Source organism: Acinetobacter sp. YH12106, from assembly GCF_013418995.1.
GTDB classification, from domain to species: Bacteria; Pseudomonadota; Gammaproteobacteria; order Pseudomonadales; family Moraxellaceae; genus Acinetobacter; species Acinetobacter pseudolwoffii.
In genome coordinates, this window is record NZ_VPAV01000001.1 from 1 (window position 1) to 54074 (window position 54074).

General features: G+C 41.7%; 75 protein-coding genes and 1 pseudogene (1 of these 76 running past the window's edge). 44 read left to right on the forward strand and 32 right to left on the reverse strand.

The annotated features are described in order from the left end of the window. From FTU45_RS00005 to FTU45_RS00015, 3 genes and pseudogenes are all read left to right on the forward strand, one after another. Positions 1-179, forward strand: a pseudogene (locus FTU45_RS00005) (IS5/IS1182 family transposase); the annotation flags it as partial. Positions 180-961: 782 nt separating this feature from the next. Continuing rightward, positions 962-1471 (forward strand): plasmid mobilization relaxosome protein MobC, encoded by a 510-nt coding sequence (gene mobC, locus FTU45_RS00010; protein WP_180075671.1) that lies wholly within the window; start codon positions 962-964, stop codon positions 1469-1471. Next, positions 1468-3876, forward strand: coding sequence for a hypothetical protein (locus FTU45_RS00015; RefSeq protein ID WP_180075672.1), 2409 nt, complete (start codon positions 1468-1470; stop codon positions 3874-3876). Before mobC ends, FTU45_RS00015 begins: the two co-directional genes overlap by 4 nt. Positions 3877-3946: 70 nt before the next feature. On the opposite strand, the gene arsH is transcribed toward FTU45_RS00015, so the two are convergent. The 3 genes from arsH to FTU45_RS00030 are packed head-to-tail and all read right to left on the reverse strand — an operon-like array spanning position 3947 to position 6016. Continuing rightward, on the reverse strand, positions 3947-4651 hold the full coding sequence (gene arsH, locus FTU45_RS00020; protein ID WP_180075673.1) for an arsenical resistance protein ArsH: 705 nt from the start codon (positions 4649-4651) through the stop codon (positions 3947-3949). Between the two features lie 5 nt (positions 4652-4656). Continuing rightward, the gene (arsB, locus tag FTU45_RS00025; RefSeq protein WP_180075674.1) at positions 4657-5697 is read right to left on the reverse strand and encodes an ACR3 family arsenite efflux transporter; all 1041 of its coding nucleotides are present in this window, start codon (positions 5695-5697) and stop codon (positions 4657-4659) included. A 4-nt stretch (positions 5698-5701) separates the two neighbouring features. Further along, positions 5702-6016, reverse strand: coding sequence for a metalloregulator ArsR/SmtB family transcription factor (locus FTU45_RS00030; protein ID WP_180075675.1), 315 nt, complete (start codon positions 6014-6016; stop codon positions 5702-5704). Positions 6017-6098: 82 nt separating this feature from the next. Between FTU45_RS00030 and arsC the strand changes: the two genes are divergently transcribed. Then, the gene (arsC, locus tag FTU45_RS00035) at positions 6099-6527 is read left to right on the forward strand and encodes an arsenate reductase (glutaredoxin) (RefSeq protein ID WP_180075676.1); all 429 of its coding nucleotides are present in this window, start codon (positions 6099-6101) and stop codon (positions 6525-6527) included. Positions 6528-6612: 85 nt separating this feature from the next. Here the strand turns inward: arsC and FTU45_RS00040 are convergent, their stop codons facing one another. From FTU45_RS00040 to FTU45_RS00055, 4 genes are all read right to left on the reverse strand, one after another. After that, positions 6613-6879, reverse strand: a complete 267-nt coding sequence (locus FTU45_RS00040) for a hypothetical protein (protein WP_180075677.1) — start codon at positions 6877-6879, stop codon at positions 6613-6615. Between the two features lie 680 nt (positions 6880-7559). Next, positions 7560-8531 carry a class I SAM-dependent methyltransferase gene (locus FTU45_RS00045; RefSeq protein ID WP_180075678.1) on the reverse strand — a complete coding sequence of 324 codons (972 nt, stop codon included), beginning with the start codon at positions 8529-8531 and terminating at the stop codon, positions 7560-7562. 301 nt (positions 8532-8832) lie between these two features. Further along, entirely contained in the window at positions 8833-9531 is a 699-nt protein-coding gene (locus FTU45_RS00050; RefSeq protein ID WP_005096396.1) for a pirin-like bicupin family protein, read from the reverse strand. Between the two features lie 177 nt (positions 9532-9708). Beyond that, positions 9709-10929: a L,D-transpeptidase family protein gene (locus FTU45_RS00055; protein ID WP_180075679.1), complete on the reverse strand. Its 1221-nt coding sequence runs from the start codon at positions 10927-10929 to the stop codon at positions 9709-9711. Between the two features lie 206 nt (positions 10930-11135). Between FTU45_RS00055 and hemE the strand changes: the two genes are divergently transcribed. The 5 genes from hemE to FTU45_RS00080 all read left to right on the forward strand — a co-directional run bounded on the left by hemE (position 11136) and on the right by FTU45_RS00080 (position 17151). Then, positions 11136-12206: a uroporphyrinogen decarboxylase gene (gene hemE, locus FTU45_RS00060; protein ID WP_005096398.1), complete on the forward strand. Its 1071-nt coding sequence runs from the start codon at positions 11136-11138 to the stop codon at positions 12204-12206. Positions 12207-12216: 10 nt separating this feature from the next. Beyond that, positions 12217-13017 carry a DUF817 family protein gene (locus tag FTU45_RS00065; RefSeq protein WP_005096399.1) on the forward strand — a complete coding sequence of 267 codons (801 nt, stop codon included), beginning with the start codon at positions 12217-12219 and terminating at the stop codon, positions 13015-13017. 146 nt (positions 13018-13163) lie between these two features. Continuing rightward, positions 13164-13634 (forward strand): DUF3015 family protein, encoded by a 471-nt coding sequence (locus FTU45_RS00070; RefSeq protein WP_005096400.1) that lies wholly within the window; start codon positions 13164-13166, stop codon positions 13632-13634. Positions 13635-13712: 78 nt separating this feature from the next. Next, positions 13713-15599, forward strand: coding sequence for a DUF4105 domain-containing protein (locus FTU45_RS00075; protein ID WP_180075680.1), 1887 nt, complete (start codon positions 13713-13715; stop codon positions 15597-15599). A gap of 163 nt (positions 15600-15762) precedes the next feature. Next, positions 15763-17151: a diguanylate cyclase gene (locus FTU45_RS00080; RefSeq protein ID WP_034609070.1), complete on the forward strand. Its 1389-nt coding sequence runs from the start codon at positions 15763-15765 to the stop codon at positions 17149-17151. A gap of 19 nt (positions 17152-17170) precedes the next feature. Here the strand turns inward: FTU45_RS00080 and FTU45_RS00085 are convergent, their stop codons facing one another. The 15 genes from FTU45_RS00085 to FTU45_RS00155 form a co-directional block, all read right to left on the reverse strand. Further along, positions 17171-17731, reverse strand: coding sequence for a DUF4385 domain-containing protein (locus tag FTU45_RS00085; RefSeq protein WP_180075681.1), 561 nt, complete (start codon positions 17729-17731; stop codon positions 17171-17173). A gap of 129 nt (positions 17732-17860) precedes the next feature. Beyond that, positions 17861-18298: a hypothetical protein gene (locus tag FTU45_RS00090; RefSeq protein ID WP_074383031.1), complete on the reverse strand. Its 438-nt coding sequence runs from the start codon at positions 18296-18298 to the stop codon at positions 17861-17863. 283 nt (positions 18299-18581) lie between these two features. Continuing rightward, positions 18582-19130, reverse strand: coding sequence for a GTP cyclohydrolase I FolE (gene folE, locus FTU45_RS00095; protein ID WP_005096407.1), 549 nt, complete (start codon positions 19128-19130; stop codon positions 18582-18584). Between the two features lie 93 nt (positions 19131-19223). Then, entirely contained in the window at positions 19224-19907 is a 684-nt protein-coding gene (locus FTU45_RS00100; RefSeq protein ID WP_005096408.1) for a Smr/MutS family protein, read from the reverse strand. Between the two features lie 195 nt (positions 19908-20102). Beyond that, a complete protein-coding gene (gene trpC, locus FTU45_RS00105; protein WP_005096409.1) occupies positions 20103-20909 on the reverse strand; it encodes an indole-3-glycerol phosphate synthase TrpC in 807 nt (268 codons plus the stop codon). 20 nt (positions 20910-20929) lie between these two features. Then, positions 20930-21976, reverse strand: coding sequence for an anthranilate phosphoribosyltransferase (gene trpD, locus FTU45_RS00110; protein ID WP_005096410.1), 1047 nt, complete (start codon positions 21974-21976; stop codon positions 20930-20932). A 9-nt stretch (positions 21977-21985) separates the two neighbouring features. Beyond that, on the reverse strand, positions 21986-22570 hold the full coding sequence (locus tag FTU45_RS00115) for an aminodeoxychorismate/anthranilate synthase component II (RefSeq protein WP_005096412.1): 585 nt from the start codon (positions 22568-22570) through the stop codon (positions 21986-21988). Between the two features lie 118 nt (positions 22571-22688). Further along, a complete protein-coding gene (locus FTU45_RS00120; RefSeq protein ID WP_004646401.1) occupies positions 22689-22958 on the reverse strand; it encodes an AlpA family transcriptional regulator in 270 nt (89 codons plus the stop codon). Next, positions 22959-23123, reverse strand: a complete 165-nt coding sequence (locus tag FTU45_RS00125; protein WP_167333202.1) for a hypothetical protein — start codon at positions 23121-23123, stop codon at positions 22959-22961. Further along, the gene (locus tag FTU45_RS00130; protein WP_167333203.1) at positions 23120-23281 is read right to left on the reverse strand and encodes a hypothetical protein; all 162 of its coding nucleotides are present in this window, start codon (positions 23279-23281) and stop codon (positions 23120-23122) included. Before FTU45_RS00130 ends, FTU45_RS00125 begins: the two co-directional genes overlap by 4 nt. Then, on the reverse strand, positions 23281-23664 hold the full coding sequence (locus FTU45_RS00135; RefSeq protein ID WP_180075682.1) for a hypothetical protein: 384 nt from the start codon (positions 23662-23664) through the stop codon (positions 23281-23283). The genes FTU45_RS00130 and FTU45_RS00135 overlap by 1 nt, the downstream gene beginning before the upstream one ends. Continuing rightward, on the reverse strand, positions 23664-23906 hold the full coding sequence (locus tag FTU45_RS00140; RefSeq protein ID WP_086044593.1) for a hypothetical protein: 243 nt from the start codon (positions 23904-23906) through the stop codon (positions 23664-23666). The genes FTU45_RS00135 and FTU45_RS00140 overlap by 1 nt, the downstream gene beginning before the upstream one ends. A gap of 130 nt (positions 23907-24036) precedes the next feature. Continuing rightward, positions 24037-25080, reverse strand: coding sequence for a RecT family recombinase (locus FTU45_RS15560; RefSeq protein WP_180075683.1), 1044 nt, complete (start codon positions 25078-25080; stop codon positions 24037-24039). Between the two features lie 20 nt (positions 25081-25100). After that, the gene (locus tag FTU45_RS00150) at positions 25101-26081 is read right to left on the reverse strand and encodes a lambda-exonuclease family protein (RefSeq protein WP_180075684.1); all 981 of its coding nucleotides are present in this window, start codon (positions 26079-26081) and stop codon (positions 25101-25103) included. Then, positions 26078-26317, reverse strand: a complete 240-nt coding sequence (locus FTU45_RS00155) for a hypothetical protein (protein ID WP_180075850.1) — start codon at positions 26315-26317, stop codon at positions 26078-26080. Before FTU45_RS00155 ends, FTU45_RS00150 begins: the two co-directional genes overlap by 4 nt. Before the next feature lie 135 nt (positions 26318-26452). Between FTU45_RS00155 and FTU45_RS00160 the strand changes: the two genes are divergently transcribed. Then, complete coding sequence (locus FTU45_RS00160) at positions 26453-26767, forward strand: hypothetical protein (protein ID WP_257223890.1); 315 nt, start codon at positions 26453-26455, stop codon at positions 26765-26767. Here the strand turns inward: FTU45_RS00160 and FTU45_RS00165 are convergent, their stop codons facing one another. The 9 genes from FTU45_RS00165 to FTU45_RS00205 all read right to left on the reverse strand — a co-directional run bounded on the left by FTU45_RS00165 (position 26768) and on the right by FTU45_RS00205 (position 31655). Further along, the gene (locus FTU45_RS00165; protein WP_180075685.1) at positions 26768-27040 is read right to left on the reverse strand and encodes a hypothetical protein; all 273 of its coding nucleotides are present in this window, start codon (positions 27038-27040) and stop codon (positions 26768-26770) included. Positions 27041-27169: 129 nt separating this feature from the next. Beyond that, entirely contained in the window at positions 27170-27523 is a 354-nt protein-coding gene (locus FTU45_RS00170) for a hypothetical protein (RefSeq protein ID WP_086044600.1), read from the reverse strand. A gap of 206 nt (positions 27524-27729) precedes the next feature. Next, a complete protein-coding gene (locus FTU45_RS00175) occupies positions 27730-28065 on the reverse strand; it encodes a hypothetical protein (protein ID WP_180075686.1) in 336 nt (111 codons plus the stop codon). 98 nt (positions 28066-28163) lie between these two features. Further along, complete coding sequence (locus tag FTU45_RS00180; protein WP_180035561.1) at positions 28164-28745, reverse strand: hypothetical protein; 582 nt, start codon at positions 28743-28745, stop codon at positions 28164-28166. Positions 28746-28759: 14 nt separating this feature from the next. Beyond that, positions 28760-29737: a hypothetical protein gene (locus FTU45_RS00185; RefSeq protein WP_180075687.1), complete on the reverse strand. Its 978-nt coding sequence runs from the start codon at positions 29735-29737 to the stop codon at positions 28760-28762. Positions 29738-29922: 185 nt separating this feature from the next. Next, on the reverse strand, positions 29923-30279 hold the full coding sequence (locus FTU45_RS00190; RefSeq protein ID WP_180075688.1) for a DUF1304 domain-containing protein: 357 nt from the start codon (positions 30277-30279) through the stop codon (positions 29923-29925). A 60-nt stretch (positions 30280-30339) separates the two neighbouring features. Next, the gene (locus FTU45_RS00195) at positions 30340-30555 is read right to left on the reverse strand and encodes a KTSC domain-containing protein (protein WP_180075689.1); all 216 of its coding nucleotides are present in this window, start codon (positions 30553-30555) and stop codon (positions 30340-30342) included. 105 nt (positions 30556-30660) lie between these two features. Then, positions 30661-30963, reverse strand: coding sequence for a hypothetical protein (locus tag FTU45_RS00200; protein WP_004893817.1), 303 nt, complete (start codon positions 30961-30963; stop codon positions 30661-30663). 29 nt (positions 30964-30992) lie between these two features. Then, a complete protein-coding gene (locus tag FTU45_RS00205; protein ID WP_180075690.1) occupies positions 30993-31655 on the reverse strand; it encodes a LexA family transcriptional regulator in 663 nt (220 codons plus the stop codon). A gap of 108 nt (positions 31656-31763) precedes the next feature. Between FTU45_RS00205 and FTU45_RS00210 the strand changes: the two genes are divergently transcribed. From FTU45_RS00210 to FTU45_RS00360, 31 genes are all read left to right on the forward strand, one after another. Next, a complete protein-coding gene (locus FTU45_RS00210; protein WP_004784446.1) occupies positions 31764-31955 on the forward strand; it encodes a hypothetical protein in 192 nt (63 codons plus the stop codon). 50 nt (positions 31956-32005) lie between these two features. After that, positions 32006-32470 (forward strand): phage regulatory CII family protein, encoded by a 465-nt coding sequence (locus tag FTU45_RS00215; protein WP_180075691.1) that lies wholly within the window; start codon positions 32006-32008, stop codon positions 32468-32470. 51 nt (positions 32471-32521) lie between these two features. After that, a complete protein-coding gene (locus tag FTU45_RS00220) occupies positions 32522-33190 on the forward strand; it encodes a phage antirepressor KilAC domain-containing protein (RefSeq protein ID WP_180075692.1) in 669 nt (222 codons plus the stop codon). Next, positions 33187-33474, forward strand: coding sequence for a hypothetical protein (locus FTU45_RS00225; protein ID WP_180075693.1), 288 nt, complete (start codon positions 33187-33189; stop codon positions 33472-33474). Before FTU45_RS00220 ends, FTU45_RS00225 begins: the two co-directional genes overlap by 4 nt. Before the next feature lie 3 nt (positions 33475-33477). Beyond that, entirely contained in the window at positions 33478-34257 is a 780-nt protein-coding gene (locus FTU45_RS00230) for a YdaU family protein (RefSeq protein ID WP_180075694.1), read from the forward strand. Next, positions 34250-34963, forward strand: a complete 714-nt coding sequence (locus FTU45_RS00235; protein WP_180075695.1) for a hypothetical protein — start codon at positions 34250-34252, stop codon at positions 34961-34963. The genes FTU45_RS00230 and FTU45_RS00235 overlap by 8 nt, the downstream gene beginning before the upstream one ends. 148 nt (positions 34964-35111) lie before the next feature. Further along, entirely contained in the window at positions 35112-35561 is a 450-nt protein-coding gene (locus FTU45_RS00240; RefSeq protein WP_373685726.1) for a hypothetical protein, read from the forward strand. Then, positions 35558-35887, forward strand: coding sequence for a hypothetical protein (locus FTU45_RS00245; RefSeq protein ID WP_180075696.1), 330 nt, complete (start codon positions 35558-35560; stop codon positions 35885-35887). Before FTU45_RS00240 ends, FTU45_RS00245 begins: the two co-directional genes overlap by 4 nt. Next, positions 35880-36296 (forward strand): hypothetical protein, encoded by a 417-nt coding sequence (locus FTU45_RS00250; RefSeq protein WP_257223894.1) that lies wholly within the window; start codon positions 35880-35882, stop codon positions 36294-36296. The genes FTU45_RS00245 and FTU45_RS00250 overlap by 8 nt, the downstream gene beginning before the upstream one ends. Beyond that, positions 36293-36682: a hypothetical protein gene (locus FTU45_RS00255; protein WP_180075697.1), complete on the forward strand. Its 390-nt coding sequence runs from the start codon at positions 36293-36295 to the stop codon at positions 36680-36682. Before FTU45_RS00250 ends, FTU45_RS00255 begins: the two co-directional genes overlap by 4 nt. Then, complete coding sequence (locus tag FTU45_RS00260) at positions 36660-37064, forward strand: DUF1064 domain-containing protein (RefSeq protein ID WP_180075698.1); 405 nt, start codon at positions 36660-36662, stop codon at positions 37062-37064. The genes FTU45_RS00255 and FTU45_RS00260 overlap by 23 nt, the downstream gene beginning before the upstream one ends. Before the next feature lie 12 nt (positions 37065-37076). Further along, the gene (locus FTU45_RS00265) at positions 37077-37628 is read left to right on the forward strand and encodes a hypothetical protein (protein WP_180075699.1); all 552 of its coding nucleotides are present in this window, start codon (positions 37077-37079) and stop codon (positions 37626-37628) included. Between the two features lie 139 nt (positions 37629-37767). Next, a complete protein-coding gene (locus FTU45_RS00270; RefSeq protein ID WP_180075700.1) occupies positions 37768-38268 on the forward strand; it encodes a hypothetical protein in 501 nt (166 codons plus the stop codon). 280 nt (positions 38269-38548) lie between these two features. Further along, the gene (locus FTU45_RS00275; RefSeq protein ID WP_180075701.1) at positions 38549-38761 is read left to right on the forward strand and encodes a hypothetical protein; all 213 of its coding nucleotides are present in this window, start codon (positions 38549-38551) and stop codon (positions 38759-38761) included. Between the two features lie 268 nt (positions 38762-39029). Then, positions 39030-39467 carry a hypothetical protein gene (locus FTU45_RS00280; RefSeq protein ID WP_180075702.1) on the forward strand — a complete coding sequence of 146 codons (438 nt, stop codon included), beginning with the start codon at positions 39030-39032 and terminating at the stop codon, positions 39465-39467. Then, the gene (locus FTU45_RS00285; protein WP_180075703.1) at positions 39427-40068 is read left to right on the forward strand and encodes a putative metallopeptidase; all 642 of its coding nucleotides are present in this window, start codon (positions 39427-39429) and stop codon (positions 40066-40068) included. The genes FTU45_RS00280 and FTU45_RS00285 overlap by 41 nt, the downstream gene beginning before the upstream one ends. A gap of 46 nt (positions 40069-40114) precedes the next feature. Further along, positions 40115-40612, forward strand: coding sequence for a DUF2280 domain-containing protein (locus tag FTU45_RS00290; protein ID WP_180049187.1), 498 nt, complete (start codon positions 40115-40117; stop codon positions 40610-40612). Then, positions 40609-42285 carry a terminase gene (locus tag FTU45_RS00295; RefSeq protein WP_180075704.1) on the forward strand — a complete coding sequence of 559 codons (1677 nt, stop codon included), beginning with the start codon at positions 40609-40611 and terminating at the stop codon, positions 42283-42285. Before FTU45_RS00290 ends, FTU45_RS00295 begins: the two co-directional genes overlap by 4 nt. An 11-nt stretch (positions 42286-42296) precedes the next feature. Beyond that, positions 42297-43754: a DUF935 family protein gene (locus tag FTU45_RS00300; protein ID WP_180075705.1), complete on the forward strand. Its 1458-nt coding sequence runs from the start codon at positions 42297-42299 to the stop codon at positions 43752-43754. A 3-nt stretch (positions 43755-43757) separates the two neighbouring features. Then, on the forward strand, positions 43758-44960 hold the full coding sequence (locus FTU45_RS00305; RefSeq protein ID WP_180075706.1) for a phage minor head protein: 1203 nt from the start codon (positions 43758-43760) through the stop codon (positions 44958-44960). Between the two features lie 188 nt (positions 44961-45148). Next, positions 45149-45529 carry a hypothetical protein gene (locus FTU45_RS00310; protein WP_148826311.1) on the forward strand — a complete coding sequence of 127 codons (381 nt, stop codon included), beginning with the start codon at positions 45149-45151 and terminating at the stop codon, positions 45527-45529. A 150-nt stretch (positions 45530-45679) separates the two neighbouring features. Continuing rightward, positions 45680-46654, forward strand: a complete 975-nt coding sequence (locus FTU45_RS00315; protein WP_180075707.1) for a hypothetical protein — start codon at positions 45680-45682, stop codon at positions 46652-46654. After that, complete coding sequence (locus tag FTU45_RS00320) at positions 46651-47037, forward strand: hypothetical protein (protein WP_180075708.1); 387 nt, start codon at positions 46651-46653, stop codon at positions 47035-47037. Before FTU45_RS00315 ends, FTU45_RS00320 begins: the two co-directional genes overlap by 4 nt. A gap of 3 nt (positions 47038-47040) precedes the next feature. Continuing rightward, positions 47041-48114, forward strand: coding sequence for a major capsid protein (locus tag FTU45_RS00325; protein WP_180075709.1), 1074 nt, complete (start codon positions 47041-47043; stop codon positions 48112-48114). Positions 48115-48124: 10 nt separating this feature from the next. Then, complete coding sequence (locus FTU45_RS00330; protein ID WP_180075710.1) at positions 48125-48484, forward strand: hypothetical protein; 360 nt, start codon at positions 48125-48127, stop codon at positions 48482-48484. 7 nt (positions 48485-48491) lie between these two features. After that, a complete protein-coding gene (locus FTU45_RS00335) occupies positions 48492-48932 on the forward strand; it encodes a gp436 family protein (protein WP_180075711.1) in 441 nt (146 codons plus the stop codon). A 7-nt stretch (positions 48933-48939) separates the two neighbouring features. Continuing rightward, the gene (locus tag FTU45_RS00340; protein ID WP_180075712.1) at positions 48940-49437 is read left to right on the forward strand and encodes a phage virion morphogenesis protein; all 498 of its coding nucleotides are present in this window, start codon (positions 48940-48942) and stop codon (positions 49435-49437) included. Then, complete coding sequence (locus tag FTU45_RS00345) at positions 49412-49834, forward strand: hypothetical protein (RefSeq protein ID WP_005104404.1); 423 nt, start codon at positions 49412-49414, stop codon at positions 49832-49834. Before FTU45_RS00340 ends, FTU45_RS00345 begins: the two co-directional genes overlap by 26 nt. Before the next feature lie 9 nt (positions 49835-49843). Continuing rightward, positions 49844-50017 carry a hypothetical protein gene (locus FTU45_RS00350; RefSeq protein ID WP_180075713.1) on the forward strand — a complete coding sequence of 58 codons (174 nt, stop codon included), beginning with the start codon at positions 49844-49846 and terminating at the stop codon, positions 50015-50017. Then, positions 50017-50775 carry a hypothetical protein gene (locus tag FTU45_RS00355; RefSeq protein ID WP_180075714.1) on the forward strand — a complete coding sequence of 253 codons (759 nt, stop codon included), beginning with the start codon at positions 50017-50019 and terminating at the stop codon, positions 50773-50775. Before FTU45_RS00350 ends, FTU45_RS00355 begins: the two co-directional genes overlap by 1 nt. Positions 50776-51230: 455 nt before the next feature. Then, positions 51231-51572 (forward strand): hypothetical protein, encoded by a 342-nt coding sequence (locus FTU45_RS00360; protein ID WP_004730163.1) that lies wholly within the window; start codon positions 51231-51233, stop codon positions 51570-51572. A 30-nt stretch (positions 51573-51602) separates the two neighbouring features. Here the strand turns inward: FTU45_RS00360 and FTU45_RS00365 are convergent, their stop codons facing one another. Beyond that, a complete protein-coding gene (locus FTU45_RS00365) occupies positions 51603-51770 on the reverse strand; it encodes a hypothetical protein (protein WP_180075715.1) in 168 nt (55 codons plus the stop codon). Between the two features lie 500 nt (positions 51771-52270). Here FTU45_RS00365 and FTU45_RS00370 point away from each other — a divergent pair, with 500 nt between their 5' ends. The 3 genes from FTU45_RS00370 to FTU45_RS00380 all read left to right on the forward strand — a co-directional run. After that, on the forward strand, positions 52271-52831 hold the full coding sequence (locus FTU45_RS00370) for a hypothetical protein (RefSeq protein ID WP_180075716.1): 561 nt from the start codon (positions 52271-52273) through the stop codon (positions 52829-52831). A 53-nt stretch (positions 52832-52884) separates the two neighbouring features. Beyond that, a complete protein-coding gene (locus tag FTU45_RS00375) occupies positions 52885-53265 on the forward strand; it encodes a hypothetical protein (RefSeq protein ID WP_225215731.1) in 381 nt (126 codons plus the stop codon). Positions 53266-53368: 103 nt separating this feature from the next. Beyond that, positions 53369-54074, forward strand: partial view of a tape measure protein gene (locus FTU45_RS00380; protein WP_180075717.1) — the 5' portion only. It continues 2912 nt past the right edge of the window; only the first 706 of its 3618 coding nucleotides appear in the window; its start codon is at positions 53369-53371; its stop codon lies beyond the right edge, outside the window.

Genomic DNA, 54074 nt, shown 5'->3' on the forward strand with positions numbered 1-54074 from the left:
AGTGGTCTGGTTATCACCGTCGAAGTTTGGTTGAAACCAAGATGCATTGCATCAAATTATTAGGCGATAAATTAACAGCGCGGAGTTTTCCAAGTCAGGTGAATGAGATCCATGCACGCATGGCAGTCTTGAATAAATTCACAGAATTAGGTCGCCCTCATACCCAAGTTGTCTCTTAAATTTGAGTAGCTTAAGGGAACTCAGCCTTTCAAACCTTTATGCAACAAAGCCGTTCCAGAGCTTCTCTTGGGGATTTGATAAACTTTATATTTTCTAGGGGAGCTCTGAATAAACTCTTCTAGCTTATGTTGAGGAATATTAAATTTCTCTTCTAGACTTTTCAATAGGTTTAAATTTTTCATATTAAATCTAACCAATAATAATTCAGGAAAGCTTAGCTTTCCTGAATTATACTCTTTACTAATGAGCAGAAGTTTTAATAGTTTGCGAAGATATGAGCGAAGTAGTAAAACTTCTGATTCACAATAACATCAATAAGTTTGAGTCTGGCTATACACCCGACTAGACTGTTAAGTCCTAGAACTAAAGAGCCTATAAATAGTAATTTAATATTAAGCAAATAACAACTTAGTTCAACTATTTGTATATTTTATTAGCAATATTTAACTCTATAAATGATAATTACTATCATTTTGCTCTGGTCTTTGTGGGCTAGGTAGGCCTATTTCACTTCAATTTTTCGCTAAAAAATATTTATATGTTTTTCTCCAAAATTCCACATTTACGATTGCCAAAAAAAATAATTTGCTAAAGTTTCATTCAGCACTCAGTAATGATATTTGTAGCCATGCACTGAAAAGTGACTCGTTCTATGGCTACGAACAAAGAATGATTCAATGTCTTGTAGCTACAAAGCGATCTGTAAATCGCTGCACCTTGTGGCTACAATCGCAATGAACACATTACTGACACCACAATAAAAATAACAATAGGTGGAAGAATGAAACAAGGCAATCGAAATATTGTCAAAAGACTGAGATTTTTAGATCTACAAGCTGAGCAGCTTGAACAGTTGCTTGAGTGGAAAAGGATCAGTTTTACCGACTTAATCCATATACTCATCGCACATGAATATGCAATGAGTCAACCCTATGTCCCACGTGAAATTGAGTTCCAAAACAGTGTTGTACGTGCTAAGAGCGTAGCCACAAAAGTCAGTCGTGTAGCTACATCCTATTGCAAACTTGATCCAGATTTTCTTAGAGAGCTAGGACGGATCGGCAATAACATCAATCAAATCGCCAAATCCTTGAATATACTTTGTCTGAGCCAACAAAAACAGAAGATGGATTTTTCATATATCCAATGCTTGGCTGTCTTAGAAAATATTCAACAACTGCTCCATCGGCATCTAGATCCTTTACCTATCATCATACGCTCTGAATATCAGGTTGAACGTCGGAAAGAACAGGCTTTACGTTATGTGACCACCCAAAGGGAAGAAGCATGATTATTAAGTTTCTACCGCATGGGAAAGGTGATCCATTTCGCGCTGCTGCCTATGTGATGGATGATAAAGATCATCTTAATTTGCCACGTACAGGTGTAGAAGTACTTCGTGGTGATCCGATGACCTTTGCTGCCATTTCACAAAGCTCACCGCATAAGTATCGCTATATATCCGTGGTGATTGCATGGGCTGCAGAAGATGAGGTGGGTATCGATGAAATCAACGAGGTACTTGATGCATTTGAACAGCATGCTTTTGCTGGCTTAAAGCCACATCAGTATCACATGACGGCTGTGATGCATGAAGAGGAAAACAGATCGAGACATATCCATGTCTTGATTCCTCGTCTTGAACTTAGCACTGAGAAATCTCTCAATATTGCACCGCCTGGGCATCGGCATTACTTCGATCCACTGCGAGATTACTTCAACCATAAATATGACTGGGCAAGACCTGATGATCCTATTCGAGCGAGAAGCTTACAGCTCCAACACCATGCACTTAAGCAGAATGCGGCTGCTTTACGAGCCAATTTGATTGAACAGCCTAAGGCAACACGCATTGAGTTGATTAATCAATTTATTGAGCACCGTATGTTGCAGGGCGTGGTCTATGACCGTCCTACCGTTCTACAAGCCCTCTCTGAAATCGGCACGATCACACGGGTCGGACAAAACTATATTTCACTTCGTACCGAGGCAGGTACAGACAGATTAAAGGCTGCATATTATGACGAACAGTTTTACCTCTCAGATTACCTTGAAGATCAAAGAAGAAGAGACGCTCTTGGATCTCCATCAAATGAGGATTCAACAAAGCTTGCAGAACGGACTCGAGCATTGCGAGAAGCTGAGCAACGCATTCAAGACGTACGAACAAAACGCCAGCAGTACAATGAACGAACATATCGAGATCCTGAACCACTATCAGCATCAATTGGTGATGATCAGAGAATCGTATATGCAGTTGAGCGAACATTTGAAAAAGATACAACGCTACAAGACCCATCTCGAGAAGGAGTCCGAACAGCAGAACAATCAGATGGAGGAAATTCTTCTACAGATGAAAGGTCATCAACAATCACATTTGGAGATCTTAGAGACGATAGAGAAAATCAAAAAATTGGTTTTGAATTCCTCGATGTCGAGCGACATACGATTCAAAGAGATCAGCCAACAACTCAGGATGAAACCCGATCTCAACACCATAGAGGAAATTCAGCAAAACATCACCAAAACACCTACTATTATTTTAGTGCTATTGCTGATACTGACTTTCAGCAACAGTCTCATTTTAATTTACAACAGCATAAGAGGTATCTAAATGCCCGAATTCCATACCGAGTTACAAAACCTGACTCAGCAACAACTTCAGTTGTTACAACAAGAAAATCAAGCTTTGAGCAGTTACTTGCAAGAGATGAAGGACGAGATCAAAGAAGCCAACAATACCATCGCATTGCAGCAAGCTTATCAAGACAAATTGCAACAATTGATCGAACAATTGAACAGCGAGCTACAGCACAAGGATCAGCGGATCCAGCAGTATCAGAATTATTTATCCAACAACATCGACGTACCAAATCAAACAGATTTATCCAATATCTTGGTGCCGTTGTTGAAAGAGTCTCTGAATACCTATCTCCAATCAGAACAGTTTCAAATGCAGTGTCAGAGCTATATCGAGGCAAAGCTCAGCAGTTACTCGAGTTGTTTAGAGACACTAAATTCGATCAATTGGGTAAGTTTGCAGTATCCCGAGAAAAGCATCGAAAAAGAGCTAGACAATGTGCTGAAAGAAGTCATGAATATGAGCAACGATTTAAGCAAGCTCATCAATTTATATCAACAGCGCTAGATTGGTCGATACAACGTATTTTTCCTAAATACCGCTTGAGTCATTTCATCAATAACATCGTGCAACAACATCCTGACCAAGACTTCACCATGATGAGGGTCTATGCGGAAAGGGTAGATGATCAAATCACAGATCATATCCGTTTCTTGATCGATGAAAACAAAAAAGGAAATCGCTATCCAACAGAAGAAAAACTAAAATTTGCTCGAGAGTTTAGACTGTGTACGGAAAAACTCATTCAAAATATTCATCTATTTAGAAAAGATGATCCGAATATCTTGGGTTTTTTAAACACAATGGATCATTACATGCAGATGATTGATCTCAACCATCCTCGACCACACCTGAAAGAAGAAAATTCACCTTTGATCAATGCGAATGATGCTTCAAGGCTTGATATGAAAGATTGTATGAATGAACTTCGGTGTTATCTAGAACCTTATAACCACAAGAAGTCTGATGAGCAAACTGAGCGTAAACAAGACATGCAAATCGTACCTAAAACACCAGAACCGAAGAGAAAGAACTTACGGGATTTAGAACTATAAAAAGGAGTGTTTTGATAGTATGGGGAATCATAAAAAGCCTAGCCTATGCTGACTAAGCTTTTTCGGAAATTTAAATACTCTTCTGATTCACACGTTTTGAAAGCTCTTCCGCACTCTCTACACGTTCAGAGTAACGGTCAGTTAGATATGCTGATTGTCCTCTGGTTAAAAGCGTAAATTTATAGAGCTCTTCCATCACATCCACAATCCTATTGTAATAAGAGGAAGGTTTCATACGACCATCTTCTTCAAACTCAAGAAATGCTTTAGGCACTGAAGACTGATTGGGTATCGTAATCATACGCATCCAACGCCCTAAAATACGTAATTGATTTACAGCATTAAACGACTGTGAACCGCCACAGACTTGCATCACCGCTAAAGTTTTACCTTGCGTTGCACGGATTGCACCTGCTGCTAATGGAATCCAATCAATTTGAGCTTTTAAAATTGAACTCATCGCGCCATGGCGTTCAGGAGAGCACCAAACCATTCCTTCAGACCATGCTAAAAGTTCATGCAGTTCTTTAACTTTAGGGTGTTCCATATCCCCATCCTCAGGGAGAGGTAGCCCTTTAGGATGGAAAATCTTCACTTCCGCACCAAAATATTCAAGAATTCGACCAGCTTCCTGAATAGCTAAACGGCTATATGATCGATCACGATTTGAGCCATACAGAAGCAGTATTCTTGGAGGATGTTCAAGGTTCTTTGCCTGAACTTTTTCTAAAGTCGGTTTTTCCAAAAGACTAAGATCAATATTTGGTAAGTTCATTAGCTTCATGCCTCTTTAAAAACTTTTTTTCTCAGCCATAGCGAAACTGTCACTAAGGTAATCAATACAGGCACTTCAACAAGCGGTCCAATCACTGTTGTGAAAGCCACAGGTGAAGCTAATCCAAAAGTGGCAATCGCTACAGCAAGTGCTAATTCAAAATTGTTGCCTGCCGCAGTAAAGGAAATAGCAGTTGTTTTAGGATAATCGTTACCCATCCACTTACTCATAAAGAAGCTGATGAAGAACATCGCAACAAAGTAAATTGTCAAAGGAATAGCGATCCTAAGTACATCTAGAGGAAGGCTAACCACTTCACCACCTTTAAGGCTAAACATGGCTATAATCGTGAATAAAAGCGCAATAAGGCTGATTGGGCTAATCTTTGGGATAAATCTAGATTGATACCAATCCACCCCCTTCTGTTTGACTAAAATCAACCGAGTTAAAAATCCAAGTAAGAACGGAATACCTAGATAAATAAGAACAGCATAGGTAATTGTCCAAAAGCTCACATTAATGATTTGTGCTTCTACCCCAAAGAATGGTGGTAAGAAGGTTAAGAATAACCAGGCATAAGTACTAAAGAATAAGATCTGGAAGATACTGTTAAACGCGACTAAGGCAGCGACATACTGATTGTCACCACATGCCAAGCCATTCCAAACCAAGACCATAGCAATACATCTGGCCAAACCAATCAGAATGAGACCAGTCATATATTCAGGATAGGAGTGCAAAAAAATGATTGCCAAACCAAACATTAAGCAAGGTGCTATTAGCCAGTTTTGAACGAGAGATAATGTAAGGGTTCGCTTGTCCTCAAAGACTTTAGGCAAAGTCGCATAGTCTACTTTGGCAAGTGGTGGATACATCATCAAAATAAGCCCTATTGCGATAGGGATATTCACTGAATTAATGCTTAACTGATCGAGTACCACAGATGCTTGAGGAGAAAATACACCAATACTTACTCCTAATGCCATGGCAATGAAAATCCATAGCGTTAGATTTCGATCTAAGAATGAGAGCTTTGATCCGGACATTGAATTACTCGCATTGCATAGAGATAGATAAGTTGCTTGCAGATTTATTCAGTACTTCATCATTTAAGACATTGAGCACTGCATTTACCCATTCTGGTAAATCAGGATTTAATCGGTAATACACCCATTGCCCCTTACGCTCATCTAACAAAATTGAGAGATTACGAAGTAAAGCCAGATGACGAGAAATCTTAGGTTGGCTCAGTTGTAATATCTCTGTGATTTCACAAACACATACATTTTGTCTTGCTAAAATAATTTTTAAAATATCTAGACGTGTCGAGTCAGATAGGCATTTAAAGAAATCTGCTTGATCCATAATCCACACTCCAATATATGCTATTGCGAATATATGCATATCCATATATAAATGCAATATTATTAAGTTCTGAGTTAATCCAATGTCATCGAAAGTTAAGATCTATCACAACCCAGCTTGCGGAACATCAAGAAATACATTAGCTCTCATTCGAAATACAGGAGAAGAACCTGAAATTATTGAATACCTTAATACCCCTCCGAGTAAGATCGAACTCATTAATTTAATTGAAAACGCAGGGATTTCTGTACGTGAAGCTATTCGCAAAAATGTAGAACCCTTTGAAACGCTCAAGTTGGATCAGCAGCACTGGACAAATGAACAGCTCATTAATTTTATGCTTGAGTATCCAATTTTAATTAATCGTCCATTTGTAGTGACTGAGTTAGGCGTAAAACTATGTAGACCATCTGAACTCGTTTTAGATATTTTGTCTGCGCCTCAATTAGGAGCTTTTACCAAAGAGGATGGTGAAATGATCATTGATCAAAGAGGTAAGCGGATTAAATAAATCCGCTTCCTTTCATAGAGTAGGTGTTATGAGAACTCTAAAATCTTCAAATGATATGAAATTGCTTTTCAAGTCTGTAAGAGATTTAGTCTCCATTAAAAGAAGAATGCATAGTTGTAAGCTTAGGGCGTAGCTTAGTACGTTTTGCCCACATTTCAGGATAATGCGTGGCTACATGTGTATGCCCGGTTGCGTGGGCAGACTCACCATCAATGTGTTGAGCACGGTCTTCTAAACGATCAATGAGAACATAAAGATCTGTAAGACGTTGCAGATCCTCAGTTGGGATTTTCTTGGCAACGTTTTGAATCAACTGCGTGACGATGCGCTTTGCTGAAATTTGATTTTGCATAATGATGCACTCCTAGATTGGGATATACACCACCACAACTCATTTCCACAGAGCTGAGGTGGCAACAGACAGGGGTGGAAATACTGAATCTAGGATCAGCCAACACGAGGTTGCCCTGCCATGCTGCCATAAAGGACTGCATCAAACAGTAAGCAAAAAAATAGCCGCAAGTGCGACATTAAATTGCACCTAGATCGTATCAGGTTTCCACGCCTGAACACAGATTTTGCTGTGTAATAAATACGCTATCAGTGGTTAAAAAATGAGTCAATAGGCTTTTACATCAGATTGGGTAAGGGGAGTCTGCGAAAAATCCATTGTTTGTTTTTAATTTTTAAATAATTCAATATTTTATATTCTTTATTTGTCTTATCTTTGCTATTGGACACGATTAATATGCCGATAAACGGTATAAGTCATATCCTAAAATTCAGACTAAATGTAACAAAATTTGTGTAGTAAGAATTGTAGTAAGAAAAAAATATAATTAAAGATATATAATATAAAACATATAGATAGTGGTTTAGTTTGACGGACACCGCTTCCGCCAAATTTTAAAAACCCCAGTCGAAAGATTGGGGTTTTTTATTACTTTAAGATTTTAATAGAATGCTGGAAAATAAACGGGATTCGAAGAAAACCACCATTTAAAAAATCAATAATTTATAAATAGATATTTTTCAAGCATGTACTTCAATCTTGATCAGAGCCAAAGCAATTCTTTCCACATGTTGGTAAGCCGGCTGCTCTAGCTCTTCACCAAAGATATCCGGGTCAATTTCTTCATAGGACCAGATTATATTTTGATGCTGTTTCATCGAATCTTTAAGATGCTGCAAAAATAGATTGCCATGTTCAGTCACGGTCACACCGGTATATAGGAATAAACGTCCACCAGAATTCAGCCGTTGTATACCTTCTTTTATAATCCTGAATGATAAATCACAGCCATCCAGTTTATTACCGCCATGCCGGTATTGACGTTGATCTGGATCAATTAAATACGGCGGATTAGCAAAAATTAAGTCAAAATTCCCCTCAAGATTGGAAAATAAATTGCTCTGTACAGGAGAGATTGAAGCAAAACCCGAAAAATCAATGTTGAGCTGACTATAGAGCAAGGCTTTGGGGTTTAGATCTGCTACAAAGATTTCCTCATGATCCGGAAAGTATTTGGCGATACTGATGGCAGCAGCAGAGGTGCCACAGCATATTTCAGCAGCCCGTTTGAAAGGGCGAGGTTCGGTGGCTAGATATTGCTTGAGATGATAGACAAAGCGATAAGTATCGGGACCAAAAAAAACAGCATCCTGTTGTGTGGTCGGAAAGGAAGAGTGAATAAAGAGTTCACCTTCCAGTGAAGCGACTCTGACCAGACTGGTGTATTGCTCATCCTGAACCTGTAGAAGTTGCTGTTTTGCCAGCAAGGAAAAAAGAACCGGATCAAGATCGGTTTTGCTAAATTCCAGATTCCAGCCAAATATATCCTGCAGGGTTATTTCCTGATTTTTCTCGTTTCTTTTACGATCTAAAATCCGTTGATGCGACAACGGGGTAATGGCTGTGAACTGATAGTTTTGTTGTTTTAAAAACGCTAGTAAAAAATGCAGAGCATGTTGCTGGTGATTCTGAATTTCTAAAATCTGGTTCATAAGCGTTGCTCTTTGGTTTATTTAAAATCAATACAAAGCTGGATAGACGTTGAATCCCATATAAGACCATGACCAGATCAGCCATTCGCGATGCGTTCATTCAATAGAAATGAATCAGCTTCATCTTCGCCTGAAATGCCAGAATTTTAAGTAAAAAACTGATGTGAATTGGTGTGATTTTTATAGCTGTTTTTAAAAAATTATCTTCTGATAAAGCTTCTGTCTGCTTTTATTCTCGATTCATAAAAAATGGCTATTCATCAAAGTGATTAATAGCCATGATGGGTGAGAGCCTTAAAACTTAGTGAGGCACTTCTGGTAAATCAAACCAGATCACTTGCGCATCATCGATGGCTTGAATCGCTGAGTCATCCAGAAAAGCAATTGCACCACCCGCCTCAACTCTATGTTCTGCAATCTGCACAGTGCCAGAAACTACATGAATATAATTGATCTGCTGGGTGGCCTGCACTTGCAAACTTTGACCTTGCTGAATTACCGCAGTTTTGACTTCAGCATTCTGACGAATATGCATCGGCGCATTGCCATTCGGTCCACAAATTAAATGCCAATGGTTAGGCTGCTCATGCGGATCCAGACGAATTTGCTGATAATTCGGTTTGGCATCCTGTTCATTGGGAATAATCCAGATTTGCAGTAAATGTACCCGCTCATCGCCCTGATTCATTTCACTATGGCGAATACCTGTTCCGGCACTCATGAGCTGCCATTCACCCGCAGCAATACCGCCATGATTGCCCATGCTGTCCTGATGAGTAATGGTGCCTTTCAGTACGCAGGTCAGGATTTCCATATTGTCATGGGGATGGGTTCCAAAACCCTGATGCCCATCGATTAAATCATCATTAATAACACGTAAGGCACTGATCCCCATATACTTGGGATCATACCAGTTACCAAATGAGAAGCTGTGCTTAGACTCCAGCCAGCCCATTTTTACATGACCACGATTTTCGCTAGGATGTAGAAAAGCCTTCATGATTTCATCTCGATCTTATTTTCAACTTGAGATCATCATACTGTTGTTTTAAGCTCAAAAAAATCTCAAATAGGCGACATATCATTGCATTTTTGCAACGATATATCAGCTTAAAATCAAGTCATAAAAAAGCCCACTGAAAAGCGGGCCATTTTATTCAAAGCATTTTACGGATCATTATTCTAAGAAACGAACAGTTACGCCAGATTTGACTTTACGGCCAAGATCATTGGCATCCCAGTTGGTCAGACGGATACAACCGTGTGAATAGGATTTAGAAATCATGGACGGATTCGGTGTGCCGTGAATACCAAATGATTTTTTGTTGAGACCAATCCAGACATTACCGACCGGGCCGTTTGGACCTGGTGGTAGAGACAGTGGTTTGGTGTTTTTACCTTGAACAAAGTTACTTGGCGAGTAGCTATACCAAGGATTTGGTGCAACGCCGGTGATTTTATAAGTACCCGTTGGTGAAGGCGTACTGGTATTGCCGATACTGGCAGGGAATGAGCCGATCATTTGATTTTTACTGTTAAATAAGTACAGTTGTTTGGCACCTTTATGTGCAACAATCAAGTGAATACCTTCTGGTAGCTCATTACGAACATTGGTCACCAGAATCTTTTGGCCGACTTTGTTAAAATTAGCACCTGGATTCAACTTCTTCAGGAAGTTTTCATCCATATGGAACTTTTCACTGAGCATTTCAGATGCGCTGGTGTAGTACAAACCTTTCATTTTCGCCTGTAGCGCATAATCTGAAGGAATCGATTTGGCAAATGGTCCTGCCAGATCTTTTTCAGTAATGGTGTACTCTACAAAGGTCGGCTTGGAACCCTGACGTGCCACCAGTTTGTCCCAGGTTTCCTGCGTCAGTACGCCATTTGGCTTGATGCCATTCATTTGCTGGAAAGAGGCAATTGCTTTCAGTGTGTTCTTGCCGCTGGTACCATCAATCGCACCCGGTGAAGCGTGGGCATTGTTGAGCATGACATGTGCACGTGCGTAGACCGGAAATTGACCTGCACCAATGTTTTCATACCACTGGGCATTGTTTAAGCCGTCTAAAGTCCACGAAGCTTTGGTCGCAGCAGAGTTCGTCGGGGCCTTGGTATTTGGCGCTGCACCAATATCAGCAGATTGGTCTTCGGTATCTTGTAGCTCATTCAGTGCTTCAGAGGCCTGATTTAAGTCTTGTTGTTCTTGCGCCGTAATTTTGACTTCAGCCGGTGCTTGGGCGGCTGAAGCTTCAGTCGCGAGTGGATCAATTGGATCCTGGACTGAAACATCGGTAACAACTTGCGGGTTCAATGGTTGTTCAGCAGTAGACGCAGCAAAAACAGTACCTGCGAAAATGCAACCTAAACTCACAGCGAGCATTGTGCGAACGAACATGTAAATCAACCTTAAAATTATTTCTTTAAAAATGTGAAAAAACACTATAAGTATTACAGAAAAAATGTGGAGATGCAGTAGTTGTTTTGTGTAAAACATCACATTTGGCCGCTTAAGCTGATCGGTTTTTAAAGTCAGCAGAAGTTATTAAAAATACAACCTTTTTGTTATGATATGGCGAATATCAAAGATAGATAGGAAAGTAAATGACGACCTTAAAAAATGATCGTTTTCTGCGCGCCTTGTTGCGTGAACCTGTAGATGCCACTCCGGTATGGATGATGCGTCAGGCGGGCCGTTATTTACCAGAATATCGCGCAACGCGTGCTCAGGCAGGAGATTTCCTTTCTCTTTGCAAAAATACTGAACTGGCCTGTGAAGTGACCTTACAGCCTTTACGCCGTTATGATCTGGACGCCGCGATTTTGTTCTCTGACATTTTGACAGTGCCTGATGCTTTAGGTTTAGGATTGTATTTTGAAGTGGGTGAAGGGCCTAAATTTCATAAAACAGTCCGTACCGAGCAGGATGTCGCAAATCTGCCAGCCTTTAATGCAAAATCGGATCTGGATTATGTGATGAATGCAGTGTCGACCATTCGTTCAGCCTTGGGTGGCCAGGTTCCTCTGATCGGTTTCTCTGGCAGTCCGTGGACCTTGGCGACTTATATGGTAGAAGGCGGTTCAAGCAAAGATTTCCGCTTCACCAAAAATATGATGTATGCACAGCCTGAAGTGCTGCATGCTTTGCTGGAACGTCTAGCCGATGCCGTGATTGATTATCTGAATGCGCAGATTGATGCAGGTGCACAAGCGGTACAGATTTTTGATAGTTGGGGCGGCGCACTGGCACATCGTGAATATATTGAATTCTCGCTCAACTATATGAAGAAGATTGTTACTGGCTTGCACCGTGAAAAAGATGGCCGCAAGATTCCAGTAATTCTGTTTACCAAAGGTGGCGGTCAGTGGTTGGAACCGATGATCGCTACAGGCGCAGATGCCTTTGGTCTGGACTGGACCACACCACTGGATGTAGCACGTCAAACCGTTGCGGGTCGTGCTGCGCTTCAGGGTAACCTCGACCCTGCGACCTTATATGGTTCATCGGAAACTATTATTAAGGCGACCAAAGCCATGCTGGATGATGCTTATGCCAATGGTGAAAAAACCGGTTATGTAGCAAACCTCGGCCACGGCATTACCCAGTGGGTCGATCCAGCCAATCCAAAAGCCTTTATTGATACCGTACATGAGTATAGTGCTAAATATCTTTAGGATTTAAACCTTGATCGATCTATTCAAATCAGGGTTTGAATTTACCTATAAGGCAGCTTCGGCTGCCTTATTTGGGATTCTACTCCTGCTGGCGTTTGCACTCACTGCTGCCATGGGCAGTGATCTGTTTTACGGTTTTTACCGTTATGACTATCTGTTATTTTTTGCCCTGCTCATTCAGGTGCTGCTGCTTTATACCAAACTGGAATCCTGGGCCGAAGCCAAAGTGATTGCGCTGTTTCATCTCATGGCCATGGTGATGGAAATCTTTCTGACCCATCCTGCGATTGCCTCCTGGTATTATCCACAACCGGCAATCTTTAAAATTATGACCGTGCCTTTATTTGCCGGTTTTATGTATTCTGCGGTCGGCAGTTTTTTTGCGCGTTCCTTGCGTTTATATCAGGTCTCATTTGAAAAGTTGCCAGGCTTTCGCCATATGTTGCTGCTGGCGGTGTTGTCTTATATCAACTTTATGAGCAAGTTTTTTATTCCTGACTATCGCATGCTTTTATTTGTCTGGAGCGTGCTGATGTTCTGGAAAACTAAAATTCGTTTTCAGTTGAATCAGCACGCTTTTCAGTTGCCAATGTTACCGATCTTGCTGCTGCTGGCCTTTATCATCTGGATTGCCGAGAACATCAGTACCTTTTATCAGATCTGGCTCTATCCAAGTCAGATTGAACAATGGCATATGGTGGGCTGGGGCAAACTCGGGTCCTGGTATTTGTTGTTATTGCTGAGTCTGGTCTTGGTACTGAAGATTTTAGGGCAGCGCAATTTACATGGCGACTGGACGCTGAAAGAGTAATGGAATTATTCAGGTTATGTTTATGTAAAGCATGCATTTTTTCGATTGCGCCAAACCTGACTTATCGCTACTCTGCTGAGTGTGTAAGTCAAATTACATAATGAGAGTAATAACAAAGATTGCATGAGAATAACTGGAGAATAAGTATGTTGAAAAAAATTATGCTGGCGGCAGTATTAGCGACTGGTTCAAGTATGGCAATGGCTGACCGAGATGTCGGCTGTGGTATCGGAAGTCAGGTGTGGGCCGGTCAGACTGGTATTATTCCTAAACTTTTAGCAGGTACCACCAACGTTCTTTTCACGAATCAATGGCTCGGGATCACGTTTGGTACTTTGGGTTGTAGCCAGGGTGGAACAGTCACCGCTCAAGTGGTGACTTTTACCAATGAAAATGCTGAAGCACTGGCGCGTGATATGGCAGTGGGTGAAGGTGAAAGCCTGAATGTTCTGGCCGAACTTCTGAATATCAAATCTGAAGACAAAGGCCATTTTTTTAACATTTCCAAGCAGAATTTTTCTGAAATCTATTCCGAACAAAACCAGAATACCCTTCAAGTTCTGAGTTCATTACAAACAGTGATGGCCAAAGATGAAGTATTGAAATCTTACATCTGATCCGCACTTTGAAAACCCTGCTGCTCTGGCAGGGTTTTTCTTATGACTCAAAGAAATTGACGAGAATAAGTTAACTGAATGAAATATGCGTTCTTCATGTTGGGTCTGGCCTTCAGTCCCTTAAGTTTTGCAAACGAAATTAATCCGGATATCCAGCATTATCTCGATCAGGCCAAAAGCAAACGTCTGGATCAGAGCACCACCTGGCAGCGTCTGATGTATGCCAATTCTAAAGGCCACAGCGAGGTCGATTATTCAGGCTATTTTCTGGCAGAGCAGGGAAAGACTGATCTCAAAAAAGAAATACAGCATAATATTCAGGCCTTATTTGGCAGTGCAGAACCGAATCAGTCCATCCGTTGTAAGTTTCCGGCCCGAAGCAGCTGGTTAATGCAGCAGCTGGATATTTCCGAACAGCAATTGCCTGAAGTGAGTTGTCCGGATTTTGATCAATGGATTGCTGAGGTCAAGCCCTATCAGGCCACGCTGATTTATGCCACAGATTTTATGGGTAATCCCAGTTCGATGTTCGGGCATACCTTGTTGCGTCTAGATCCCAAAGATCAACAGCAGCTCAACCTGATTTCCTATGCCGTCAACTATGCCGCAACCGTCGATAGCAATGACAATTGGTCATTTGCCTGGAAAGGGCTGACCGGACAATATCCGGGTGAATATTCCTTGATGCCGTATTATCGCAAGGTCAAAGAATATGGCGACTTTGAAAGCCGGGATTTATGGGAATATGAATTAAATTTAACTCCACAAGAGACCCGGTTTCTGGTGCAGCATCTTTGGGAAATGCAAAAGGTGAGTTTCCCTTATTATTTTATCAATGATAATTGTGCTTATCGCTTGCTGGGGTTATTTGATCTGGTGCGTCCTGAGTTAAATTTACAAAAACAGTTTAATTCGACTGCCATTCCGATCGAAACCTTGAAAGTGGTAGAACAGCAGGGCTTGATCAAACAGAAAGTTTATCGTCCTGCCCTGGAAACACAGTTGCTGGCTCAATCTAGACAGCATGGCAAAGCTTTGGCAAAAAAGGCTCATCAGCTGGCTTATGCAGAAACAGGTACCATGCCTTCAATGTTGCAAACTTATCCGGCAGAGGATCAGGCCAAAGTGCTGGAAATGGCCTATGATCATCTATATCTGGATTTTCTCAGACAGAAAGTAGATGAGTCCTTTGCCCAGCCACGTTTTCGCAAGTTATTGGGCTTAAGAAGTCAGCTGGCTATCGAGAAACAGCGTCAAGCACCTGAGCGTCCGAAAACAGATCCAGTACAAAGTCATCATGCACGAAATATCAGTTTTGAGGCCGGACAGGTTCAGGGTGAATCCTTTGTTCAGCTTGGGCATCGTCAGGCCTATCATGATTTAATCGATCCACAGGGTGGTTTGCGTACCGGCACACAACTGCTGTTTCTGGATGGGGCATTACAATATCGTAATAGTGAACTCAAACTGGAACATCTGGATTTACTGGCCGTCAATTCCTATAACCCGATTAATCCATTTAATACGCCCTTATCTTGGGGTTTTAATCTGGGCTGGACACAGGAAGCCTTAGACCGTCATGGCCAGTTTAGCGAAGAGCAACAGCATGGCATCGCCGGTTTTAAGACCCAAGCGGGCTATAGTTGGGCAAATGCGAGCCGCGAACATTTGTGCTATGCACAAATGCAAACTCACCTTCAGGCGGGAAAGGCACTCGATCAGGGCTGGCGCGTAGGAGCAGGGCCAACTTTGGGCTGTCAAAATATCTGGACTGATCAGATCAACAGTCTGGTGCAAGTGGAACTGCCTTATTGGGAAGATTCGCATCACTGGCATCTGAAGCTAAATACCCAATTGCAATATGCCTTTACTGCACAGAATGCAGTTCGATTGTCTTGGGAATATCAGCAACAACAGGCGAAAGACTGGGATCAATGGAGTTTGGGCCTGATCCGTTATTTTTAAACGGCTTACATATTTTAAGGGCTAGTTTACGAAACTTTTCCTGTGAATCATCGATCAGTATAATTGGAATAATCTTGTCGATATTTTAGTTAATGTACCCGAATTTTGTTATATTTGTCACATAATGTTAGTGCAAATTGCAGTGTTTTGGGGAATGGGTCGTATGAATAATGAATGCATGGCAATGCTGGCCGAACAATGGAAGCAGATCTGTCAGAATTATTCAGCAGATGATCTATTGCATGCATTTCATTTTGTTCAGGAACATTCGGTTATTCTGGTCGAAGAATTCTATAAGAATATGCTCTTAGAAAAAGAATCGGCCCAGTTCCTGACCGACCAGATGGTTCAGCAGCGTTTGCGTAATACCCTGATTCAATGGCTGTCAGAAAGTTTTAGCGTACCGATCAACAAGAGTTATGTGCAAGCCGTACAAAAGCAGGCGATGGTTGGACATGTACATGCCCGGGTCGGTATACCTTCTTGGTTAATCATGCGTGGTGTTCGCGAAATTGAACGCAAGGTTTTTGAACTGTTGCAAGCATCTTCTCAAAACAGCATGTTGACCGCCTGCAGTTATATTGTGCAAATCATGGGCTTTGCTACAGAAATCATGTGCCGTTCTTATGAAGCCAAAACAGCCATGAATCAGGAAATCAAACACAGTTACCGTGTTTTTTCAGCCATGCAGGATGTAGCGGTACAAAAAGACAAACAGCGCAGCTCATTGCTGGACTGGGAAAATGAACTGATGTTCAAGGTCTTTTCGAGCCCTGACAATTTAAAGCATCCGATGTTGTCCAAATCCGAGTTCGGTTTATGGTTTATCCATAAAGCCTCTTATGCTTTTACCGGTTCGGACCAGGTCGATTTAATCATTGAGCGGATTTATCAGATTGATGCAATTAATCAGACCATCATGGATTGTACGGATAAAAATAATGTCTTGGGGCTGATTCAACAAATCCGTGACTTAAACCGTGAAATTCAACTGCTGGTCGATCAGTTATTTCAGGTTGCGGAATATATTGAATCAGGCAATGATTCATTGACCCAGTTGTTAAATCGCCGTTATTTAAATACGGTGATTTCCCGTGAAATCACTTTTTCCCGTAAAAATCATACACCTTTGTCTTTACTTGCGATGGATGCCGATTTCTTTAAAAGTATCAATGATAAATTTGGACATGCCGCAGGTGATCTGGCACTTAAATTTATTGCCGAAGCGCTGCAAAAATACAGTCAGGGCAGTGATTATGCCTTCCGGGTCGGTGGGGAAGAATTCTTATTGTTGCTGGTCGATACAGATAAACAACGTGCCTTAAGTATTGCCGAAAGTATTCGTAAATATGTTGAAAATGGCATGATTAAAACCGCGCAAGGACAACAGTTTAAAATCACGATCAGTATTGGATGTACGCTCTATGACGGGCATCCGGATTATCAGCGATTTTTGGATGCTGCGGATGCCGCACTGTATATGGCGAAAAATACCGGTCGTAACCGGGTCTATATGGCACAGTCGCCCTCAAATCCGGTAGGGCAGCAATGATCCAGCTAGCTTAAAAGTTTTATTCCTCTGCCGTATGTTGCTGGATAAATTCCTGAAATTTTCGCTTTTGCTGAATATAGTCTGGATGGTTTTTCGCATCATTCCATTTTTGTTTAAAAATGTCGGCGGCCGCTGCTTTGACCGGATCTTCGTGGCTGCGTGGCAATTCTGAACGGCCATGTGCGCCGCTTAAGCCTTTCTTATCTTGCGGAACCGGCCCATCATATTTTTTCCCACCTTTATGGTTGGCGTAACGGCGGGCACGGGTATAACCCATCTGTAAAAACTTGCGTGCCATGTCCGCACCGATAAAATCATCTTGTTTTAAATAAGCTAGGAATAGCTGATAAATTTTGTCACTGCTGGCTTGGGCTTTTTCTTCATCCGCAAAGCGCCAGTGCGGCAGAATTTCAGATTTATAAGGCTCCACCAATAATACGCCTTGTTCTCCTCGGCCAATTCGGTACAACTCGGGCCGTTTGCGAAAATTAATCTTTTCGAAGTCCAGAGAATAATCAAAACTATTCGACACCACCCGTGACTGACGTTTTGGCGGCGGATTTTTGGCTGCTGGACTCATATCTTTGCCTTATATTTAGAAGAGTAGATATCACCCAATAAAGAACACACTAAAAAATATAAAATAATTCTACTGATCTACTCACCCGAGATCAGGATCAAGAAAAGCCCCAGTCATGGGGCTTGGATTTTACTTTGACTTTTTCGAACTGGTCTTCGAGGTTTTGGCTTTATCAGACTTGCTCTTGGACGAAGTGCTTGACTGCTTTTTGGCCGGTGCTGATTTTTTTGAAGAAGATTTTTTCGTCTTGCTGTCTTCATCTTTGCTCTTATTGCTGCTTTTCGCTTTAGACGGTTTTTTCGCTGAAGATGTTTTCAGGTCTTTGGCTTTATCGCTGCCTTTAGAACTCGCACTTTTCTTCGCCTTCACTTTTTCATCTTTGCTGGCATTCTCTTTTTTAGAAGATGCTGCTTTAGATTTAGCACTTTCAGCTTTTTTGCTGACTTTGCGATCGCTGTCCTTGTCACTGCTTTTGTTTGACTTCTTCAGTTTTTCATCTTGCGTCTTTTTAGCAGTTTTTGCAGATTTCTTGCTGTCTTTGTCCTGATTGTTTTTGCTATTCGCCATGGTCATTTTCCTTGTCATTAAAAATCAAGCAGAAAGATATAAAGCTGTTTGCTGTATATCAACGTCAATTTACTTTAAGCGAGGACTAACTGGATTAAAACTTTATCATGTATCTAAATGTAGGCTTGTTGCAAAGATAAGCAGCAATTGTTTAGCTTCAAGTATAACGAATGCAAATTTGGTCAACAGCAGCTGTGATATCGATATTCTCTGACCAGAGCAGTTTATAAGAAATTAAAAAAACCCCGAATGATCGAGGCTTTAAATAATTGGCTTTTAAGGCTTAGTAGCTTTCTGGCACTGCACTTAAAAACTCACGGCGGGTTTCTTTATCAGTTTTAAAATCACCAATAAAAGAGACTGTACGTGTGGTCGATTCCTGTTTGCCCACACCACGCATCATCATGCACATATGTGCAGAATCAATCATCACGGCGACACCACGTGCTTTGGTGATTTCCGCCACTGCTTCTGCAATTTGCTGGGTCAAGTTTTCCTGGATTTGCAAACGACGCGCAAACATTTCAGTAATACGGGCAAATTTGGACAGGCCCAAGACATGACCTTCTGGTAAATAGGCGATATGGACACGGCCATAAAATGGTAATAAATGATGTTCACATAAGGAATAGAATTCGATGTTTTTGACCAGCACCATTTCACGGTTGTCGGAAGGAAAGACCGCTTTGTTGGTGACTTCTTCAAGTGTCTGACTATAACCCGAGGTTAAATATGAAAATGCTTTGGCAGCACGCACAGGCGTATCTTTGAGACCAGGGCGATTGAGATCTTCGCCAACGGCAGTAAGAATGTTTGCGTAGGATTGCTGCATAGTCATATGACGTATTCACTTAAACTGAGAATGAACAAGGACGGCATTGTAGCAGAAAACTTTTACAATGCCTTGTTTTGAGGCGAAAACCGGTTACTGTTTAAACTTTGGATTCTTTTCTGCACGTTTTAGCAGAACCAGAACTGCACCAGTACCGCCTTGTTTTTCAGGCGCACTGACAAAAGCCAAAACATCGCGATGCTGACGCAGCCAACCATTCACATAGGTTTTTAAAATCGCTTCCGGGCCTTTACCGTGTACGATCTTAATCACGTTCTGGTTTTCATCTTTGGCGATCTGGATAATTTGTAGCACCGCCTGACGCGCTTCTTCCACGGTACAGCCATGCAGATCCACAGCTTCAAACCAGCGTAAATTGCCGGCTTTTAAGTCTTCAAACACTTTATGCTGCAAGGTGGCAATGCGATAGCTCAAGTTGGCCTGACTCCCGACAGGATTGAGCATGGCCTGCGTGTCCGATAATGCCATGGCATCTGTTTCCATCGGGCCAGTCGCCGCTGCACGCTTTGCCAGGACTTGTGCATCCGGTTTTTTCTTGCGCGGTTTGTCCAATTGAACGGTATTTCCCGATTCAATTTTTTGCACGCCCTGCATTTGTTTGCGGAATAATTCCAGTTCTTCTAAAGCTTCTTGCTCGACAGTCTTTTCAACGGGTGCAGCAACAACCGCAGGGCTATGCGGCTGTGTAATTTGCTTCTTAAAAGATTTCAGCAGGTTGTACTGATCTTTAGATAATGAAGAATCGTGTTTACTCATAATGTAAAAACAAGGAAGATGCGGAATTTAACAGAATTATAGTCTGAAAATAGATAAAGGAGAAATGAATTGCTTGCATGGCATGTCTCGGTATTTATGAATTCACATGATGCTATTTCTTTTCTTATCAATCCTGAAAATAAAAAAGCCCAATCCTGAGATTGGGCTTGGTCTAAGTATTAAACTAGTCAATAGTTAAACCGATTCAGGCTCACCAAACAGGTTACGGAATGCATGATCAGGTCGAGGCTGTTTCATAAAACTTTCACCGACCAGAAAGGCATGAATATCATGCTGTTGCATCATCGCCACATCGGCAGGGGTAGCAATACCACTTTCAGTGACTAACAGGCGAGAGGGATCGAGTAAGTTCTTTAAACGAATCGAGGTATCTAAATCGACATCGAAGGTTTTTAAATTACGGTTATTCACACCCAGCAAGCAGCGATCTGAAAGTTTCAGCGCACGTTCCAGTTCAGCTTCATCATGTACTTCAACTAAAACATCTAAATTATGCTCAAAAGCAGTCTTCGACATTTCTTCCAGTTGCTGATCTGACAGACATGCCACAATCAGTAAAATACAATCTGCATCTAAGGCACGTGCTTCAATGACTCCATAAGGATCGATCAGGAAATCTTTGCGCAGCGCCGGCAGGTCACAATGCGAACGGGCAATCTGAATATTTTCATCTGCACCCTGAAAAAAGTCCACATCGGTCAGGACAGATAAACATGCGGCACCCGCATCTTGATACTGTGCTGCAATTTCTGCAGGATTAAAATTCTCACGAATAATCCCCTTAGATGGTGAGGCTTTCTTGATTTCAGCAATTACACCCGGACGTTTTGACATTAAAGACTGGGCAAAACCACGCACAGCTGATGCACCTTGAGCCAGCTCTTCCAGATCTTTATAGCTTTTCTGCTTTAAACGTAGAGCAAATTCTTCCGTTTTACGGTCAACAATCTTGCCTAAAATTGTATTTGCGATATCCACCATGATCAAAATTCCTGACCGAATTAAGCTTCGTATTGTTTAATGGTTTTGGTAAATTCAGACAGCACACTCATTTTCTCCAGAGCCTGGCCGCCATAAATAATGTCATGTGCCAATGCAACACCATGTTTATAGCTGCTGGTCAAACCGGAGACATAAATACCTGCACCGGCATTCAGGGCAATCATATTGGCCGCTTTATCACCGATCTCTGATTTTTTCTTGCCCAATGCATCCTTGATTAATGCCAGACTCTGTGCAGAATCTTCTACAATTAAACCAGTCAAGGTTTGAGATTCGATATTAACCAATTCAGGGGTAATTTCCCATTCAGTCACTTCGCCATTTTTTAGCTCTGCCACATACGTTGCAGAGGCAAGACTGATCTCATCCAGCCCGTCGCGAGAATGCACCACCATCACATGTTCAGCACCGAGCTGTTTCATTACTTCTGCAATTGGACGGCACAGTTCATTGGAAAACACGCCAATGACTAAGCGATTGACGCCGGCCGGATTGGTCAGCGGGCCAAGTAAATTGAAAATGCTGCGAATCCCCAATTCTTTACGCGGGCCGATTGCATATTTCATGGCTGTATGATGATTCGGTGCGAACAGAAACCCGACCCCCACATCACGGATACAACGCTCGGTTTGCTGCATATTCAGGTCAAGATTAATCCCAGCCTGTTCCAGTAAATCTGACGAGCCTGATTTGGTTGAAACGCCACGGTTGCCATGTTTAGCAATGGTTGCGCCTGCTGCTGCAATCACAAATGCAGACGCGGTAGAGACGTTAAACAGGTTTTGACCATCACCGCCTGTACCGACAATATCGACTAAATAGGGAATATCGCTGACATCAATTTTGGTAGCCAGTTCACGCATGACCCGTGCGGCTGCGGTAATTTCATCAATGCTTTCGCCTTTAAGGCGCAAACCCATCAGCAGGGCACCAATCTGGGCATCAGTGGTTTCACCTGACATGATGGCACGCATCACGTCTTGCATTTGATCCTGAGTCAGGTGAATGTTTTTGGTAATATTGTTTAAAGCTTGTTGAATATTCATAAGATGTTCTTAGGCATAAATTTCGAGAAAGTTTTTAAAGATTTGATGGCCATGCTGGCTCAGGATCGATTCAGGATGGAACTGCACGCCTTCGACCGGCAATGTCTTATGTTTTACCCCCATAATTTCTTCCATAGAACCATCGGCTTCATTGGTCCAGCAGGTCACTTCCAGACATTCAGGCAAGGTGGCTTGATCAATCACCAGGGAGTGATAGCGCGTTGCAGGAAATGGCGACGGAAGATTACTGAAAATCCCGGTATCGCTGTGGTACATATCCGACAGACGGCCGTGCATGACACGTTTGGCACGTATGATGTCACCGCCAAATGCCTGACCAATACTCTGATGGCCGAGACAAACGCCCAATAACGGAATTTTTCCAGCAAAATGCTGAATCGCAGGAATCGAAATGCCTGCTTCACTCGGCGAGCATGGGCCGGGGCCAATCACTAAATACTTGGGTTGCCATCGCTCTATATCTTCCAATGTCACGGCATCATTACGGACTACTTTTACTTCTTGATTCAATTCGCCAAAATATTGAACGATGTTGTAAGTAAAGGAGTCATAGTTGTCGACCATGAGAAGCATATCGCATGTAACCTCTTGAAAATTATGAAAATGAGTATCTTTGTTTTTAATCGTTACTCACTATGTTACTCACTTTGTAGAAAGTGACTGATTTTACAGGCATTAAAAAGCCGCTCAATCAAGCGGCTACTTTACCAGTTTTTGAATGCCTTGTGACAACTTCGTTCACATAACTATTTAGATAGTAACTTCGTGGACCATCTTTACTTGGTTGGTCAATTTCTCCCTTTTTAATGCGGTCATATAAAGTCGGCTCACTCATGTTCATGCGCTTCGCAAATTCCTTGATACTTACTCGACGTTCATCTTGATTTGCCATTGCTCTTTTAAGCTCCTGCATTTCATCAAAAATGGCTTGGAGTAAATTGTGCTCAGCTTCAGTTCCCATCTAAGACACCTCCTTTAAGCTTTGAACTACTGATTCCGGCAACCCAAAAAAATCATTTAGAGTTTTATCAAATTCACCGCTTTCAATGAATTGATCCATCAGATTTACTTGCTGATCGATATTGCTATCTTCACAAGGCTCACATGGTTTTTGAATATCAGTCATTGTTTTTCTCCTTGAGCCTTCAAGTATTCAAACTTTGCATCTGCCCAGTTCTTAGAATCATATGGGCTTAATCCTTTTTTCTTGCACCAATCAGCGCACCAGAGCCATTGCGCATCGTCATATGGGGTGGGTTCAATTATTTGGTTATTGCTATCCATCACGCCACCTCATAGAAGCGCTTAGCCTCATCAAAATCAGAAGTAATTAACTCAGCATTATCTTTGTAGCAGTGCACGATTTTACCGTACTTAAAAGCTTGTTCAGCCTGCTGCATGTTTTTGCACTGGTACATCGGCTCTTTAAACCAGTCTTCTGTATAAAACATTTGTTCCTGGTGTTCTTCAGCTGTGCCTTCCCATTCTTGAACCTGAAAGTATTCATCAAATGATTCGATCATGAACTGATTACCTTCAGCTTTAGTCATGGCTCTGTATCGAGCCAAAGCACGTTCAGCAATTTCTTTTGATGCAGCAGGTGACTGTTCATGCGGACTATCATCTTCAGGGCAGATTCCTACGCACCACAATTTATTCTTTTCCATCACGCCACCTTCACATCTAAATAATCAGGGTTATCCAGGTGTTCTTCATATTCATCGAATAGCACCTGACATGCCGCATTACCTGTTAAATCTTTCTTTAAGAGCACGTAACTCAGTGTCTTGCGTGTGCCTTTTCCGCTAAATGTCGAGCTGCCATCCGCAAGTTCATTTTTGGTATAACCCAATTTTTCTAGCCACAGCTTGAAACCAACTTCATGCTTCTTTTTAATTCTGAAGATCATCTGTACCCCCAGGTATTCACAAAATTTCGCAGGCAATCGTCAATACCGAATAGATTGATATTGCGATAAGTTCTAACCCGACCTTTGTGCTGCACAAGCAGCACGCGGGTCATAGAAGAGTAGGAATAACTCATGGTGTTAGCGCTGCCTCTTGTGCTTCATACGCTGAGTTGATTTCATGGAGCTGACCCTCAGTCATCTGAGCCGTAAAAGGCTCAAAGCGTGAAGCCATAATTGCGTTAAGCGCTTCCAGATCGGTTGTGTTGCTGATCTCGTTAATTACTGATTGAATTGATTCAGCCGGGAATGCTTGAGCAGTTTTAATCGCTTTTCGCTTAGCTTTAAATACATTGCCAATTTCAGTTTTTGCTGGTTCACCTAAATTCAATTCAGCAATTTCAGCGCCGATTTGATCGAGCTCTTCCAGCGATTCGGCTTGATTAATACGCTGATAAAACGGTGTTAAATTCACCTCAACAACCTGCGCCTCAACCACTTCGGTTTTCTTTTTTAATCGGTCCTTTAAGGCAGATGCACCAGTATTTGGCTTTGCTGAAGATGTGGCGGGGGTAATATCCTTTTCAGGTGATTCAACCAATTCATCAGGTGTATAAACACCCATAATCACATCAGGTGCATAAAGGCGTGACCAGCGCTTTGTGGCTAGATATGCAAGTTGCTGACGTGGATCTGCCACCCACATTGGTGAATTACGCACCGGACCAACTTGCCCCATAGATATATCAAGCATACGTGGTTCATCTTCACCAATGATGGTGGCCCATACACGAACACCACGCTCAAACGATTTATCTTCTTTGCCGTTTACCTTTGCCCAATCACCATACCACTCAAACTGCAAGCGACCTGTTACTGGTGCACGTGTGGTAATCACAGCATTGACTAATTGAGCCTCATATCCCAACACCCCATTCACTAGGTGGGTTTTTTGAGCAACAGCAAAGGGATTCATACCCCATTGCATTGACTGTAAGATGACTGCAAAGCAGTCACCCACAGAGCCCTGCAGATGCTTAGGAACTGTGACGTGTGCTTGAGCCATAACCATTGCTAAATCATTTACACGAGTCATGGTTTCAGTGTTAAGCATTACATCCAATGCAGATGCAGCGCTTGGAGAAGCTTGAGAAAAAGTCTGTACTTGAGTATTCATATTTTATTTCTTCCTAGATCTTAGTTAATGCGTAGCACACGAGTGCTAGAAGTCTTCACAAATTGTTCGTAAATGTCTGGGTGAGCCGCTTTAAGTGCTTTACTGTCCAGTGTGTTACGTTCCTGATATTTGAATGTCGCTAGACGTTTTTCTTCAGCAATAATCATTTCTGCATCTTCCATGCGTGAGCAGATTTGCAGCTTCATGCCATCCAGTTCAGCACTAGCTTCTTTGATAGTTTTATTCAGGTCCTTGTACTCAGCGACCAGATTGGCAAGCTCATCATCTGCCTGAACTGCTTGATCAGGATTGTGAGTAGACCAACGATGCAGAACATCATCAAACGTGGTTGGAGCTGGTGGCACATCATTTTGCACATGCTCATGCCAAAACTTGGAGCACTCATCTGTGAGCATTTCAAACAGCTCTGGATCGAATGCAACTTGATAGCTACGGAATTGCTGGCCACCAATTAACACGCCTAGACCACACATCGAAGCACCAGTAATACCCATGTACCACTGCACTTGAGTCAGGTAATAATCCGGCACCTGTTCAGATTGTTCATCACCCCACAATTTAGCAAGGTACTGGTTAGCAGTCTTGCATTCCAGAATGCGGTCAGTGGTCAACTTGCCATCTTTAATACGGACATTGCCGGCGATTTCAGGGTTGATAATGGCGCGATCAATATTGGCACGCATCCAGTCATGTTCAGGGTGGGCGATCGTTGCATTAACGCGTTGCACCTTTACGCCGTTACGTTTGGCATATTCCTTGGCTACGATATCTTCCAGCATGTTGCCCCAGTAAGCCGGTTCGCTAGTGCTGTCTTCCAGTTCAGAGCGACCGGTCTTATCAAGCCACAGCTGATATGGCGAACTGTATTTACTTAAACCTAAGATGGCAGCTACATCAGAACCGCCAATACCTAAACGACGTGCTTCGAGCCATGTTTGACGAGCATCTTCAATGCTTTGTAAATTTACTGATTGATTCACTTCACACCCCCAACAGCTTTAGCAATCGCTTCCGCTTGATAAGCAGCTTCTTTATCTGCTGCATAGGTAAACATTGCAGCAAGTCCGATAAAAATAGAGATAAGAACCACTAAGGCGGAAAAGTTGCTTAACCAATGTGGCTTAGGTGCAGGCACTGGATGTTGATACAAGCACTCAGAAGTCATGCTTGATGCATTGAACTCCGGCAGGTTGCTTTGAATTGGGTTTTTGTTCATAATAATTTCACTCACGTTACGGTGGGTCATGCCTCAGGTTGTTCGTGCAACGCTGGGGCTTTTCTTTGTCTTCGAATTAATGTTCGCTTAACCGAACAATATTGTCAATAGGTTTGTTCGTAAAATGGAATAAAAATGTTCGATTTATCGAATTTGTTATTTTTAATAATTAATTGCTATGATTTAATAGACAAAAGAAAACCCATCACAGGGATGGGTTGGATGGAGTTTATTGAGATGAAGCGAAAAGAATTTCGAGCAAACCTTTACCAGACTTACGTAGCTTCAGGCATACATGACCATGCCCTTATACAGGAATATATTGAAGTTGCCGAAGCTTTTGTGCTTGATAACCAAAAGATTACTGTAAGTGGTTTTCATGCACTTATTGAAAAAACTAACACCAGTAATGATTGCTCTAATGGCTCATACGCTTCAAATAAAGCCTAGTCACTTTTTACTTGATTTAAAAAATTGCTTTATTAGTTTGGGTAACTTGACAATATTGTTATCAATATTTGAGGCAATTGCTTCCACGCCCTCAATTTTCTTTCTGAGTTGAGTAAAGAGCCATTCTGAATTCTTATCTTCAAGAACTCCAACCACAGCTCCACAGGAAGAACATTGAATAAATGCAACAGGATATGCAGAACCTTTAATATCACTTCTTTCCAGCAATTCAAATGATATTGAATTACATGAACCACATTTTGATTGAGCCATTTTTTTCTCCGATATTTATGGGTTTAAGATCAATGTTGGCACAAAGTCTTAAGCTCATAATATCAGGGAAAATTTGAATATATTAAAAAGAAAACCCACCGCTGGGTGGGTTGTCCTGCAACAATAATCTTATTTTTTGTATTCAGTAATACTGATAGGTTTGTCTTTCATAAACTCTACAATACCTTCACCAGCTTTGAAGTGAATTGAAACGCCGTCATCATTGGCCAAACGCATACCACTTCCTGAAATAGCTCGTTTAAGGTGATAAACCTTGCCAGAATTATCTGTCATTTCTGCAGTTTCAAAATTATCCGAAGATTTCAATTCAACTGTGAGATCCATTGGACCAGTAAAGTTAATTACCTGAGTTTCAGCCGGAGTATTGCTCACAACTTTTTCTTGTACCACTTCGTTTTGTGGATTTGAAGTACAGCCAGTAAGTGCTAATCCTAACAATGCTGCACCTAACAAATATTTCATTGATACTTACCTTTCTATTTATGAATCATAGGTATCTTTATATTAATTGTTATAATGTAACATTTAAAGACAAGGTTACACTTACCTTACATAAAGAAAAACCCGCGGATAGCGGGTTAGTGATGCTTTACTTAGTTATTACAGACCTGGTCATGAGAGGTCTTAAGTCCAATATAAAGATTTAATATTTCAGAAGTAAGAAAGCTTTAGCACTGAATAGCATCTTTCTCTTTGTAGTGATCCAAAACCAAATTCATATCAGCCAAAAGCACAGCTTCAGAGTATTCACCTAGTGAGAGCTTCAACAAGTTAGGCATATAGTTCTTTTCATACTCACGCGGGTAATCCCTGCATAAAATTTTAATCCGCACATCTTGAGTGGTGAATTCTGAATCTAACTTTTCTATGTAATTATTGAGAATAGTGTCGGCTTTCTCAAAAGCTTTGGTAGTACCAATCAGATCTATGTCATCTGATGGTTGCTTCTGGCAGCCGGTAAAAGCTAAAGACAAAAGTAGAGTGATAAGCGCGATGTGTTTCATAGTTATAGATTTATTGTTATTAGAGTTTGAATTATAAGCGAGTTTGGGAAAAAGAAAACCCATCACAGGGATGGGCTGTAGAAGATACCAAGAGAAGATTAAGGGCGATGCATTCTATCGGCTAAATAATAAATACCAAATAAAGTCACCATAATCATCTGCCAAAAAACGAAAAAGAATATGAGTGCCACTACATAGTAAATACTATTATAAATTACCGCGGAAACCGCAAAAATGTCGACAGAATAAACCAAACGAACAATAAATATAAAAACCGCGCTTAGAATACTGATTGCTGATAGATAGCCGAATAAGAGAGTTAAGTAACGACGACGACTTAATTTCGACTCTCTTAGTCCTCCTGCAACCGGTTCGCGCAAAAAAGGTGCAGGAAGAGACATCACATTGTCCATAGGTGCGTAGTTATACGAAGCAATCGCTGCCAATGAGCCAATATAGAAACCTGGTAATATCTGTACAAAAGTAGATATATTGTCAAAGGCATCGTGATCAAAAATATTAACCCCTTCTGCACTATTAAAGTCAATTAAGGCAAAAATTGAGCAAAAAACAATAGCTAGCGTACAAGGTAAAATATATAGCAGTGAGCGCAAGTTATCCCCACTATTTGGGTATTGAACTTTTAAAAAATCAAAAGCTTTCAATGCGTAGCCGAACATAAATCACCTATTGTTTAGAATAGTCGCCACACCTCACTCAGGAAGACATGATTAATTTGAGTATTATCTGAGTGGGCAATTCGCCCATTAGTTGGATCAAAAGCCTTCTTCAATACAAAGGCCGAATTTAAGCTATTCGCATTATCTAATGGGATAGTTTGTTCTCCGCCTGCTTCATTTTCAATAATAGCAAAAGTAGTTATATCATCAAGATTTAGTTTATTTCGCATGGCCGTATCAATTAATGAGCGCATATAGCCTTGGGGGGTATCATTAGCTGTTAAAGGGGTTATACCAAAATCCAAAGCAGCACTTAAGCGCGTTAAGCGTTGATTTGGATCATTAAGATTTGATGTAACTTTGCCTTTCAATCTAATTTTATTTAGACGCCCAGACTTGATTGCCTCAGTTAATAACTCACCTGCAATTGGATAAAAGCTAGATATTACATTGAATTTGTGAATATCAGGTGAGCCATCTGGATTGTTTGCATTATCAGGATTAGTTACTTGAAAAACACCTTCTGAGTTTGAAGATATTTTTTTAAGTTGTCGCAAATACCAATTTAAGGTTTTCCCCAAAATTGATGTTGGCATTCCGACCACATGTTCCACACCCATTACAGCTAAAAGAGGGTGGTTTGGATCCAATTTGATTACGCAATGACATAGGTGCTTAACACTTTGATTCTTACCTCTTCTCTGAACAGCGTTAGCGCCAGTTATCTTATCTCGAAGCGTACGATGAGGAGCTAAACCATCATAATAACCAAATACAATATCAATTTTGGTTGAGGTGATTTCTAAATGTTCTATAGTCGTGCTATATGTACCATTTTTATAACTATATTCCTGAGTCAAATTATTCAAGTTTTCTTTGATTAAAGTGAAGGTATCATAGATATTTACATGATCTATTGGAGGTAATTTTGAATTTTCACCTCTTGTTTTTAAGCAAAACTCATAATACTGCACTATGATTTTATCCGACATTGTGTAACCCCCCTGTAGGTTAAAGTTTTAACGTGTAGATAAATAAAATTATGTTTTTTAAGGCATTTCTTAAAATTGAAATCAGTATTTGATTCTTGAAACTAAGCTTTAAATAAACTAAAACCCCAAAAAGTGGAATGAGGTCTGACATCACCTGATCCAAGAGTCGCGTCGGGTTCGCAGTTTTAATAACCCAAAATCACCGATATTATTGCTATTAGAGCAGGAACGGCTTGTATGAATATGATTTTTCGACTTGCTGTGATTGAACCGTACACACCAGCAACCAAAACACAGCCAAGAAAAAAATAGGCTAAACTCTGATGAAGTTCAGCTGGAGCAATAGCAGCCCACAATAGCCCAGCAGCTAAAAAACCATTATAGAGACCCATATTTTGTGCGAGTGGTTTAGTTATTTGAGCCTTTTCCGGCGTATTACCAAAGGCTTTCAATCCTTTGGGTGTCTGCCATAAAAACATTTCCAAAATCAAAATGTAAACATGTAGTAGTGCAATCAAAAGAATTAGTATTTTTGAAATCATTGCTTGTCATCCACTTTGTAATACTGCTTATATAAACAACTATGTTCAGGTTATTGCTACTTATCCAAAAAGCTGAATTCGTTTAAATTTCTTGTTCGTTTCAATATGGCTTTTATAAAATTTGTCTTTGTCTGCTGAATCAACAAAACCCCTGAAGGTACTTGCCTCCAAAAGCTTGTAAATAAACCGTTCACCAGTCCTAAGTACTACCGTTAATAAGAAGTGCTGATAAAACACATGGCTAATATTGCGGGAATTCACTTCAATTTTTTGCATGTCGCGCCTCACACTCCGAAGGATCACAGCACATTAACTTTCAAATAACCCCAAGCCGCATATAGGCTTTTTTATTTAACCAACCAGTAAAAATTGATTTGGGATTTATAGCGCAGAATACTTTTCTAAAAACTCATCTATCCATCCTTGTGCTACCTCAAGATTGGTTATGTCCGCCAACTTTAAATTCGTCTCTTCTGCTTCGTTAAAGCCCTCAATAATAGCTTCAAAGATATTTGCCTCACTAATGACCTCACGTGCTATTTCAGCAGCGTCATAGCTTTGCTTGGCTTTCTTAAGCGAAGCTATTTGCTTATCAATCCCTTCACCGATTTTACCTAATGCCAACTTAAACTCTTGACGATTAATCGTTAGCGCAGTTTTAGATTTGTTGAGTGTTGCGATCATTGTGTTTTCCTTTTTCGGGATTTTTATTTTTACGATAAATTAAATTTTCTTGATGGCTTGAATGATCCGACATACTTTCCAACCAGCACACAATCTTCATTAAGCGGAATAACTTGCTCCGACCAATTAGGGTTGAGTGGTTTTAGGTAATATCCATTGGATTCTGAAATTAAAGCCTTAAAGGTGGCCGTGTCATTGCACTTCACCACAATCATCTCACCTGTATGTATGTCGCATAATTGATAGTCAGGGTCGATGCAAATTTTCTCACCCTCCTCAAAGTATGGCGCATTGCTCAGGCCTTTGACTTCAAGGTAAAAACTTCTCTTACCAGCGCCTGGTACTAAAGGTAGCTTCTCACACTCCGCCAAATTGCTAATCGACTCCATGTCAGTAAAATCTCCTGCCTGTACCCACGATATAACTGGTGCATAAGTTACAGTCGCAACCAAATCTAGGCTCACACTATTATCAAGCTTTCTATCTGCATCCTCTTTTCCATTAAGAATCCATGAAGATGTTGTTTTTAATGTCCTTGCAAGTGACTCCAAGTATTTAGCACTTGGTGCATTAGAGCCATTGATCCAACCAGAAACCGTTGCGCGCCCAGCGCCAGTTCCTCTCATAACATCTGCCTGACTCAAACCTAGCTCTTTCATTTTTTGATTTATGCGATCTGTAGTTGAGGTCATTTCAAATATTTCCGTTAATAGCATGTTCGGAAGTATGAACAAATTGGTTGACAGTTACCCGAACAAGTGATTCAATAAACCGAACAATATAGTTCGGGGAATAGAACAATGAACGTTGCTGACCTACGAAAGTTTCATAACGTAGAAAACAACTCCCAGTTATCCAAAAAAATCAAGAAAGGCCGATCAACTATTGCTGGCTGGGAGGAGGAAGGGATTCCTTTGGGCACCCAAGCAATTTATGAGTTGTTAAGTCGTGGTCAGTTAAAAGCTGATCGTCAGGCCTTGGCTTCTTGGTAGTTCATTAAACCAAACGTTTTAAACAGAAAATACGTTCGAGGGTATATCACATGAACATTCTAGATGCTGCATACAACACGGTTCACGATTATCCAGGTGGTGCGGCTGCATTAGCGCCACGCATGGGAATGAAAAGTGCAGCCGTACTTAACAGCAAGGTAAATCCAAATACCGAAACCCACCATTTATCACTGGTTGAAGCTTCAAAAATAATGGCTATGACTGGTGACTTTCGTGTTTTGCAGGAGTTGAACGCTGAACACGGAAAGATTGCAATTGATCTGCCTGAAATCCCTGAATGCCGCGATCTATCGCTAACAGACAAAGTGCTGTGCATTGGCATGAAGGGCGGTGATGTGATGAGCCTTTTCCGCGAAATCATGGCGGATGGTCGAATTACAGAAGGTGAAGTGAAAGACATGTCGAAGGTGATTCACCAGATGCATGTCGCATTGGCTGAGCTGGACAAACAAATCCAAGCTTGTATCGATAACCCAAAAAAGCAAAACGCCTGATCTGCGAAATCAAGCGTTTTGGATTGTTCACTAACGGAAAGGAAAGTAAACATGAATATGATGACACAATTTAATCATAATCAAAACAGTATAACAAGTCTTGATATTTCAGAGCTTGTTCAATCCCGCCATGACAAAGTAAAGCAATCAACTGAAAGACTTGCTGAGCGCGAAGTTATAGGACTCCCCCCAATGGGGGTTGTGGTCAAAGAGGCCAACAATCGCACCTACAATGTTGAGGTTTATATTTTCTCTGGCGAACAAGGCAAATTAGACTCAATCACTGTAGTCGCCCAGCTTTGTCCAGAGTTCACAGCAGCATTAGTAAAGCGCTGGTATGAGCTAGAAAACCAAACAGCCGTACAACTACCCCAATCTTTTTCCGAAGCCCTTCAACTGGCAGCAGATCAAGCGCGTCAATTAGAACTCGCCGCACCTAAAGTTCAGTACTTCGACCGTGTTGCTGATACCAAAAATCTTTTAAATGCCTCTCAGGTGGGTAAAAAGGTCGGAATGTCAGCCGTAAAACTCAATCAATACCTTGCTGATATGGGCGTTTATGACCGTCGTATCGCTGGGCGCACCTTTGCCCAATGGTTTATCGACAAGGGTTATGGCGAAGTCAAACAGACAGAACAAGGCTATCCACAATCTAAATTCACCAACAAAGGTGAACAGTGGGTAATTGAGCAGCTTGTGAGTGAAGGGGTGGTGGTATGAGCATAACAATCGAAGAAGTGTGCGACTTCATCTGGACAGCTCACAGCAATCACCTAAATCGAATTGCGGATGAGCTGGTTGATAGTGGGTATGAATTCGAATGCTCGGAGTGTGAAGATCATGAGTGCCCAGTGCACGACTCAACAGAAGATGTTGATCTGGCAAAAAAAGAACTCATTCGTGAGCTTATTGAGCGCGCAAACCAATTTGGATTAGACGACATGCTTGATGAGCTTAAGCGTGAAGGTGAGCGTATTGGTGCGTATTTAAAGGCGAGGGTATAGGTGATGCATTACTACTCTTTTAACCCGAAAGACTATATGAGCAAGACAGCCTTTCTTGAGCCAATGGAAGATTTGGCTTATCGAAGAATGCTTGATCATTGCTATTTGACCGAACTCCCATTGCCTGAAGATGTGGGTGAAATTGCAATGTTGATTCGCATGCGTTCGCATACCGAAAGCATAAAGGTCGTATTGCATTATTTCTTCGAGCTTACTCCACAAGGGTATGTGTGTGACCGAATTGCACGTGAACTTGCTGCATATCACAGCAAATCTGAAAAGGCGAAAGCGTCTGCTGATGCTCGCTGGGAAAAGCATCGCAACAAAATCAAGGATTTACCTAAAGATAACTCGGAATGCAAACCTAATGCGAACGCATTGCGCGATGAATGCGAACGCAATGCTAACAATAAACAAAGAACCATTAACCAAGAACCAGTAACCAGTAACCAATATATATATACGTTCGACCTGGATTATGTGAACGCGAATTTATTGAAGTCTGGCCGTAAACCAGTTGACCAGAAATACATTGATCAACTGCAACCACAGTTCGAGTTGTACTACGCAAACCAACCCATGGTTGATAACAGAGCGCTAGTGAAATTTGTTCAATGGATTATGCGTAATCAGGATCAACCTCAAAAACAACAATCCATCACCAAAACCACAGCCCAGATTCTCGCTGAACAACGTATGCAGTTAGATCAACAGCAGGGACAGGTGATTGATGTTGGTGAACCAAAAAAGCCATTACTGATTGAGGAGGTGGGTCGTGCATAACGGGATCGCCTTAGACAAGGCACGCGAATACTACGACATCATGCAAGTGATGTATGGACACAAGTTCATTAGCCAATTTAACGGCATGACTGACCTGAATCGCATTCTGAATATCATCAACGGTGCTTTGGCAATGTTGAGTGATGAGCAATTCCAAAAGGGCATGGCGCAGCTGAATGCAAAAGCTGGATCAGGTGATTTCTGCCCAACGCTTTCAGATTTTAAAGCTTGGTGCATGTCCGGTAGCTGGTGGACAGCAACAGAAGCTTGGCAGCGTGCTTGTGATTATTCAAACATGAGTGCTGATCGTGTTGCTGAATTGTCTCGCATGAAACTGGAAGAGTTTTTGATGCAGAAAGACAAGATCACTACCTTGACAAAAAAGGCATGGGATTCGGTTTATTGGCTGGTTGAGCAAGGAAGCATGAAGGAGGCCTTCAAGCAGTTCAAATCGATCTATGAGACCTATCTGGCTAAAGCGCAGATGCAGGGTCGTCAGCAAGAGTGGTATGTGCTACCGAAGATGATTGGTACATCCAAGGCAGCACCTAAGCTTAAATCATGGCTACCTGAGCCGACACCAGAGGAGAAATCTTGGGTGGAAAGCAAGGTTAAGGAATTTCAAGAAGCAGGCATGTCTTTGCCGATGGCGATGATGAATGCGATGAAGTTGAAGTATGAGCAAGGCTTAGGGGGCGGGGTGTGAAATTTCTACTTCAGGTATTTATTTGTGGATTGGTTTTGATTAACACAAATCTGTCTGACTGGACGACCTTTCAGAGTTTTATTGCAATCATTCTGAGTTTGATCCTTGTTGAGGTGCTTGCTATTTCTGCGAAGTTAGGAGGTGGGGTGTGAGAATCAATCGCGAAGAATTTACAAAATTAGCTCAAGCAAGAAGCCAGGCAATGAAATCAACAGCGGTTCCGGTTGATAAAGAGAAGTTGCGTGCAGAGCTTGAAAATGATGTGGAAGCGTTCCTGAAAAATGGCGGTCAGGTTCAAGAGCTACCAACAGGTTATTCAGGTGAATTCTCTCAGTTCAATGGTCGTCCTATGGGTAATGCTCAAAAGGGAATGCGAAATGTAATGGCTGCATCAGTAGCGGCTGCACATGCAAGACGTAATCACCCGGGAGTTATTGCTCGAAACAATGCTAGAGATGGAGGTGCAAGGCATTATCACGGCACTGCATGTCGGTCATGTGGTGGAACGCTTCGCTATACCAGCACTAACGCTTGCTTCTCATGCAATAAAGCCTTCGCACTAAGCGCATACCAAAAGAAAAAAGGAGCAGCAGCATGAACTTAATCGAGAAATTAGGGCTAGAGAAGTGTAAGCAGATTGTGGATGGGGCGCCGGAAGGGTCGGGAATGTGGCGTGATATGGATTCAGTTTGCAGTCCAGGCGAGGTTTTATATTACTGGTGGTTTGGCGGGGCATTGCTTGTGCATGATGCGGAAAAGGGTTGGATTAAGTCTATTTACCATGATGGTAATGAGTACATCTTAGATCAAATTGAGGATCTGCACGACCTCCGCACCGCTCCAGCCGACCACGACCGCATTGATACATGTAGAGATATCAAGAACCACATCAGCCCGAATACGAAGGTGATTGAGCATGAGTGATTTTGAGAAATACATTGAGGCTAAATACCCAAACAGATCACCAAAAATACTGTTTCAGAAATTTAAGGATATTGATGGGACTTTGTTTTATGGGATCAAGGAAGTTGAGGATCAGGCTGAAGCATGGAACCACCAACAAGCCATCATCGACGAGCACACCGAAGTCATCAAGCTTCAAGACGCTGACCTGAGAAAGCATGAGAAGCAGATTGAGAGTTTGAAAGCCCAGCTCAACAACATGGAGCGGTGTTATATCGAGAAGAAGAAGCAGGTTGAGGTATGTGCTGCTTTGGCGGTGGGGTGGAATGAAATAACTTGGGATAAAACCACTCACTGGACAGAAGGATATGAAGAGGGTTGCTACCACTGTTCGGCGCAAATAGAAGAAGCCCTGCGAGGTGAGTCGTGAAAGCAATAAAAATACCGTGTGAGCATGACTTGCTAAGCAAGAACCACAATGTCTGGGCAGATGCTGTAATGAGATGCAAAGGCGGAAATCCTTACTGTGGTGCTGATGGGTATTGTCATGCTGATGGAAAGTGCTTTGCGGATCAGGAACTCACAAGAGAGCAGGCTATTTTAGAGGTAGATCGTTTGGCTCAGGAACTTCACCAGGCTAAGCAGGAAAATGACAATTTAAGAACTTCTTCTGCGAGCTTAATCAAGCAGCTTGAATTTGCATTAGAGCAGAACAAGAAGTCTGGAAAATCTGAGCGAGTTTTTGCGATTCGATATTGCATTGGTGAGATCAAGAAAACTTTGCGAGGTGCCAATGACATCAATCTCTCTCGCTGAATATCACAAACAGTATGGCGGTGGTCGTAAGACTGCCACCAAGCGCAACAAATTTAACGCTGTGAAGATCGAAAAGGATGGAATGACCTTTGATAGCCAAAAAGAGTACAAGCGCTATATCGAGCTTACAGCGCAAATGCAAAGAGGTGAAATTCAGGATTTACAGTGTCAGGTCAAATTTGAGTTGGCACCGAAAGTAAAAATTGCAGGTGAGAAAAGAGCAAAGCCTGCACTTCGATATTTTGCAGATTTCACATACCTGAAGGATGGGGTGCAGATTGTTGAGGATGTGAAGTCAGCAGCCACAAGAAAGTTAGCGAGTTTCCGCAATAAGAAACACTTGATGAAAACAGTACACGGTATAGACGTTAGAGAGATTTGAGAGGGAATAGGGATGAATGCGATGGTTGAAAAATTTGAACAGTTTGAATGGTTGATTCGAGGTACTACAGCAAAGTCACCTAACTTTGAGCCTGTGGTGCATGGGACTAATGAGAAGCCTTTGGATTATCAAGACCGTCTTGGTGCGGTGGCATCCATGGAAACACAGCTTGCTAAATCAGTTACAGCATTGATTGTATTTGAGGGTAAATCAGAAATGGACTACAGACATGTGCAGTCACACTTAGCACTTATTATGTCTACCAATGCCAAGTTGGATAAACGCAAGGAGCCGTCCAAAGTAACTATTGATGAGATGGCATCAATGATTGCGCGCATGGTAATAGACTTCTCTCTTAATCCTGATTTGGAGAATAATTTTACAGCTCAAGGTCGATTGTATTATGCAGGTCTGCGTAGCTGGCAGATGGATGCAGAGTGCTATCGTAAAACATGGAAGCAATACGAAAACCTTATGGTTTTAGCCATCGAGAATGCAATTGACGAGGCAGCCAAGACCATTAAAAGTTATCGAAAAAATACCTATAAAGAATTTGAAGCGTAGGGATTCCATTATTCCGGAAACCAAGGTATAGTTTTACTATACTGGTCGTATTACGGTTCAACCGAGACCAAGTTATTAAAAGCTCGCCAAATGGTGGGCTTTTTTGTTCCATTAAGTAAGAATGCTAATTGGAATAAAAATGGAACAGTCTATTGCTTTTCTCGGGGTATTTTTTGGGCTATCTATTGTTAGCTCTGTTCTGGTTTTGCTTGGGGTTTGGCTGGGTCGGGAGTGGCTTTTAATAAGGCTCAAAGATTCAATAAAGCATGAATACGACAAAAAACTAGAAGAATATAAGTATGAGGTAGAGAAAAGGAAAAAGGCTGAGATGGTGGCTAGACTTTTGGCTCACTGGCTCTCTCTTCCAGAACAGCAAGAAGAGTTAAACAGATTAACATTTGAATGTTTTTTATGGCTGCCTGATGATATTGCCCAAGACTTAAGCTCTCTTTTGGCACATGAAAGAGAAAATGAAGTTTGCGTAAGATCTGTTCTAAATAAAATTAGAAAGCATTTGAGCTCTGAAAGCCCATCTACTAGCTTTAATAAGTTAGAGAACTATCAAATAATTGTTTTTTCCCAAGAAACAAAGAGAAAATATGCAGAAAGAGTAATTGACTCCATAAAACCAAATGAATAAAAACTCGCTAAAGCGGGTTTTTTAATATCAGGAGAAAAGTATGCTCCGATTATTACTCTGCCTATTCGGCCTACACGGTGTGACTGAGATCGATTACACGGTTGATGATGAAGAAATCAAGGTGTGTCGGGATTGTTTGAAAGAAGTTGAATAAGCGCCAAAAGTGTTGTCATGTGTTATTTTGTGTTATTTAATCAATAACTTAGATTATTTCTGGTACTTGCATTATCATTTTTTTTACTGCATATTGATCACATGTACATTGAATGGTGATTGAATAATGAAGCAGATTGAGATTGGTAAGGATGTGATGTTATCTCCTAAATCCAAGAGATTTAAAGTTATAGATATTAAGGATGATCAGGTTACTTGTGAATTGTTCGATAATGATGGGAAGTTGATCGAGATATCTCTTCCGAAAAATATTCTTATCCCTGTGGGTGCTACTTTTCTAGACCTCTTGGGGGAAGACTATTCAAGCTCAAACTTTTAACAATCTCGTTACGCTATTTTCAATCGCCGAACGTATTACGGCAATCAAAGCCCCTCGCATTCTAGATGTTGAGGGGTTTTTCTTTTCTTGATGGTGGTACCCATGACAGACAAAGTACAAGCTAAACAAGACTTAGAATTTTGCAGTGCTGAGCTGTCTAAGTATCAGAACCTCAGCAGATCTGGATTGACGCGTCATCAAATGATAGTAATCGATGAAATTATAATTAAGCTGAAAGAACGCATTAATAATTTACGGTTCACTTTGTATGGATGAAAAGGCTTATAAACTTTTCACCCAAAAAAGCCCGCCAAAAAAGAAATCGCGTGTCAGACCCCTACCCAAAGCTGGTGAAAAATACTTAGAAGCATTCGATCGATTAAAAGAAATCTTGGATCGGATGGAAATCAAATACGAAGAATATTTTCACTTTAAAAGTACGAAGCACTGGCGTTTTGATTTACACCTGGTTGGCTATCTCACATTAATTGAAATTGCTGGTGGGCCTTGGTCTGGTGGTCGAAAAGGTAAGTTGGCCACAAAAGCTTGGAGTATGGATCGCTATGACCATGCTGAAGAAATGGGTTACCGCTATCAGCGTTTTGAAGTCAATGATATCAACATGGGCCGTGCAACGGCATGGCTGAGAAATTTAAAGGCATCTTATGGAACAGTTCAGGCCATTCCCGCCGACGGAGCTGATTGATCAGGCTGAGGGAGAGGAAGCCATTCGCTTGGCACCTGCGCCAGAGCTTAAAGAATGGGTCATGAATAACTGGCTTACTTTAGGTGGTGAGTTACATAACCCGGATCATGATCATATTGCTGAATTACTGCATGACAATGAAGAGTTCCTTGCATTCGCCTGGGCTTCATCTGCCGCCGTAGCGAAAAAACGTATGGTGTTAGGCCAATGTGAAAAGGTCATGTTTAACCAAGGTGGCTGGAAGAAAGCACGCCAGGAACAGCAGATGCGGGATTGGTTCGGCTTTGTACCTCAATATCTGATTACTGTGGATGCTGCTTTCTGTGAACAGGCTTCGGATCGTGAGTTTTGTCGGCTGATAGAACATGAGCTTTATCACATCGGTGTAGAGCGTGATGAAGATGGTGAAATCATTTATAGCGATATGACTGGCTTACCTAAACATTACTTGGCTGGCCATGATGTCGAAGTATTCTTTGGTGAGACCAAACGGTGGGGTGCAGACGAATCTGTTAAACGGCTTCTAGAAATTGCCAAGAATGCGCCGTTTGTATCTGAAACAAGTATTGCTGCGTGTTGTGGGAACTGTGTGATTGGTTAAATTTTTTTGCCCACTTTCCTTGATGTACCTTGATGGATGGTGATTTATGGCAAGACTTAAAAAACACGAAAAAGTATTTATAGTTCGAGCACTTGCCCAGTTTATGACCCCCACTCAAGTAGTAGAAGACATCAAGGTAAAATTAGGAGTTGATGTTTCCCCACAACAAGTGGAGACATATGATCCTACCAAAGTTGCAGGTGCTGACTTATCACAGGAATTTGTAGATCTATTTAATGAAGCACGTAAGCAATACATTGCCCAGCCGATCTATAACATTGAAGGTGCTAACGATATTGTGCAGCTTCAGATACTGAGTGATTTGCTGGTTTCAAAAAAAGGTAACGTGGTGATGGCAATCAAACTGATTGATCAGATGCAGAAGATTGTCAAAGGCCACTATGAAAAGAAAATAGAGATTACCGGTAAAGACGGTGGACCTATTCAGCAAGAAACTAAATCAACGCATCAATTCACACCAGATGAGCTTAACGGACTATCCGCGCAAGAGCTTTCGCGTTTAGCAATTAATGGCAAGTTATGACTTACGCAATCGAAGATATAGCGCCACTAATTAAAGAGTGGACGATCAATACGCGTCTGCCTGAAATCATTGAAGAAATGAAACGGCGTTATTACTACCGGATGCTGATAGAGCAGAATGAACTAAGTCGAGAGGCTGAAATCTACAGATGTAAGAGTAATCCGGCTCATTGGTTTAATCACTGGGTATGGACTTACGATCCACGGGGCATGCCTTTCGGGTTACCGGCCAATATTCCTTTTGTTTTGCGTCCGGGTCAGGTTGAACTCGTTGATTGGCTGATTGAACGTGAAAGTACCCAGACCCATGGCTTAATTGAAAAAAGTCGTGATGAAGGGATGAGCTATGTAGTCCTGGGCTTTTATTTGCATCGGTGGTTATTCGTTGAAGGTTTTGCTGGTGGCGTCGGTAGCCGTAAAGAAGATCTGGTTGATAAGAAAGGCGATCCAAAAACGTTACTGCACAAATTCAGGGATATGTTTTCTAAGTTACCGGACTGGATGAAGCCTAAAGGCTTTGTCGAGAAAGTGCATGATAACTACATGCGAATCATTAACCCGGACAACGGCGCAACGGTTACGGGTGAGGCTGGTGACAATATTGGCCGTGGTGGTCGTACCACAATGTACTTTCTGGATGAATGGGCATTTGTAGAGCGTCAAGAAGCAGTAGACGCTGCAATTTCTCAGAACACCAACGTGCATATCAAAGGATCTACCCCAAACGGTATTGGAGACAAGTTTCACCAGGATCGTTTTAGTGGACGTTACGCCGTATTCACCATGGCATGGCGTGATAACCCAGATAAGAATTGGCAGGTCGAATTTAATGGCAAAGTAATTTATCCCTGGTATGAAAAACAATTGGCCACACTTGACGATATTGTTTTAGCTCAAGAGGTTGATATTGATTATGCCGCATCGGTGGAAGGTGTATTAATTCCATCAGCATGGGTGCAAGCTGCAGTCGATGCTCATCTTAATTTGAATATCCAGCCGTCAGGCGAACGTATGGGTGCACTTGATGTAGCGGATGAGGGTAAGGATAAAAACTCTTTTGCTGCACGTCATGGCATCGTACTGCAGTATTTGGATACCTGGTCTGGTGTTGGTGATGACATTTTTGGCACGACTCAGAAAGCTATTGATGCTTGTCTTGATCTACGTTTGAACTCGTTTTATTACGATGCCGATGGTCTTGGTGCTGGTGTACGTGGTGATGCCCGAGTCATTAATGAGCAAAACAGATCCAAAGGTATTCCGGAGATTGAAGCAAATCCATTCCGTGGCTCAGGCGCGGTACACAACCCTGAGCAGGAAATGGTTGAGGCGCGTAAAAATGTAGACTTCTTTGCCAATCTTAAAGCTCAGATGTGGTGGTCACTGCGCATAAGATTTCAGAATACTTATCGAGCCTTACAAGGTATGCAATATGACCCAGACAATCTTATTTCGCTCTCTACCAAAGACATAAACAAGCAGGAGCTTGAACAGCTCAAGCGAGAGTTATCACAACCCACTTATACAAAAAATGGTGCAGGCAAAATCCTAGTCAATAAGCAGCCTGATGGTGCCTTATCTCCAAACCGAGCAGACGGCGTCATGATTTGCTTTAGTGATATCCGAGAGCGAAAACGGAAAAAACCTGCAGGTGCAGGTAGTCGAACCTATTAAAAGGAAAACATATGGCAAAGTCTAAAAAGGACAAAGCGTCAAAGAAGGCTTTGTCTTACGGCAATTTATACACTCAAGAAGCGGTCACTCAGTTTCTGGTGAACTTTGGCAAGCAACCGGATACTGATGAAGTACTGCGCAAAGCAGGTATTACACGCCACAGATTGCGTGTACTGCTTGATGATGACGAGATTGCACAAGTAGTTGAAACACGGATTGATGCACTTTTAGCAACGCCGTTGCGAATTGAACCAAATGATACAGATGAAGCGGAAAAGCTGAATCTCATCCTGAAAGAATGGTTCCATGAAATTGCGACTGCTGCCATGAGTGCACTGTTCTTCGGTTACTCGGTTCAGGAAGCTGTCTATGAGCTAAAGTCGGAAGGTTATATTGGTTTGAAGTGGATTGGTGAAAAACCGATGCAGTGGTTTGAGCCTAAGAATGATGGTCGGCTAATCTATCGTCAGGATGGAAACAATGCAGAGCATGAGGTAGATCAAGCATTCAAATTCTTCTTAACACGCCGTAAGGCCACATACGAACAGCCATACGGTAAAGCACTATTAGCCACGCTGTATTGGTTATTCTTCTTTAAGCAGAATGGCTTCAAATTCTGGGCGAAATTTCTCGAACGTTTTGGAACACCAATCTTACTGGGTAAATGCAAAGATACTGAAACTGATGATATGAGCAGAGCCTTGTTAGATGCTCATGCTCAAAGCGTATTGTCGATTGATGCAGATGATGATGTTCAGATTCTTTCAGCCCCAGGAACAAACGGTTCAGCAGGTGCAGCGTTTGAGGCATTTAATAATCAGCTGATACGCCAGATCCAGAAAGTTGTACTAGGGCAGACACTTACCAGCGGGACTGATGGGAAGGGAAGCTACAGTCTTGGTCAAGTGCATGAAAATGTACGAATGGATAAGCTTAAATCTGATATTAGGCTTGTCACACCGACTTTACAGGCTGTGGTCAATGCTCTATGCGCTTTAAACGGTTGGGGTGATTATGAAGTAATGCTTGGTGAAAAGCCAAAACCGCTGAATAAGGATCAGGCTGAGCGTGATGTTCATTTAAAGAATGCTGGGGCCAACCTTTCTAAAGATTATTTTATTCGTGAGTACGGACTGCAGGATGGGGATCTGGTTGAGCAAACACAAACAGGTTTCAATCAATTCACCGCATTACCACGTCAGGCATTTAACTTTAAGGCAACAGCCAACAAGCTTTCACCTGAACAACAGGAAGTTGAAGAACTGACTGACGGCCAGGATGAATTACAGCTACTGAAACCGGATCAGGTCAAGGAGTTGGTATTCAAGTCTGATAGCCCTGAAAGCTTGGCTTATAACTTGATGCAGTTAATACCTGGTGCAACTCAGACACAGTTTACGGCCAATCTGGATCAGGCTTTGTATGCTGCGGATGTATTGGGGTATGTGACGGCGCAAAATGGGAAGTAAGTTATGCAACCAGTCACATTCCTTGAGGCACTTCGGTTTGCTCACAGTAAAAAAATCGTGCTGCCTGATGAGTTTTATTCAATGGATCTAAAGACCCGGCAGATGGCAACCACGGTTAGCTTTCTATCGAGTCTTGAGCAGATTGAAACAGTCATCAAAGCGGTGAATAAATCGATTGCCGACGGCGGTACCTTCAAGGACTTCCAGAAGCTGATTGAAGAATCTGAAATCATTCTGCCAAAGCACTATCTGGATAATGTATTTCGTACCAATATCCAAAACGCTTACGGTCATGGTCGGTGGCAACAACAGCAACGGAATAAGGCCAAGCGACAATATCTAATGTATTCAGCGATCAATGATAGCCGGGTACGTCCTAGTCATTTGGCTCTGAACCGGATTGTATTGCCGATTGATCACCCGTTCTGGCTAACACATTACCCGCCGTTGGGCTTCCGTTGTCGCTGTACCGTGATTGCCTTAACCGAGAAGCAGGCATTGAAATATGGCATTACGCCAGATGATAAGTTGCCAGAAGTAGCTGAGGCTTTGGACTGGAGTTCTCATCCATTGCAGTTTGGCGAACTTGAATCACTGGTTGATAAAAAGATCAGTACTTCAAGTCTGGATAAGGAATATCTCCTCGAGCAGAAAGAGGTCATCAGGGCAGAATGGACGGCGAGTAAAAAGCTCACCAGTCTGTTTGCTCCGATGGATGATAAGACTCGGGACTTATTCGATACTGTGGCCAATACAGTAATACCACTTGATCCAAGCATTCGACCAAGTGCGATTCGCACCTTCTTGGACTATGTGCAGGGAAATGATGCCGCACTGACTGGCTATTTAAACTCTGCTACAGGCTCACTAGCTGATGATGTACTTAAGCGCTGGCTGAGTGCAGACATGGCAGCGATTCAAACTGTGGCAAGCAATACGGCTTCTACCGTAGTAGGTGCTGCAACTCTTAATCAAGTAGCGGCTTATCAGGTGGGGCAGACAGTTCAATTGAATGCGCCGTTGCTGATGGTGGATACAGCTTCAGATATCGTAATCAAGATTGAGAATGCAAAAGGTTTAGGTATTGATCTGGATGCACTGAATGCTGGCAACGGCGTTCTCATGCCGATGGGATTGTCTTTTGAAGTGGTTTTGATTGAGGCCATTGAAGGGCAGATGGTTTATACATTGAAGTTTATTTCATAAGAGTGATTCTATTTAAGGATCTAGAGTCGGCTATTTAAATTGACTATAAAATTTAGAAATTTAACCTGGTCTTATTTTATTGAATTTTTTTAATGTACAATTACTTCCATAATATTTGCTCTAGATCTAAATCATTTTTCTCATGCGCTTTAAGTAAGTTGTATGGCTAGTAGGGAAGCAATAAATTTATGAAATATATACCTCTTATTTTTTTAATAATGCCTGGTTTTTTATATGCCAATCAACAAACTGTACAAGTAGAAGAATATTTAAATGAAGTGAACAAGAAAGTTGACTTTATATCAACTTATAGAGAGGCATCAAAATCTTTTAGGAAGAAAAGGGAATATACGCTCCAAGAAGAACTTGATTATATGTGTAATATAAGTTTGCTTTATTCTGATTTAATTACTTTTCAATCAAAACATCCTCAATTAGAGAAATATTCAGAAGTTCAAACAGTGAATAGACAGACTGAAGACGTTTATCAGGATTTCCAAAGATTCTTTAAAAAAAACAACGTTTCTTGCTCTAATGATATCGTTAATGTACCAGTCGATACTTTTTAGAATTTTAAACTCCACAGTCTGAAACCGCCCTTTATGGGCGGTTTTTTATTGGCCTGAAAAAGCATTAATAAATTGAGGTAAATGTGACGACAAAATTAAAACTTACAACTAAGCCGTCCGAAAGGACGGTTTTTTTATGGAGCATGAAAAATGCCAAAAGAAGAGGAACATAAGCCGAATCAGTATTGCTTCCAGGTTGGAAGCCTAAATGTCGACCAAGCTGAAGAGGGCAAGAAGAAGCGTACTTTCTCCGGTGTTGCATACAGTGGTGAAGTTATTACTGACCATTGGTATTGGGATCGAATCATCTTTGATCTTGATTCTATGCAAATTAAAGGTCGAATTCCTGCGTTACTGGATCACTCAACCCGGCAACGTGCTGGAGCCATCAACAGCCATAGCATTGATCACCAGAATGGTCTAACAGTTTCAGGTGATTTAATGAGTAATGAGTTTGGTACTCAGGTTGCTCAGGACTCCGATGATGGCTTTCCTTGGCAGATGTCAGTTCGCATTGACCCATCTGCAATTGAGGAAATTCAAGCAGGTGCATCAGTCACTGTAAATGGAAAAGTGCATCAAGGGCCTATCACGGTTTTCCGTGGTGGTCGTATTCGTGAAGTGTCCTTTTGTGCCTTAGGTGCAGATGACAATACAAACGCCGTGGCAGCCAGTCACTCTCCAAAAAACTTTAATCAACCAGAGGACACCAACGTGACCGAATTAGAGCAGGCGCAAGCCAAGGCAAAAGCATTACAAGATCAAGTTGATGCTTTGACCGAACAAAACAAACAATTTGCAGCTGCAAAACGTGAAGCTGAAATCAGTGCACTGGGTAAAGATCTGGGCAAAGAGTTTAGCGCTGAAGATGTTGAAGAAATGAAAAAGCTTGATGATTCTGCATTTGCATTCTCGGCTAAGCAACTTCGTCAATTTTCTGCAGGTAGCCAGCAACCACCAGCTGGACAACAGCAACAACAAATACCAAGTGTGAATCCGGCATTTGCTCACTTGTTCACTCATCAAGCCAATCCGGGGCAGGGTGGTCAAGCTCCACAAGGCTCGGCTTTAGATCAGGCATTCAATCAGTTTATGGCAGCGCAGCAACAAGGAGCTAAATCATGAGCCAAGTATTAACAGGCGCTATTGAGAATAAACAGCTGGTGGTTGGCGATGGTGTTCGTACCGAGAATGCCAAAGTAAAAACAGCAACGGCGTACAAGCGCGGGGATCTGCTAATTGTTGGTGCCAATAATGTGGCTGATCATCCTGCAGTTACCACGGGTGTGGTGGGTGACTGGAATGCTATTGCTGTATCAGATTTCACAGCAGAGCAAGCTACTTACCATGCTGCAAATAATCTTGAAATGCCGCTCTATGTACAGGGTGCATTTGATATTGCAGTAGTAACAGTGAATGGAACGCCGCTGACCACCGCTCAATATGATGCAGTACGTGCACAAGCATTAAAAAACAAAATCGAACTTCGAAAAGTTGTGGGGAACTAAGACATGAGTCAAACTTTTACATTTCAAAATGCACCAGTGGAATTACTGGATGTGCCACAGCTGGTATTACTGACTGATACCACTCAAAAGGTAGATACCTGGCTGATGGACCGCTTTTTCCCTCAACGTGTTTCATACACTAAAAAAGAAGTTCCAGTTGGTGAGCTGAATACTGCGACACCACTTGCGCCGTTTGTTACTCCGACTGCAGCTGGACGTCAGATTAAAGTAGGTGAATCTGGTAACGTGAAATTCGTTAAGCCGGCTTACCTGAAACCTATGATGACGGTCATGCCAAGTGAGGTGCAGAACACAGCGCTTATTGCACGTTTACGTCAATTTGGTGTAATTGCGACCGGTTCAAATCGTTTGTCTGATGCGGATCTATTGCTGATTGATCAGGCTCAAAAGGCTTTATATCTTCGTCAGTCAATTGAAAACCGAAAGCTATTAATTGCGCGTGATGTGCTTCTCTACGGTAAAACTACTTTTGCTTCTGCAGACTTCCCGATGTACGAAGTGGACTATGAGCGTAATCCAGCTTGTAACTACGCACCATTAATTAAATGGGGACAGGTTGGTGCTACTCCAGTGAAAGATATTCAAGCCATGATTGACTTGTCTATCGAGCACTCAGGTACATCACCTATCATGGCCTTGACCACATCTAAGGTATATAACACCTTAATCAAGGATCCAGAGTTCAAGGAGAAGTTCATTGCGCCGTATGCTGGTATCAGTGTTCCATTAACTCCGACTTTCGATCAAGCTGATAAGCCCCAATTCCGTGGCACAGTGGATAACATTGAAATCTGGACTTATGACGTGAGTCACAATATGGGCGGCTCCTCTGATCGCTTTATTCCTGAAGACTTTTTTGGTCTTGTTTCGGATGCTAATGGATGGATTGCACATTGTGCATTGCAAAATGTTGAAGCATTTGGCCAAGCTCTGGAATTCTATTTGGGTCAGTGGCAAGAAAAGAACCCTTCAAGTATTCAGATGCTTGCTGAATCCTCTCCGCTTGCTGTTCCAAACAACAAGAACGGTTTAGTCGGCGGTCGTGGATTCGTATAAGGAGAATCAAATGCCAAAGTACATTGCAAAACAATCGATCGGGCACTTTCGTCCAGGTCAGGAAATAGAGGGGCTTGAAGCTAAACAACTTCAGGCCCTTTTAGCATCTGGGGCTATTGAAGAATATCAAGAGCCGGAAGAATCTAAGGCAGACAATACTGCTGCTCTCCTAGCTGAACTTGAAAAGGCTAATGCTGAGCTGACAGCAGCAAATAAAACCTTAACCGAAGCCAATCAGACAGCAGCTGCTGACAAGGCAAAGGTAGATCAAGAAGTTACCGAGCTAAAAGCAAAAGTGGCTGAACTTGAAAAGGTGAAACCTGCCGCAAAACCTAAAGCCGGTGAAAAACCTGCTGATGAAACCAAGTAGGTGATCTATGTATGCGACTGAATCGTATTTGGTCGCACGATTTGGTGATGAGATTGAAAATCTAAAAACGATGCTTCCTTCTCAGTCCTCAGTAACTGATGCAATTCAGGATGCGACAGAGGAAATTAACGGCCACATCGGCGGCCGTTATCCTTTGCCGCTTCCCAATGTGCCGAGTAATTTAAAGCGCATGGCGTGTGATATTGCACGCTATCGCCTTTACTTCCAGCAACCCACCGATGAGGTGCGACAGCGTTATGAAGATGCAATCGCATTCTTAAAACGTGTTGCTGATAACAAAGCTCACTTGCAGATTCAATTACCTGAAACTAATCAAATCGTGGAAGACCAACCCAAAGGACGACCTTCGACAGCACCGGTCGGTACTTCATATACCGGTGGTGTATTTGGGGATTCTATCCTGGACCAGATGCCCAGCTTGAAGTGAGGTGCTTATGGCTTTTGCAATAATCATTCAAGCTGATAGCTCACCTATCGAAGCGGTGCTTAAACAATTGGGTAGCTTTGACTCATTAAAGGCTCAGTTATTTGATGAGATCGGTGCTGGGCTTGAAAGTAGTGTCCACAATCGGTTTTTAACCGGTACTGGTGTGGATGGTAACCCGTGGAAGATTTCATGGAGAGCCAAGCTGCAAGGTGGCGAAACGCTACGTGATACTGGCCGCCTAATGAATTCCTACACACACAATGTACTTTCAAGTGGTGTGGAGGTGGGTACAGATGTTGCGTACGCACCACATCTGCATTACGGCGCAACAATCCTACCCAAGAATGGCCAATACATCACTTTTGCAGTGGGTGGCCAATATCGGAAAGTTAAGCAATCCATTATTCCACCTCGGACTCAACTCGGTCTTGATGCGGAAGATGAAGTTATGGTTTTGGATATTGTCGGGAGTTTTATAGATGAGCACCTTCTTCGCGGTGCGTGATGAGATTGCAGAAAAACTGAAAGAGATTCCAGAATTTCTAAAGATCTATACGCCGTTGAATTCAGTCAGCGTAACAGAGATGTCGCAAGTCACGCCGTCGGCACACGTCAATTTTGTTCGTATAGATAAAAAGGCAAGTGCAGGTCGTGGAAGTATCAATCAGATCGGTCAGCAATGGGCGGTTACGGTGGCATGTCGCAATGCTCAATCTCAGATGACTGATGGTCGGGCGGTAAGTGATGAAGCTGGTCTTTTAACTGAAAAAGTAATTCAGTTGCTTTCAGGCTGGCAGCCTCAGGCATCACGCACAGCCTTGGAATTCATTTCGGTACGCGATGGTTACAGTCCAGGCTTTGCATACATCACTATTATTTTTGAATCACAAAAATTCATTTAGGAGCCAATCATGGCGAAACAATACAGGGCAACACAGCCCGTCGGACGCTTCCAAAAGGGCGATGTCGTTGGCGGGTTGGATGACGCACAAATCAAAAAATTACTGGCAGATGGCGCTATTCAGGAAGTACCTGAAGCTAAAGCCGCTGCTCCAGCGAAGAAAACCACAGGGGATGAAAAGTAATGGCTAAAAAGAACTATATCTCACTGCAAGGTAAGTTTTACTTATCTGAGCTTGTGAATGGTGTTGCTGGTGCAATGCGCCACCTTGGTAACGTACCTGAGTTTGAATTGGAAATTGGTGCTGATGTTATTGAGCATAAAGAATCAACGACGGGTAAACGCACTACCGATTTCACCATGATTAATGCTACTTCTGTGAACTTCTCAGGGCAGATTGAAGAAGTTAATCCAGAGAATCTTCAATACATTCTCTCTGGTATGACACATGCTGTACCCACAAAGACAGAAACCGATGTGTCCTTGGGTACTGTGGTTGCTGGACAGGAAATCAAGCTTAATGGCTATAACCTAAAAACTGTTTCCTTCAAAGATTCAACCAGCGGTACAGCTAAAACTCTTACCGATGATCAGTACACACTAGATGCTAAATTCGGTACTGTGATTTTTAATGATGTTGCTGATCTGGTCATGCCGATTCTGGCGAGCTATACAACTGGTGCAGTGACTAATACCACATTGGCATCCGACTTTGAAAAAGAGTATGAGCTCTTCTTTAAGGGGATTAATACTGCAAACGGTGAGCATGTGGCTGTAACGCTATGGCGTACCAAGAAGTCACCAGAAACCACTTTCCCATTGATCCATGAAGAACTGGGTCAGTATGAAATTTCAGGTCAGGCTTTATCGGATGTGACTAAAGAATCAGATCCAGCATTAGGCCTATATGGCCATGTTGTGACGATTCCGGCAGCTGTCTAACAAACACAGGCACAAAGAACTCCACGGCGCTATGCGTCTTTTTTTGTGCCTGCCTTATCGTAATAAGTCTTAAAACATTTAAGATGAAACTTAATAAATAGTAAAAAATAAAGATTATGTAATCTTTTGTTATTCTAATTTTCATCTGATGGGGATATAAAAGATATTCAGTTCACGTTAAGAATGAATCTGCTATGACTAAAATGGAAATATCTATCTCCATCCTGGCTGTAATAATTATTTCTACTATTATTTATCTTGTGTGTCAGTAAGTTAACTAATTAAGAACCTCCTTCGGGAGGTTTTTGATAGATGGGATTTTTAAACTTGTTATCTAAAATTAATATTGAATGAGAGTCAAAATAGCTAAACACAACTTTACAAAGTTACCTTCCTAGGCGTTAGATAAATTTGAAAAGTGATGTAAAGTGACGCCCTTAACGCAAGGGGATATTATGAAAAATTTAGGCCTATTATTTTTTATTATGATTTTAGCGGGTTGCGGACACAGAGAATCTAACGGTCAGCAACCTGATCTAGAAACAATCAAGAAAGAACAGCTTGAATTTGCAAAAGAAGCCACTAAAGAATTCATTCCCAATCCTGATTCAGCTAAGTTCCGGAATCAAGTCGGGGATTGTGGGGAAGTTAGCTATAAGGAAGTAGGGGGCACAGATATTGATTTCCAGCGTTTCATTGTGCTTGAAAAGAATATAGTGCTTGTAGAAAATCAGATGGATCCAAAGCAATTTGAGCTTTCATGGAAAAGCTCCTGCACACCAAGTTGGAATAAATAATTATTAAGCCCTTCATTAGAGGGCTTTCTTTTATTCATCAGATGATTCGGGTGTATCAGCTTGTTTCTTTGCATACTCTAAAGCAACCTGTTGCGCTTCAGCTGCAGCAGTAGCCTCAATTGGTGGTTCTGATGCGATAGCTGCGGTGCCAGTGAATCCGAATAAAACCAAGATTAGAACTTTCGAATACTTTTTCATTTGAATTTCCTCTACGTTTCTAAGACTTAATTTCAGTGTAGAGGATGATTTAAATCACGGATGTATCAGCTATGTCGGGATATGTAAGATATTCAGGTCTAAAGTTATAGGTTTCTAGGTTTACGTAAGAATGCTTTTCGGATGAAACTTTTTGTTGAGTTGCTTAACGAAATGTTTGAATGCTTCAGTAGGTAGCTACACTCTAAAGAGCTTTCCTTAACTTCTAAATCTTTGTAACATCCAATAATTTTATTGTAATATTTATGTTATTAATTGTTTGCTTTGCTTATCATATGAATGATGAAAAGTTGAGCGCTGAAGATGCTAACAAAAACAGAAATCGTTGTTGTCATACTAATAGTACTAGCCTTGATTCTCATCGTTTATGAGATGGGGCAAGGTGGTAGTTGGTCTTTATAGAATTCAGCCTTTATGAACGTTAAAAGAAAAGCACCTCCGGGTGCTTTTTTAATGCATAAAATTTATCTCGAGATTCCATCATGAATGACTTTTTCCTAGCAACAAATCGAAGCATCAAAATCAATGACATTGAAGTCCGCCAGATCCAGATGAAAGACTTTGATACCTGGGCAATGCATGCTGAAGCATTAAAGAACTTTATCAAAGACCAGAATCATTCAGATGAGATTTTGACAGAGCTATTTAAAGCTCACGGTGTGCAAGTCATTTCGACTATGGCATGCGTCACCGATCTGGACCATGAATCACTAATGAAACTTGCTGCTGATGAGCAAGGGTTTAAAGATCTGCTTAAAGCGGTGCTTCTCGTTAATCAAGCTTATTTCAAATATAAAAAACCGAAGCGTGGCATTAAAAATAAAGATGACTCCACTTGGTTTGATTCATTCCAGTTTCTGGTATCAATGGGCCATCAGCATGGCGAAATCATGGAAATGACCTACGGTGCATTCCAGAGCTATGTGAAAGCAGCAAACAAGCTATATAAGCAGGGAATCTTCAATAACGCCGTTGCAGCACGTGTGGCTCAGTCTGACAAAAAAGGCTTTGAATCATTTAAAAAAGAAATGGTCTCTGATTGATCAAGTAGCACCCTAAAGTTATGATGTGGAAATAATAATTTATGGATATGAATATGAAACGTTCTTATATTTTATTGGGGGTATTCGCATTACTGCTTTTTATTGCTTTGCCTTTTTTAGCAAGTGATGATTCCGATTCTCAAGCCGAGCCAGTCCAAGCCTCAGTAAAAACTGTAGCCAGCAGCCAATCTGAGCAGTCAAAAAGAATTCAAGTACAAACAGATTCACGTATTGCATTAAAGAACTTTCTAAAAGACTCTAATAGCGCTGAAATAAGAAACCATAATGGTAACTGTGGTGAAGTTAATAGTAAAAATAGTTTTGGTGGATACACAGGCTTTAAGCGCTTTATTGCAAGCCCAACAATAGTTGCCGTTGAAGGTGAGAATATGAATCCAGAAGAATTCCAGAAAGCTTGGAATCAGGTCTGCTAATCTACAGATCATCGTGATTAAGAAGGCATCATAAGGTGCTTTTTAATTTCTAATTTATACCCGCTTCGGCGGGTTTTTTATTGCCTGAATTTTAGAGGTCAGCATGTCTGGTAAAAATTTAACATTCAAATTAATCATGGATGCCGACACTAAAGGTTTCGTTGGCAACATCAAGCAATCAGAAGATGCAGCTAAGTCAGTATTTAATGCAATAAAACAAGAATCAGAACGGTTAAAACAGGCGACTACTGATGCTTCTAAAGAGATGGGAAATATTATCCCAAAAGGTACCAGTGAATTAGCGGACAAGCTCTCTCAATCTCTAAATGCTGCTACAGGCATTATCAAAGATGCTGGTGATAACGCAAAATCCACAGCGGGGAACTTTACAGATTTTGGTAATAAGGCCGAAAAAGCCTTAGGTCAGCTTAAGAGTGATCTGGCTCAGGCTAAGCAAAATCTTGAATCATTTTCAAAAACCAAAGCTTCACCTGCAGATATTGAAAAAGCACAAGTCCAGGTTGATCAACTTGAAAAAGAAGTTCAGCAAGCAGATCAGGCTTTTAGTGGATTTCAGGCAGAAGTAAGTAAAGCCAACAACAGCTTAAGAGAAACAGATACAGCGGCTCAGTCAGCGAAAAAAGGAATAGATGGAGCAAAATTTGCGGTAAATGCTCTTGTTGGTGCTATGGCTGCAATTGGTGTTGGCTTGGGTATTCGTGAATTAGCAGAGGCCGCGGATTCCTATACCAACCTTTCAGCTCGAATCAACATCGCAACCAGTGATGGTGGTAACTTCCAGCAAGCAA

What these genes read in the sequence shown, in the direction of transcription:
- FTU45_RS00270 (WP_180075700.1), top strand. Translation starts at nt 37,768, where the DNA reads ATGGAACAGTCTATTGCTTTTCTCGGGGTATTTTTTGGGCTATCTATT.
- FTU45_RS00220 (WP_180075692.1), top strand. Translation starts at nt 32,522, where the DNA reads ATGAATATGATGACACAATTTAATCATAATCAAAACAGTATAACAAGT.
- FTU45_RS00170 (WP_086044600.1), bottom strand. Translation starts at nt 27,523, where the DNA reads ATGAAATATTTGTTAGGTGCAGCATTGTTAGGATTAGCACTTACTGGC.
- FTU45_RS00205 (WP_180075690.1), bottom strand. Translation starts at nt 31,655, where the DNA reads ATGACCTCAACTACAGATCGCATAAATCAAAAAATGAAAGAGCTAGGT.
- FTU45_RS00165 (WP_180075685.1), bottom strand. Translation starts at nt 27,040, where the DNA reads ATGGCTCAATCAAAATGTGGTTCATGTAATTCAATATCATTTGAATTG.
- FTU45_RS00175 (WP_180075686.1), bottom strand. Translation starts at nt 28,065, where the DNA reads ATGAAACACATCGCGCTTATCACTCTACTTTTGTCTTTAGCTTTTACC.
- arsH (WP_180075673.1), bottom strand. Translation starts at nt 4,651, where the DNA reads ATGAACTTACCAAATATTGATCTTAGTCTTTTGGAAAAACCGACTTTA.
- FTU45_RS00285 (WP_180075703.1), top strand. Translation starts at nt 39,427, where the DNA reads ATGGAACAGTTCAGGCCATTCCCGCCGACGGAGCTGATTGATCAGGCT.
- FTU45_RS00200 (WP_004893817.1), bottom strand. Translation starts at nt 30,963, where the DNA reads ATGATCGCAACACTCAACAAATCTAAAACTGCGCTAACGATTAATCGT.
- FTU45_RS00120 (WP_004646401.1), bottom strand. Translation starts at nt 22,958, where the DNA reads ATGGGAACTGAAGCTGAGCACAATTTACTCCAAGCCATTTTTGATGAA.
- FTU45_RS00085 (WP_180075681.1), bottom strand. Translation starts at nt 17,731, where the DNA reads ATGAGTCCAGCAGCCAAAAATCCGCCGCCAAAACGTCAGTCACGGGTG.
- FTU45_RS00080 (WP_034609070.1), top strand. Translation starts at nt 15,763, where the DNA reads ATGAATAATGAATGCATGGCAATGCTGGCCGAACAATGGAAGCAGATC.
- FTU45_RS00295 (WP_180075704.1), top strand. Translation starts at nt 40,609, where the DNA reads ATGACTTACGCAATCGAAGATATAGCGCCACTAATTAAAGAGTGGACG.
- FTU45_RS00180 (WP_180035561.1), bottom strand. Translation starts at nt 28,745, where the DNA reads ATGTTCGGCTACGCATTGAAAGCTTTTGATTTTTTAAAAGTTCAATAC.
- FTU45_RS00325 (WP_180075709.1), top strand. Translation starts at nt 47,041, where the DNA reads ATGAGTCAAACTTTTACATTTCAAAATGCACCAGTGGAATTACTGGAT.
- FTU45_RS00050 (WP_005096396.1), bottom strand. Translation starts at nt 9,531, where the DNA reads ATGAAGGCTTTTCTACATCCTAGCGAAAATCGTGGTCATGTAAAAATG.
- arsB (WP_180075674.1), bottom strand. Translation starts at nt 5,697, where the DNA reads ATGTCCGGATCAAAGCTCTCATTCTTAGATCGAAATCTAACGCTATGG.
- FTU45_RS00015 (WP_180075672.1), top strand. Translation starts at nt 1,468, where the DNA reads ATGATTATTAAGTTTCTACCGCATGGGAAAGGTGATCCATTTCGCGCT.
- FTU45_RS00190 (WP_180075688.1), bottom strand. Translation starts at nt 30,279, where the DNA reads ATGATTTCAAAAATACTAATTCTTTTGATTGCACTACTACATGTTTAC.
- FTU45_RS00195 (WP_180075689.1), bottom strand. Translation starts at nt 30,555, where the DNA reads ATGCAAAAAATTGAAGTGAATTCCCGCAATATTAGCCATGTGTTTTAT.
- FTU45_RS00375 (WP_225215731.1), top strand. Translation starts at nt 52,885, where the DNA reads ATGAAACGTTCTTATATTTTATTGGGGGTATTCGCATTACTGCTTTTT.
- FTU45_RS00365 (WP_180075715.1), bottom strand. Translation starts at nt 51,770, where the DNA reads ATGAAAAAGTATTCGAAAGTTCTAATCTTGGTTTTATTCGGATTCACT.
- FTU45_RS00305 (WP_180075706.1), top strand. Translation starts at nt 43,758, where the DNA reads ATGCAACCAGTCACATTCCTTGAGGCACTTCGGTTTGCTCACAGTAAA.
- FTU45_RS00245 (WP_180075696.1), top strand. Translation starts at nt 35,558, where the DNA reads ATGAACTTAATCGAGAAATTAGGGCTAGAGAAGTGTAAGCAGATTGTG.
- FTU45_RS00030 (WP_180075675.1), bottom strand. Translation starts at nt 6,016, where the DNA reads ATGGATCAAGCAGATTTCTTTAAATGCCTATCTGACTCGACACGTCTA.
- FTU45_RS00320 (WP_180075708.1), top strand. Translation starts at nt 46,651, where the DNA reads ATGAGCCAAGTATTAACAGGCGCTATTGAGAATAAACAGCTGGTGGTT.
- FTU45_RS00260 (WP_180075698.1), top strand. Translation starts at nt 36,660, where the DNA reads ATGACATCAATCTCTCTCGCTGAATATCACAAACAGTATGGCGGTGGT.
- FTU45_RS00125 (WP_167333202.1), bottom strand. Translation starts at nt 23,123, where the DNA reads ATGACTGATATTCAAAAACCATGTGAGCCTTGTGAAGATAGCAATATC.
- FTU45_RS00155 (WP_180075850.1), bottom strand. Translation starts at nt 26,317, where the DNA reads ATGAACAAAAACCCAATTCAAAGCAACCTGCCGGAGTTCAATGCATCA.
- FTU45_RS00045 (WP_180075678.1), bottom strand. Translation starts at nt 8,531, where the DNA reads ATGAACCAGATTTTAGAAATTCAGAATCACCAGCAACATGCTCTGCAT.
- FTU45_RS00280 (WP_180075702.1), top strand. Translation starts at nt 39,030, where the DNA reads ATGGATGAAAAGGCTTATAAACTTTTCACCCAAAAAAGCCCGCCAAAA.
- FTU45_RS15560 (WP_180075683.1), bottom strand. Translation starts at nt 25,080, where the DNA reads ATGAATACTCAAGTACAGACTTTTTCTCAAGCTTCTCCAAGCGCTGCA.
- folE (WP_005096407.1), bottom strand. Translation starts at nt 19,130, where the DNA reads ATGCAGCAATCCTACGCAAACATTCTTACTGCCGTTGGCGAAGATCTC.
- FTU45_RS00225 (WP_180075693.1), top strand. Translation starts at nt 33,187, where the DNA reads ATGAGCATAACAATCGAAGAAGTGTGCGACTTCATCTGGACAGCTCAC.
- FTU45_RS00310 (WP_148826311.1), top strand. Translation starts at nt 45,149, where the DNA reads ATGAAATATATACCTCTTATTTTTTTAATAATGCCTGGTTTTTTATAT.
- FTU45_RS00210 (WP_004784446.1), top strand. Translation starts at nt 31,764, where the DNA reads ATGAACGTTGCTGACCTACGAAAGTTTCATAACGTAGAAAACAACTCC.
- FTU45_RS00055 (WP_180075679.1), bottom strand. Translation starts at nt 10,929, where the DNA reads ATGTTCGTTCGCACAATGCTCGCTGTGAGTTTAGGTTGCATTTTCGCA.
- FTU45_RS00160 (WP_257223890.1), top strand. Translation starts at nt 26,453, where the DNA reads ATGTTCGATTTATCGAATTTGTTATTTTTAATAATTAATTGCTATGAT.
- trpD (WP_005096410.1), bottom strand. Translation starts at nt 21,976, where the DNA reads ATGAATATTCAACAAGCTTTAAACAATATTACCAAAAACATTCACCTG.
- FTU45_RS00350 (WP_180075713.1), top strand. Translation starts at nt 49,844, where the DNA reads ATGGCGAAACAATACAGGGCAACACAGCCCGTCGGACGCTTCCAAAAG.
- FTU45_RS00265 (WP_180075699.1), top strand. Translation starts at nt 37,077, where the DNA reads ATGAATGCGATGGTTGAAAAATTTGAACAGTTTGAATGGTTGATTCGA.
- FTU45_RS00345 (WP_005104404.1), top strand. Translation starts at nt 49,412, where the DNA reads ATGAGCACCTTCTTCGCGGTGCGTGATGAGATTGCAGAAAAACTGAAA.
- FTU45_RS00040 (WP_180075677.1), bottom strand. Translation starts at nt 6,879, where the DNA reads ATGCAAAATCAAATTTCAGCAAAGCGCATCGTCACGCAGTTGATTCAA.
- mobC (WP_180075671.1), top strand. Translation starts at nt 962, where the DNA reads ATGAAACAAGGCAATCGAAATATTGTCAAAAGACTGAGATTTTTAGAT.
- FTU45_RS00370 (WP_180075716.1), top strand. Translation starts at nt 52,271, where the DNA reads ATGAATGACTTTTTCCTAGCAACAAATCGAAGCATCAAAATCAATGAC.
- FTU45_RS00070 (WP_005096400.1), top strand. Translation starts at nt 13,164, where the DNA reads ATGTTGAAAAAAATTATGCTGGCGGCAGTATTAGCGACTGGTTCAAGT.
- FTU45_RS00230 (WP_180075694.1), top strand. Translation starts at nt 33,478, where the DNA reads ATGCATTACTACTCTTTTAACCCGAAAGACTATATGAGCAAGACAGCC.
- FTU45_RS00115 (WP_005096412.1), bottom strand. Translation starts at nt 22,570, where the DNA reads ATGCTTCTCATGGTCGACAACTATGACTCCTTTACTTACAACATCGTT.
- FTU45_RS00315 (WP_180075707.1), top strand. Translation starts at nt 45,680, where the DNA reads ATGCCAAAAGAAGAGGAACATAAGCCGAATCAGTATTGCTTCCAGGTT.
- trpC (WP_005096409.1), bottom strand. Translation starts at nt 20,909, where the DNA reads ATGGTGGATATCGCAAATACAATTTTAGGCAAGATTGTTGACCGTAAA.
- FTU45_RS00185 (WP_180075687.1), bottom strand. Translation starts at nt 29,737, where the DNA reads ATGTCGGATAAAATCATAGTGCAGTATTATGAGTTTTGCTTAAAAACA.
- FTU45_RS00330 (WP_180075710.1), top strand. Translation starts at nt 48,125, where the DNA reads ATGCCAAAGTACATTGCAAAACAATCGATCGGGCACTTTCGTCCAGGT.
- FTU45_RS00275 (WP_180075701.1), top strand. Translation starts at nt 38,549, where the DNA reads ATGAAGCAGATTGAGATTGGTAAGGATGTGATGTTATCTCCTAAATCC.
- arsC (WP_180075676.1), top strand. Translation starts at nt 6,099, where the DNA reads ATGTCATCGAAAGTTAAGATCTATCACAACCCAGCTTGCGGAACATCA.
- FTU45_RS00090 (WP_074383031.1), bottom strand. Translation starts at nt 18,298, where the DNA reads ATGGCGAATAGCAAAAACAATCAGGACAAAGACAGCAAGAAATCTGCA.
- FTU45_RS00355 (WP_180075714.1), top strand. Translation starts at nt 50,017, where the DNA reads ATGGCTAAAAAGAACTATATCTCACTGCAAGGTAAGTTTTACTTATCT.
- FTU45_RS00140 (WP_086044593.1), bottom strand. Translation starts at nt 23,906, where the DNA reads ATGATCTTCAGAATTAAAAAGAAGCATGAAGTTGGTTTCAAGCTGTGG.
- FTU45_RS00135 (WP_180075682.1), bottom strand. Translation starts at nt 23,664, where the DNA reads ATGGAAAAGAATAAATTGTGGTGCGTAGGAATCTGCCCTGAAGATGAT.
- FTU45_RS00215 (WP_180075691.1), top strand. Translation starts at nt 32,006, where the DNA reads ATGAACATTCTAGATGCTGCATACAACACGGTTCACGATTATCCAGGT.
- FTU45_RS00075 (WP_180075680.1), top strand. Translation starts at nt 13,713, where the DNA reads ATGAAATATGCGTTCTTCATGTTGGGTCTGGCCTTCAGTCCCTTAAGT.
- FTU45_RS00130 (WP_167333203.1), bottom strand. Translation starts at nt 23,281, where the DNA reads ATGGATAGCAATAACCAAATAATTGAACCCACCCCATATGACGATGCG.
- FTU45_RS00360 (WP_004730163.1), top strand. Translation starts at nt 51,231, where the DNA reads ATGAAAAATTTAGGCCTATTATTTTTTATTATGATTTTAGCGGGTTGC.
- FTU45_RS00340 (WP_180075712.1), top strand. Translation starts at nt 48,940, where the DNA reads ATGGCTTTTGCAATAATCATTCAAGCTGATAGCTCACCTATCGAAGCG.
- FTU45_RS00100 (WP_005096408.1), bottom strand. Translation starts at nt 19,907, where the DNA reads ATGAGTAAACACGATTCTTCATTATCTAAAGATCAGTACAACCTGCTG.
- FTU45_RS00300 (WP_180075705.1), top strand. Translation starts at nt 42,297, where the DNA reads ATGGCAAAGTCTAAAAAGGACAAAGCGTCAAAGAAGGCTTTGTCTTAC.
- FTU45_RS00250 (WP_257223894.1), top strand. Translation starts at nt 35,880, where the DNA reads ATGAGTGATTTTGAGAAATACATTGAGGCTAAATACCCAAACAGATCA.
- hemE (WP_005096398.1), top strand. Translation starts at nt 11,136, where the DNA reads ATGACGACCTTAAAAAATGATCGTTTTCTGCGCGCCTTGTTGCGTGAA.
- FTU45_RS00335 (WP_180075711.1), top strand. Translation starts at nt 48,492, where the DNA reads ATGTATGCGACTGAATCGTATTTGGTCGCACGATTTGGTGATGAGATT.
- FTU45_RS00290 (WP_180049187.1), top strand. Translation starts at nt 40,115, where the DNA reads ATGGCAAGACTTAAAAAACACGAAAAAGTATTTATAGTTCGAGCACTT.